At 59.9% G+C, this 47,681-nt stretch carries 52 protein-coding genes and 2 tRNA genes (1 of these 54 running past the window's edge); 31 read left to right on the top strand and 23 right to left on the bottom strand.

All coding sequences use genetic code 11. The features are described 5' to 3' along the window. Nucleotides 1-112: 112 nt before the first annotated feature. The 4 genes from HBN63_RS10530 to HBN63_RS10515 all read right to left on the bottom strand — a co-directional run bounded on the left by HBN63_RS10530 (nucleotide 113) and on the right by HBN63_RS10515 (nucleotide 2,104). Complete coding sequence (locus tag HBN63_RS10530) at nucleotides 113-646, bottom strand: metallophosphoesterase family protein (RefSeq protein ID WP_170049375.1); 534 nt, start codon at nucleotides 644-646, stop codon at nucleotides 113-115. Nucleotides 647-667: 21 nt separating this feature from the next. After that, a complete protein-coding gene (locus HBN63_RS10525) occupies nucleotides 668-1,048 on the bottom strand; it encodes a hypothetical protein (protein ID WP_170049374.1) in 381 nt (126 codons plus the stop codon). Between the two features lie 153 nt (nucleotides 1,049-1,201). Continuing rightward, the gene (locus HBN63_RS10520) at nucleotides 1,202-1,594 is read right to left on the bottom strand and encodes a hypothetical protein (protein WP_170049373.1); all 393 of its coding nucleotides are present in this window, start codon (nucleotides 1,592-1,594) and stop codon (nucleotides 1,202-1,204) included. A gap of 57 nt (nucleotides 1,595-1,651) precedes the next feature. Further along, nucleotides 1,652-2,104, bottom strand: a complete 453-nt coding sequence (locus tag HBN63_RS10515; RefSeq protein ID WP_170049372.1) for a hypothetical protein — start codon at nucleotides 2,102-2,104, stop codon at nucleotides 1,652-1,654. A 76-nt stretch (nucleotides 2,105-2,180) separates the two neighbouring features. Between HBN63_RS10515 and HBN63_RS10510 the strand changes: the two genes are divergently transcribed. Beyond that, a complete protein-coding gene (locus HBN63_RS10510) occupies nucleotides 2,181-2,441 on the top strand; it encodes a helix-turn-helix transcriptional regulator (protein WP_003281024.1) in 261 nt (86 codons plus the stop codon). 26 nt (nucleotides 2,442-2,467) lie between these two features. Here the strand turns inward: HBN63_RS10510 and HBN63_RS10505 are convergent, their stop codons facing one another. The 11 genes from HBN63_RS10505 to HBN63_RS10455 form a co-directional block, all read right to left on the bottom strand. Further along, the gene (locus HBN63_RS10505; RefSeq protein ID WP_003281025.1) at nucleotides 2,468-2,755 is read right to left on the bottom strand and encodes a hypothetical protein; all 288 of its coding nucleotides are present in this window, start codon (nucleotides 2,753-2,755) and stop codon (nucleotides 2,468-2,470) included. 487 nt (nucleotides 2,756-3,242) lie between these two features. Then, nucleotides 3,243-3,318 (bottom strand) — tRNA-Thr (locus HBN63_RS10500). Between the two features lie 248 nt (nucleotides 3,319-3,566). Next, nucleotides 3,567-4,841 carry a methyltransferase gene (locus tag HBN63_RS10495; RefSeq protein ID WP_170049371.1) on the bottom strand — a complete coding sequence of 425 codons (1,275 nt, stop codon included), beginning with the start codon at nucleotides 4,839-4,841 and terminating at the stop codon, nucleotides 3,567-3,569. 35 nt (nucleotides 4,842-4,876) lie between these two features. Continuing rightward, nucleotides 4,877-5,647 carry an ABC transporter permease gene (locus tag HBN63_RS10490; RefSeq protein WP_170049370.1) on the bottom strand — a complete coding sequence of 257 codons (771 nt, stop codon included), beginning with the start codon at nucleotides 5,645-5,647 and terminating at the stop codon, nucleotides 4,877-4,879. Continuing rightward, entirely contained in the window at nucleotides 5,644-6,339 is a 696-nt protein-coding gene (locus HBN63_RS10485; RefSeq protein WP_090254729.1) for an ABC transporter permease, read from the bottom strand. Before HBN63_RS10485 ends, HBN63_RS10490 begins: the two co-directional genes overlap by 4 nt. 50 nt (nucleotides 6,340-6,389) lie before the next feature. Next, on the bottom strand, nucleotides 6,390-7,142 hold the full coding sequence (locus HBN63_RS10480) for an ABC transporter substrate-binding protein (RefSeq protein WP_090254731.1): 753 nt from the start codon (nucleotides 7,140-7,142) through the stop codon (nucleotides 6,390-6,392). A gap of 19 nt (nucleotides 7,143-7,161) precedes the next feature. Further along, nucleotides 7,162-7,935, bottom strand: coding sequence for an ABC transporter ATP-binding protein (locus tag HBN63_RS10475; protein WP_090254733.1), 774 nt, complete (start codon nucleotides 7,933-7,935; stop codon nucleotides 7,162-7,164). A 256-nt stretch (nucleotides 7,936-8,191) separates the two neighbouring features. Continuing rightward, a tRNA-Phe gene (locus tag HBN63_RS10470) sits at nucleotides 8,192-8,267 on the bottom strand. A 153-nt stretch (nucleotides 8,268-8,420) separates the two neighbouring features. Continuing rightward, complete coding sequence (locus HBN63_RS10465) at nucleotides 8,421-8,693, bottom strand: oxidative damage protection protein (protein WP_170049369.1); 273 nt, start codon at nucleotides 8,691-8,693, stop codon at nucleotides 8,421-8,423. Then, entirely contained in the window at nucleotides 8,690-9,763 is a 1,074-nt protein-coding gene (gene mutY, locus HBN63_RS10460; RefSeq protein ID WP_170049368.1) for an A/G-specific adenine glycosylase, read from the bottom strand. The genes HBN63_RS10465 and mutY overlap by 4 nt, the downstream gene beginning before the upstream one ends. Then, nucleotides 9,760-11,994 (bottom strand): AsmA family protein, encoded by a 2,235-nt coding sequence (locus tag HBN63_RS10455; protein WP_170049367.1) that lies wholly within the window; start codon nucleotides 11,992-11,994, stop codon nucleotides 9,760-9,762. Before HBN63_RS10455 ends, mutY begins: the two co-directional genes overlap by 4 nt. 376 nt (nucleotides 11,995-12,370) lie before the next feature. Here HBN63_RS10455 and hisB point away from each other — a divergent pair, with 376 nt between their 5' ends. The 9 genes from hisB to HBN63_RS10410 all read left to right on the top strand — a co-directional run bounded on the left by hisB (nucleotide 12,371) and on the right by HBN63_RS10410 (nucleotide 19,462). Next, complete coding sequence (gene hisB, locus HBN63_RS10450) at nucleotides 12,371-12,964, top strand: imidazoleglycerol-phosphate dehydratase HisB (protein ID WP_160089776.1); 594 nt, start codon at nucleotides 12,371-12,373, stop codon at nucleotides 12,962-12,964. Then, nucleotides 12,965-13,603, top strand: coding sequence for an imidazole glycerol phosphate synthase subunit HisH (gene hisH, locus HBN63_RS10445; protein WP_090254742.1), 639 nt, complete (start codon nucleotides 12,965-12,967; stop codon nucleotides 13,601-13,603). Beyond that, nucleotides 13,604-13,864 carry a DUF2164 domain-containing protein gene (locus HBN63_RS10440; RefSeq protein WP_170049366.1) on the top strand — a complete coding sequence of 87 codons (261 nt, stop codon included), beginning with the start codon at nucleotides 13,604-13,606 and terminating at the stop codon, nucleotides 13,862-13,864. 36 nt (nucleotides 13,865-13,900) lie between these two features. Continuing rightward, complete coding sequence (hisA, locus tag HBN63_RS10435) at nucleotides 13,901-14,638, top strand: 1-(5-phosphoribosyl)-5-[(5-phosphoribosylamino)methylideneamino]imidazole-4-carboxamide isomerase (RefSeq protein ID WP_090254746.1); 738 nt, start codon at nucleotides 13,901-13,903, stop codon at nucleotides 14,636-14,638. A 63-nt stretch (nucleotides 14,639-14,701) separates the two neighbouring features. Continuing rightward, nucleotides 14,702-15,472 carry an imidazole glycerol phosphate synthase subunit HisF gene (hisF, locus tag HBN63_RS10430; protein WP_090254748.1) on the top strand — a complete coding sequence of 257 codons (771 nt, stop codon included), beginning with the start codon at nucleotides 14,702-14,704 and terminating at the stop codon, nucleotides 15,470-15,472. Between the two features lie 212 nt (nucleotides 15,473-15,684). Then, the gene (locus HBN63_RS10425; RefSeq protein WP_170049379.1) at nucleotides 15,685-16,641 is read left to right on the top strand and encodes a stealth family protein; all 957 of its coding nucleotides are present in this window, start codon (nucleotides 15,685-15,687) and stop codon (nucleotides 16,639-16,641) included. A 337-nt stretch (nucleotides 16,642-16,978) separates the two neighbouring features. Continuing rightward, on the top strand, nucleotides 16,979-17,716 hold the full coding sequence (locus HBN63_RS10420; protein WP_170049365.1) for a transporter substrate-binding domain-containing protein: 738 nt from the start codon (nucleotides 16,979-16,981) through the stop codon (nucleotides 17,714-17,716). A gap of 97 nt (nucleotides 17,717-17,813) precedes the next feature. After that, nucleotides 17,814-18,569 (top strand): ABC transporter substrate-binding protein, encoded by a 756-nt coding sequence (locus tag HBN63_RS10415; protein WP_090254752.1) that lies wholly within the window; start codon nucleotides 17,814-17,816, stop codon nucleotides 18,567-18,569. A gap of 137 nt (nucleotides 18,570-18,706) precedes the next feature. Continuing rightward, entirely contained in the window at nucleotides 18,707-19,462 is a 756-nt protein-coding gene (locus HBN63_RS10410) for an ABC transporter substrate-binding protein (protein WP_160089766.1), read from the top strand. A 78-nt stretch (nucleotides 19,463-19,540) separates the two neighbouring features. Here the strand turns inward: HBN63_RS10410 and HBN63_RS10405 are convergent, their stop codons facing one another. The 3 genes from HBN63_RS10405 to gpmI form a co-directional block, all read right to left on the bottom strand. Beyond that, a complete protein-coding gene (locus tag HBN63_RS10405) occupies nucleotides 19,541-20,842 on the bottom strand; it encodes a S41 family peptidase (RefSeq protein WP_170049364.1) in 1,302 nt (433 codons plus the stop codon). A 39-nt stretch (nucleotides 20,843-20,881) separates the two neighbouring features. After that, entirely contained in the window at nucleotides 20,882-22,123 is a 1,242-nt protein-coding gene (locus tag HBN63_RS10400; RefSeq protein ID WP_170049363.1) for a murein hydrolase activator EnvC, read from the bottom strand. A 123-nt stretch (nucleotides 22,124-22,246) separates the two neighbouring features. Next, nucleotides 22,247-23,782: a 2,3-bisphosphoglycerate-independent phosphoglycerate mutase gene (gene gpmI / locus HBN63_RS10395; protein WP_170049362.1), complete on the bottom strand. Its 1,536-nt coding sequence runs from the start codon at nucleotides 23,780-23,782 to the stop codon at nucleotides 22,247-22,249. A 146-nt stretch (nucleotides 23,783-23,928) separates the two neighbouring features. On the opposite strand from gpmI, the gene HBN63_RS10390 reads away from it, so the two are divergent. From HBN63_RS10390 to secB, 3 genes are read left to right on the top strand one after another with little or no spacing between them, the layout of a single operon-like run. Further along, complete coding sequence (locus tag HBN63_RS10390) at nucleotides 23,929-24,342, top strand: rhodanese-like domain-containing protein (protein ID WP_090254763.1); 414 nt, start codon at nucleotides 23,929-23,931, stop codon at nucleotides 24,340-24,342. A gap of 1 nt (nucleotide 24,343) precedes the next feature. Further along, nucleotides 24,344-24,598: a glutaredoxin 3 gene (grxC, locus tag HBN63_RS10385; RefSeq protein ID WP_090254765.1), complete on the top strand. Its 255-nt coding sequence runs from the start codon at nucleotides 24,344-24,346 to the stop codon at nucleotides 24,596-24,598. A 40-nt stretch (nucleotides 24,599-24,638) separates the two neighbouring features. Continuing rightward, nucleotides 24,639-25,124 carry a protein-export chaperone SecB gene (gene secB / locus HBN63_RS10380; RefSeq protein ID WP_090254767.1) on the top strand — a complete coding sequence of 162 codons (486 nt, stop codon included), beginning with the start codon at nucleotides 24,639-24,641 and terminating at the stop codon, nucleotides 25,122-25,124. Between the two features lie 125 nt (nucleotides 25,125-25,249). Here secB and trmL read toward each other — a convergent pair whose 3' ends face one another. Next, complete coding sequence (gene trmL / locus HBN63_RS10375; RefSeq protein WP_170049361.1) at nucleotides 25,250-25,714, bottom strand: tRNA (uridine(34)/cytosine(34)/5-carboxymethylaminomethyluridine(34)-2'-O)-methyltransferase TrmL; 465 nt, start codon at nucleotides 25,712-25,714, stop codon at nucleotides 25,250-25,252. Between trmL and HBN63_RS10370 the strand changes: the two genes are divergently transcribed. The 18 genes from HBN63_RS10370 (at nucleotide 25,713) to HBN63_RS10285 (ending at nucleotide 43,582) form a co-directional block, all read left to right on the top strand. Continuing rightward, nucleotides 25,713-26,144: a hypothetical protein gene (locus HBN63_RS10370; RefSeq protein ID WP_167146497.1), complete on the top strand. Its 432-nt coding sequence runs from the start codon at nucleotides 25,713-25,715 to the stop codon at nucleotides 26,142-26,144. The genes trmL and HBN63_RS10370 overlap by 2 nt on opposite strands. A 533-nt stretch (nucleotides 26,145-26,677) precedes the next feature. Next, complete coding sequence (locus HBN63_RS10365; protein WP_170049360.1) at nucleotides 26,678-27,598, top strand: MSHA biogenesis protein MshI; 921 nt, start codon at nucleotides 26,678-26,680, stop codon at nucleotides 27,596-27,598. Beyond that, nucleotides 27,598-28,206 (top strand): PilN domain-containing protein, encoded by a 609-nt coding sequence (locus tag HBN63_RS10360; RefSeq protein ID WP_170049359.1) that lies wholly within the window; start codon nucleotides 27,598-27,600, stop codon nucleotides 28,204-28,206. Before HBN63_RS10365 ends, HBN63_RS10360 begins: the two co-directional genes overlap by 1 nt. Next, entirely contained in the window at nucleotides 28,199-28,879 is a 681-nt protein-coding gene (locus HBN63_RS10355; protein ID WP_170049358.1) for a type II secretion system protein GspM, read from the top strand. Before HBN63_RS10360 ends, HBN63_RS10355 begins: the two co-directional genes overlap by 8 nt. Further along, the gene (locus HBN63_RS10350; protein ID WP_244152899.1) at nucleotides 28,872-29,189 is read left to right on the top strand and encodes a Type II secretory pathway component; all 318 of its coding nucleotides are present in this window, start codon (nucleotides 28,872-28,874) and stop codon (nucleotides 29,187-29,189) included. The genes HBN63_RS10355 and HBN63_RS10350 overlap by 8 nt, the downstream gene beginning before the upstream one ends. Nucleotides 29,190-29,224: 35 nt before the next feature. Further along, nucleotides 29,225-30,796 (top strand): pilus (MSHA type) biogenesis protein MshL, encoded by a 1,572-nt coding sequence (locus HBN63_RS10345; RefSeq protein ID WP_262498931.1) that lies wholly within the window; start codon nucleotides 29,225-29,227, stop codon nucleotides 30,794-30,796. Nucleotides 30,797-30,800: 4 nt separating this feature from the next. Continuing rightward, complete coding sequence (locus tag HBN63_RS10340; protein WP_170049356.1) at nucleotides 30,801-31,733, top strand: AAA family ATPase; 933 nt, start codon at nucleotides 30,801-30,803, stop codon at nucleotides 31,731-31,733. Further along, complete coding sequence (locus HBN63_RS10335; RefSeq protein WP_170049355.1) at nucleotides 31,730-33,079, top strand: tetratricopeptide repeat protein; 1,350 nt, start codon at nucleotides 31,730-31,732, stop codon at nucleotides 33,077-33,079. Before HBN63_RS10340 ends, HBN63_RS10335 begins: the two co-directional genes overlap by 4 nt. Beyond that, a complete protein-coding gene (locus HBN63_RS10330; protein ID WP_090254789.1) occupies nucleotides 33,079-34,803 on the top strand; it encodes a GspE/PulE family protein in 1,725 nt (574 codons plus the stop codon). Before HBN63_RS10335 ends, HBN63_RS10330 begins: the two co-directional genes overlap by 1 nt. Before the next feature lie 31 nt (nucleotides 34,804-34,834). Continuing rightward, complete coding sequence (locus tag HBN63_RS10325; RefSeq protein WP_170049354.1) at nucleotides 34,835-36,070, top strand: type II secretion system F family protein; 1,236 nt, start codon at nucleotides 34,835-34,837, stop codon at nucleotides 36,068-36,070. Then, nucleotides 36,067-36,591, top strand: coding sequence for a hypothetical protein (locus tag HBN63_RS10320; RefSeq protein ID WP_170049353.1), 525 nt, complete (start codon nucleotides 36,067-36,069; stop codon nucleotides 36,589-36,591). The genes HBN63_RS10325 and HBN63_RS10320 overlap by 4 nt, the downstream gene beginning before the upstream one ends. A 9-nt stretch (nucleotides 36,592-36,600) precedes the next feature. Then, nucleotides 36,601-37,107 carry a prepilin-type N-terminal cleavage/methylation domain-containing protein gene (locus HBN63_RS22090; RefSeq protein ID WP_170049352.1) on the top strand — a complete coding sequence of 169 codons (507 nt, stop codon included), beginning with the start codon at nucleotides 36,601-36,603 and terminating at the stop codon, nucleotides 37,105-37,107. A 29-nt stretch (nucleotides 37,108-37,136) separates the two neighbouring features. After that, nucleotides 37,137-37,613, top strand: coding sequence for a prepilin-type N-terminal cleavage/methylation domain-containing protein (locus HBN63_RS10310; protein ID WP_170049351.1), 477 nt, complete (start codon nucleotides 37,137-37,139; stop codon nucleotides 37,611-37,613). Nucleotides 37,614-37,620: 7 nt separating this feature from the next. Further along, a complete protein-coding gene (locus HBN63_RS10305; protein ID WP_345940477.1) occupies nucleotides 37,621-38,076 on the top strand; it encodes a type II secretion system protein in 456 nt (151 codons plus the stop codon). Beyond that, nucleotides 38,073-38,492, top strand: a complete 420-nt coding sequence (locus HBN63_RS10300; protein ID WP_306108836.1) for a type II secretion system protein — start codon at nucleotides 38,073-38,075, stop codon at nucleotides 38,490-38,492. Before HBN63_RS10305 ends, HBN63_RS10300 begins: the two co-directional genes overlap by 4 nt. After that, nucleotides 38,492-39,361 (top strand): type II secretion system protein, encoded by an 870-nt coding sequence (locus HBN63_RS10295; RefSeq protein ID WP_170049349.1) that lies wholly within the window; start codon nucleotides 38,492-38,494, stop codon nucleotides 39,359-39,361. Before HBN63_RS10300 ends, HBN63_RS10295 begins: the two co-directional genes overlap by 1 nt. Next, a complete protein-coding gene (locus HBN63_RS10290; RefSeq protein WP_262498930.1) occupies nucleotides 39,351-39,746 on the top strand; it encodes a pilus assembly protein MshP in 396 nt (131 codons plus the stop codon). The genes HBN63_RS10295 and HBN63_RS10290 overlap by 11 nt, the downstream gene beginning before the upstream one ends. Further along, nucleotides 39,743-43,582, top strand: coding sequence for a DUF6701 domain-containing protein (locus tag HBN63_RS10285; protein ID WP_170049347.1), 3,840 nt, complete (start codon nucleotides 39,743-39,745; stop codon nucleotides 43,580-43,582). The genes HBN63_RS10290 and HBN63_RS10285 overlap by 4 nt, the downstream gene beginning before the upstream one ends. 425 nt (nucleotides 43,583-44,007) lie before the next feature. Here the strand turns inward: HBN63_RS10285 and ntrC are convergent, their stop codons facing one another. The 4 genes from ntrC to HBN63_RS10265 all read right to left on the bottom strand — a co-directional run. Continuing rightward, nucleotides 44,008-45,441 carry a nitrogen regulation protein NR(I) gene (ntrC, locus tag HBN63_RS10280; RefSeq protein ID WP_090254813.1) on the bottom strand — a complete coding sequence of 478 codons (1,434 nt, stop codon included), beginning with the start codon at nucleotides 45,439-45,441 and terminating at the stop codon, nucleotides 44,008-44,010. Further along, a complete protein-coding gene (glnL, locus tag HBN63_RS10275; protein WP_169852826.1) occupies nucleotides 45,438-46,520 on the bottom strand; it encodes a nitrogen regulation protein NR(II) in 1,083 nt (360 codons plus the stop codon). The genes ntrC and glnL overlap by 4 nt, the downstream gene beginning before the upstream one ends. A 210-nt stretch (nucleotides 46,521-46,730) precedes the next feature. Further along, nucleotides 46,731-47,348 (bottom strand): DUF4124 domain-containing protein, encoded by a 618-nt coding sequence (locus tag HBN63_RS10270; RefSeq protein ID WP_170049346.1) that lies wholly within the window; start codon nucleotides 47,346-47,348, stop codon nucleotides 46,731-46,733. Nucleotides 47,349-47,351: 3 nt separating this feature from the next. Continuing rightward, nucleotides 47,352-47,681: the 3' portion of a DUF4124 domain-containing protein gene (locus HBN63_RS10265; protein WP_170049345.1), read on the bottom strand. Its footprint extends 243 nt past the window's final position; 330 of the gene's 573 nt are visible here — the last part of the coding sequence; its start codon lies off the right edge, out of view — the gene reads right to left on this strand; the stop codon is at nucleotides 47,352-47,354.

Genomic DNA, 47,681 nt, shown 5'->3' with positions numbered 1-47,681 from the left:
AGGAGTGGGGGCAACAGCAGCTGCGCTGGTAGACTTATCCACAGTTGCTGGTAACAAAATCAGCAATCCGCCCTGGGTCAAATTTCAATCGGCAGGGTGGGTCAATTTTCCATCAGCGCCAACACATAAGTGGTGCGTGGTGCGTTATCACTATGGTTTGGCCTGAAAACGGTTCGGCTAGTTTGCTCAGAAACCAATTACGTGTCTTACGTGCTTCGGCGGCAAGGTCGCCAGGCTTGATGCGTCGGTAGTTCTCACCAGTACGAATCAGGCGGTAATCATTCATCGTGCTTTGCGCAGTGATCGAGGCCAGTGCCGTGTTTCCTGTGGAGGAAAAATCAGTCCACGCAGTTGCGCCTAGAAATCTAACGCTACCTATTTCAACGGCATCTCGATCCAGTACCTGAACATGAGATGCCGCACAGGAACCACGCATTTTCGCCAGTGTTCCGAAGAGGTGTCCGCTGTAGTACTCATGATTCCCAGGCACATAAAGAACGGGGCAGGGAAACGCCTGCATGGCCCAGCGCACTCCTCGCGCCTTTACATTGATATCACCAGCTAGGATCACGACATCAGCATCGACAGCTGAAGGTATGAATGGGTCGAACTCGTTGTGCAAATCAGACAGCAGATGAACTCGCATCATATTCAGCCTGCCGCTTAATCAAAAAATACGAGCAACTGTTTCCGCGCTGGCTTGCTTCCGTGTACCTGCACCAAGCAGCAGGTACACGGTGTGGCGCGTTTTAAAATGGAAGCCTTCTTCGAATATGTGGAGTGGTGATGTGCGGACGAAGTCGCCGATATCCCATCTACGTTCGCTGTCGATGACGACGCCGTGAGCGAATAGGATCACCGGGTGGCGCCTTGTTTTGGCCAGTTCGGAGCGTTGCTCGTCAGTGACATCAAGATCGATCCAGATCCAGTCGCGCACGATGCAGTAATTGCCAAACGGAAAGCTGTTCCGTGCATAAGTCATGGCATCTTCATTCGACATGTCGCTTCCGGCCATGTGCTGGCCTGGTCCGTAGAGCAGGTCAGTCATTGCATCTAGTCCATTCACTGCGTTCGCCCTCATGATGAGACTGTCGGATGCAGGCTCGCCGTTGCAATTCAGCAGTCTGCCAAGATCGCTGATGCGCTTCATTTTTTGGTTATCGGATTGCGGATAAGTTGTTGTAGTCGCCGGAGCGGTTTTCTAGTTTGGGGCGCTAGGTGAAAACCTTAGTTCCCGGTCGGTAAAAATCGAAGCGAGCGTGGCCGGCTCATTTAGGTAGTCCGTTTTTCGTCGGAGCTCCTCGATTGCTAGCTCTATCCTGAGATATTCAAAATTGTTGAATAGCTCCTCCATTGGCACCTGAAACTCTGCACTGCCGGCTTTGGCACACAGAATGTGCAGGATCGCAGCTAGTGGCAGAGACAAGCTGTCGTCATCTTCCGGGCGTTTGGTGGCGAAGTTTTCTAAGCACCTGTCTGTGCTCTGCTGAAGCGCTGTCAGCCAATAGTCGCTGAGGTTGCAGGGTAGGGTTGCCTCTGGCCCGCTCATCAGGACTTCTTCTACGAAGCGTTGGTATATTTCTTTATCGCTCATGCTGTTTTAACCATTTTTACGTGCGGCTTAGAGGCACTCTGGTATGTCCGTGTTGAGTTAGCGCAGAGCGACTTTTTGTGTAAAGTCGAGTAAGCCACGAAGGGTCTCCTCATCCCCGGCCCAGCTTGGGCGCAGGGTTGAAGTTAACTCCCTGCTCAGGGCGCGCGGTTGATCGATGAGGCCCGAAAACTTCAGCGCTATTGATAATCCAGCGTGGTGGAGGAGCATGCTCATGTGTTGCCTGTTATGACGGTCATTCCGTTGAGCGGGGCGGATAAGGTCCAAAAGCGTTGGAATGTCATCGAATAGCAAGCATGGATTGCCGCTTACCGAGTCGAGACGGATGTGGATGTCTGATCCGGACAAAAGGCTCAGTACAACTGGTAGTTCGATGTCGAATCGACTTATCAAGCGCTCAAGGGTTAAAAGCAAAACGCGGTTTTTGACATCGAGAAGTGCGGATCGATCTGGATCGAGAGGGATGATTGTGGAGATGTGCACGACGTTCATATCTGTATACCTGTAATTCAGATATCTGTAATTTAGATATACATTCTGGCTTTGTCAACAGCTGGAATGCGTCTCTGTGGAAAAGTCGATTTATCGAGATGAGAACTTAGTGCTGCTTCGTATGATCAAGCAGTGTCGTACTGAGTCAGGCCTGACGCAGGCGCAGTTCGCCGAAGCGCTGGGCCGTCCACAATCCTTTACCAGCGACATTGAGCGTGGCCTTCGCAGGCTCGATCTAGTGCAGCTGCGCGATATTTGCCATGTGCTTGGGCTTAACCTTGTCGAGTTTGTGCAGCGTTACGAATCTGAGCTGTCTTCAAAGAAGGCGGGCGAGTGATCCGTCCCTCCTTCTTCTAATTCAAGTCAGGCCGCTTCTTGCTGCACGCGCTCCCAGGCTGCGGAATACAGCCCGGCTGCATCACCGCACAGTAATCTGACCGCCTGGATGCACCCGCTCAGGGGTTCGTCGGAAAGCTCATTCAAATGGGGTGTGCCGCCGAGTGCGCAGAGTAAGCCGAGAGCTGCATGCTGGCGTTGCATCGCCTCGTCATACAGCTCGGTTGCCCTGGCGTCGCTGCGAAAGCCGAACAGGCAGTTGTGCTCGCTGGAGTGTAGTGGGGTAAAGCCTGGGGATGAGTTGCTCGGCTGCATAGGGTGACCTCTAGAGTTTTAGAGACCGCCTGCATCACTTCCACATGATGGGTGGCGGCTGTATGCGGGTGTGGAAGACCGAGACTCTAGGAACTCGGCGCGCCGAAGCGCCCCGCATACAGCCACCATAACAAGTTGCTTCATGGTGCTAGTGATCCTTGAGTCAGGTCTGATGGCCCGCCCAGTCACACTATTCAGCTCTCAGGGGCTGTGCAAGTCCCCACTTTACGTCATCTGGGTGAAAAAGGCCGCCGTCATGAATGGCTTTCAAGATGACGAAAATCGCTTGTGGCAATTTTTGGAGGGAAAGAAAGCTCGCCGATATTTGGGCGGGCCTGTGTCTGTTTTCCGACGAGCGGTATGTGGCTGCCCCGGTATTTTTCTAACGAAGAGTTCATGAGGTGGCAAATCCCTACCCCAATCCTACCCCAGGCCGAATTTCAGGCACAAAAAAGGGCTACGTTTTCACGTAACCCTTTGTTTTGTATGGTGCCGGCACCAGGAGTCGAACCCGGGACCTACTGATTACAAGTCAGTTGCTCTACCAGCTGAGCTATACCGGCCTTTGAGGGTCGCCATTATATCCATTCATTTGGCTGAGTAAAGCCGTCTGAGCGTAGTTCTGTGCAGGCATTGTTATCAGTAGCTAAATCGTTATGCACATAAGCAGGGCATTTGGCACGGACGTGCGCAGACTTTGTGCGCTGGTTCGCGGTATTGGCTAAGTCTATGTTTTTACAAGCTATATTTTCAGATTAAAAAATGCGCAGCTTGGCAATATTCAGCTGGGGCGGGCTTTTGCGCGGTTTGCTCAGATTCTGTCAACAGAGTTATCCACAGATGCTGTGGGCAAGTTTTGCTGGCGTTCTGCCAGCAGTAGCAGGTTTCTCGGGCTCTGTTGGCGGCTGCAAAAGGTGCCAAGGCGCACGGTGTAGCCGTGTTCCTGCAAGTAAAGGGCGCGGTCGAGCAGTAGCCAGAGCTCCAATGGGCGGCGGAATAATCCGCGCAGCAGTTCCAGGTTGCGCACCTCGGCCAGGCGTTGCCAGCCTTGTTGTTCGAGCTGTTGCCAGTTTTGTTTCGCGGGGGTGGGTAGCTGTTTAAGTGCGGCGAGGTCTTGGCAGTAATTGACAAACGATTTGTCGAGCCAGGCTGGTGGCAGGGATGGCGTTGGCAAGTACTCGTCGATACCACGAAGTTGGCGCTGCAACAGATCGAAGGCCAGGCGCCAGGCCATGGACTGATCGCGCTGCCGACGAACGCGGGCGCCTGCAGTGACGGTTTCGCTCAGGGGGAGGCCGAGATCGTCGATAGACAGTTGCAGTGATGAGGCCTGGGCGCTTGCCGAAAGTGGCTGATAGCTCTCAGTGCTGATGCGGTTGTAGCAGCAGGGCGCCACAGCCACGTGCTGGCAGCCGGCTTGGCTGGCCAGTTGCAGCAGGCGCGTATGCAGTTCGCCGCAGGCATGCAGCGCCACGGGGGTGTGCTGCGCCTGCAGCTGCTTCGCGGCGTCGGCAGCCAGCACATCCTGCTCGATATGCTGCGCGGCGATGCCGAGTTTATGGCTGAGCTGTTGGCCACTGCTGACCAGCTGTGGGTTGTATTCCAGGCAGGTCAGGCTGCCGCCCGTGTGTGCCAGCATGCGGCCAAGGTGGCCTTTGCCGGCGCACCAGTCCAGCCAGTGTTGCGGTGTATGGGTAAAACTCAGGCTGCGGGCGAAGGCATCGATCTGCTGCCACTTGCGCCCCGGCACATCGCTGCTAAAGCGCGCAGGCAATACCGTCGCGGGTGACTGTGGTAATTCACCGATCTGGCTTAGATCATGAGCTTGGGCGGCTAGTTGCAGAAAGGGCACAGGTGCTTTCAGCAGGTGGGGCTGGTTATGTGCGGCTTCGGCATGCTCCAGGCTTTGTGCCCTAAGCCAGGAGGCCAGTTGTGGGTGCTCGGCTTCCCAGGGGATGGCGGGGTAATGCACAAATGGCCGCGGCCGCCATAGTGTTTGGTGTTCGATAAGAAAGCTATCTACTGCCTGAAAGCGCTGCAACAGGGCAACGTCTTGCAGGATCTGGGCGGGAGTTGTGGTTGGCATTATGGCGGTGCCTGAGGGTGCGAGCCCTCAGGCAATCAGCGGCCCTGGCAGGCGTCGACGCGCAGCCAGCGTTCCAGTAGCTTGAAGCCGCGCACCAGCAGGAAGGCGATCAGCAGGTAGAACATCCCTGCCGCGAAGAAGATCTCCACCGGCAGATAGGTGCGAGCGATGATGGTTCGGGCCATGCCGGTGAGTTCCAGCAGGGTCACGGTGCTGGCCAGGGCGCTGGCCTTGAGCATCAGGATTACTTCGTTGCTGTAGGCCGGCAGGCCGATACGCGCGGCGCGTGGCAGGACGATATAGAACATCGTCTTGGCGCGCGACATGCCCAGCGCACGAGCGGCTTCGATCTCGCCCGGCGGCACGGCTTGAATCGCCCCGCGCAAAATCTCGGCGATATAGGCGGCGGTGTGCAGGGTCATGGTCAGCACCGCGCACCAGTACGGGGAGCGCAGATAGGGCCAGAGCGGGCCTTCGCGCACTGCATCGAACTGCGCCAGGCCGTAGTAGACCAGGAACAATTGCACTAACAGTGGTGTGCCACGGAAGAAGAAGATGTAGCCATAGGGCAGGGCGCGCACATACCAGTGCCGCGACGCGCGGGCGATGCCCATCGGCAGGGCGAGAATCAACCCGGCGAGAACCGCGATGGCCACCAGCTCCAGGGTCAGCAGGGCGCCTTCAGACAGCCGCGGCAGCCACTTGATGATCACGTCCCAGTTAAGGGCAGTTAGGCCGCTCCACAGCGCATAGACAATAAGCGCAACGGCAACCGACCAGGCCGCGATTTCAGAGATCTTTCTCATGACGCGCTCCTGACAAAGCCACGGCTGGAGCGTTTTTCAAGGAAGTGCATGCCGATCATCGCGAGCACGGTCAGGCCGAGGTAGATAAAGGCCGCCACCATATAAAAGGTGAAGGGCTCCTTGCTGGCGGTCACGGCGATTTGCGAGCGGCGCATGATTTCTTCAAGGCCGATCACCGATACCAGTGCGGTGTCCTTCATTAGAATCATAAACAGGTTGCCCAGGCCGGGTAGGGCGATGCGCCACATCTGCGGCAGGATCAGCCGCCAGAAGATCCGTGGTTTGGACATGCCTAAGGCTTGGCCGGCTTCGCGGTGGCCTTTAGGGATGGCCAGGATCGCGCCGCGAAACACTTCGGTGGCGTACGCGCCGAAGCAGATGCCGAGGGCAATGGTGCCGGCGGCGAAGGCGTTCAGCTCAAGGCTTTCGATGCCGAGCAGGTCCGCCAGATTGCGCATCAGTTGCACGGTGCCGAAATAGATCAGCAGCACCCAGAGCAGCTCAGGAATCCCGCGCACGATGGTCGAGTAAGTACCGCCAAGCCATTGCAGCGGCTTGTACGGGGAAGTCTTGGCGAGGGCGCCGAGCAAGCCGAGCACCAGACCCAGGCACAGCGCGCTGAGCGCCAGCTTGATGGTCATCAGGGTGCCAGCAGCCAGGGCCGGACCGAATCCGTAGAGGTCGAAATTCATAGGGGCTCAGAAGCCTGCGCCGCCCGGGCGGGCGACGCAGTGCCGGCAGCTTAGTAGATGCTGAACGGGAAGTACTTGTCGTTGATCTTCTTGTAGGTGCCGTCAGCCACGATCTCGGCCAGTGCGGCGTTCAGCTTGTCGCGCAGCGCGTCACCCTTGCGAACGGCAATGCCGATCTTGTCGTTGTCGAATACCGGGTCGCCTTTGAACTCGAAGCTCTTGCCAGCGTCGCTCTTTAGCCATTCCCAGTTAACGAAGGTGTCAGCCAGCACGCCATCGAGACGGCCCGAGGACAGGTCGAGGTAGGCGTTTTCCTGGGTGTCGTACAGCTTGATGTCGACCACGCCGTTGAGGTTGTCTTCCAGCCAGGTGCCAGCGATGGTTGCGCGCTGAGCGCCGATCACTTTGCCTTTCAGGCTGGCTTTATCAGTCTTGAAGTCGCCGCCTTTCGGGGCGATGAACTGCAGCTTGTTGGTGTAGTAGGGATCGGTGAAGTCCACCGCCACTTTGCGCTCTTCGGTGATCGACATGGAGGCGATCAGGAAGTCGAATTTCTTCGCGTTCAGAGCCGGGATGATGCCGTCCCAGTCGGAGGTGACCACTTCGCACTCGACCTTCATTTTGGCGCACAGGGCCTGGCCGATTTCCACGTCAAAACCGCCGACCTGGCCACTGGCATCGATCAGGTTGAATGGTGGGTAAGCACCTTCGGTACCGATTTTCAGCTTGTCTGCGGCGACGGCGCTGGTGCCGAAGGCCAGTGTAGCGGCCGCGGCCAGCAGGATCTTCTTATAGTTCTGCATGCGTAGTTGCTCCGTGTTTTCAGTGATTGCTGGACATGAATTGTTTGCAGCGCGCCGAGTTGGGGTTGTCGAACACCTGCGCCGGGGAGCCCTGTTCTTCAACCAGGCCCTGATGCAGAAACACCACTTCGCTGGATACCTGACGGGCAAAGCCCATCTCATGGGTGACCAGTAGCATGGTGCGGCCTTCTTCAGCGAGTGCGCGGATCACATTAAGCACTTCTTGTACCATCTCCGGGTCGAGGGCCGAGGTCGGCTCATCGAACAGGATGACTTTCGGCTGCATGGCCAGGGTGCGGGCAATCGCTGCACGTTGCTGCTGGCCGCCGGAAAGCTGATTCGGGTAAACGTGACGCTTGTCGGCAATGCCGACCTTGGCCAGCAGCGCTTCGGCCATCTCGATGGCTTCGGCCTTGCTCTTGCCGAGCACACGGCGGGGCGCTTCGATGATGTTGTCGAGCACGCTCATGTGTGGCCACAGATTGAAATTCTGGAAGACAAAGCCGATCTCGCTGCGCAGGCGATTGATCTGGCGGTTGTCGGCGGCGATCAAATCACCATTCTTCGCGGCTTTGAGCTTGAGTTCCTCGCCGGCGACGATGATCTGTCCCTTGTGCGGGTTTTCCAGCAAGTTTATGCAGCGCAGGAAGGTCGACTTGCCGGAGCCGGAGGAGCCGAGGATGGAAATCACATCGCCGTCGCGAGCGGTGAGGGAGATGCCCTTGAGCACCTCAAGGTCGCCGTAGCGTTTATGCAGGTCGCGTATTTCCAGCGCGGGCGTGGCCTCGGCCATGGAGTGTCCTCTTATTCTTCGGGTGCGCTCAGGCGTTGCGTGGCCTTCCTGGCGAGGCGTCAAGCTAGCATAGCGTTTCGCTGACCGCCAAGCCGTTTACCGGCCAGGGCGTGCTTGCTCGGTCACGCTGTCGCTTGGCTGCAGTTGGCTGTCGCGCGTACACAATTTCAGTGGGGTAATCAGCGGTTGCCCGGTAAATTTCAGGCAAGAAAAAACCCCAAGGAATTTAACTTCACTTGGGGTTTCTCGGTATTCATGGTGCCCAGGGACGGAATCGAACCGCCGACACGGGGATTTTCAATCCCCTGCTCTACCGACTGAGCTACCTGGGCCAACGGGGCGCTATTAGACGGATTTGAAGGGTGGGTGTCAAGCGTGAGTTTTAAAAATATTTAATTATTACGGGCGGTTAGCTGCGAACGGAGGTTTTGCGGGGGTGTTATGGCCAGCAGGAGCGTTGGTTCCTGCTGGCCAATGTGCAGCTGTTACACGCTGGGCGGTACATAGCCGTCGGCTTGGGCGTATTCCTCGCCGGAGAGGAATTTGTCCATCTCGACCTGGAGGAATTTGCGGTCTTCGGCGTTCATCATGTTCAGACGACGTTCGTTGATCAGCAGGGTCTGGTGCTTCTGCCATTCGTCCCAGGCTTGCTTGGAAACGTTGTTGAAGATGTCCTCACCTTTGGCACCTGGGTAGGGTGGGCGGTCCAGGCCGGGGAGTTCCTGCTTGTGTTTGCGGCACTGTACGGTGCGGGTCATGGCGTTTCTCCAGTATTTGCTGCGAGTGCATCGGCCGCGCGTTTCAGCAGTTTCTTCACTGGGGCGGCGAGGCCCAGGCGCGGCGGGGTGGCGAGGTTATACCAGAGCCAGTCAGCCTCGGCCACGGCAGCAGGCGCGGCGTCGACCTGCACCAACCAGGGCTCGATAGCCAGTTGGAAGTGGCTAAAGGTGTGGGTCAGGCCACTCAGTTCGCGTTGTGCGCCGAGCTGCAAGCCATGTTGGCTGGCCAAGCTGTTGATAGCATTCGCGTGCTCCAACTCTGGCAGGCTCCACAAGCCGCCCCAGAGGCCGCTGGACGGGCGCCGGTAAAGCAGCACCTCGCCGTTGCGGTTGGCGAAGATCGGCATCAGCGTGCGTTTCTGCGGCAGCGCCTTGCGCGGTTTCGGGATTGGGTAGCGGATTTCCAGGCCGAGCAGGTGCGCCTGGCAGCCACTTTTCAGCGGGCATAACAGGCAGCTGGGTTTGCTACGGGTGCACAGAGTGGCGCCCAGATCCATCATCGCCTGGGTGTAGTGGTTGACTCTGGCATGCGGGGTATAGCGCTCGGCTACATCCCAAAGCTGTTTCGCCACCTTTGGTTCGCCGGGATAGCCTTCCTGCGCCACGTAGCGCGCCAGGACGCGTTTGACGTTACCGTCGAGGATCGGTGCACGCAGGCCCATGCTCAGGCTGGCGATGGCGCCGGCGGTAGAGCGGCCGATGCCGGGAAGTTCGGTGAGCTGGTCGACATCGCGGGGAAATTCGCCCGCATGTTCGCGCATCACGATTTGCGCGGTCTTTTGCAGGTTGCGCGCGCGGGTGTAGTAACCGAGGCCTGTCCACAGGTGCAGCACTTCGTCTTCCGGCGCTGCGGCCAGGTCATTTACCGTCGGCAATGCAGCCATAAAGCGGTCGAAATAACCGAGCACGGTACTGACCTGGGTTTGCTGCAGCATGATCTCCGAGACCCAGACACGGTAAGGCGTTATGCCCTGTTGCCAGGGCAGATCCTTGCGCCCGTGGCTGTCGTACCAATTCAGTACTGCGTCAGAAAATTGCTCGGGGCTCATCGGTTGAACAGGCCTTTGAGTGCATCTTTCAGCTCGGGGCTGACTTTATCGCCAAGTTTTTCTTCAATCTTCTCATTGAGCTTGTTGCCGGCGAGTTTGGCGGCGACTTTACCCAGGCCGTCCTGATCCAGGCGGCAGGCCTTGCCGCCCATCTCTAGCGGGCCGCGGCAGCGCACCGGCCATTCGATGCCGACATAACGCTCGTTGACCTGGCAGGCCGGGTCAGGCATTTCGCGTTGATCGCCAGTGATGGTGATGCCGGCGCGGTAGTCGAGGCCGAGGATGCGCAGGTCCAGGTCGCCCTTGCCGCTGACTGCCAGGCCCGGAATGACGGCCTTGAGGTCGGGGTTGTGCGCCACACCGTTGCGCAGGATCAGGCTGCCTTGCAGGGTCTCGAAGGGCGTGTCCTTGCCGCGCGGGTCGCTGCTCAGGGATTTGCGGTTGAGCGTGGCGATGCCACGGCACAGCTGCTGTTCCAGATTGGCGTCGACCAGTACGCCGTCATTCAGCATGAAGCTGGCGTCGCCCGTCAGGCCATCAACCCAGGCGCGCTGGCTGTTGCCGCTGGTAGTCAGGTTGGCGTTGAAGTCCAGCAGGCCTTTGACGGGTGATGGTTGGTCGGGCTTTTTCAGGAATGGCTCAACCGGGATGCTGCTGAGATTCTTCTGCACGCTGAGCAACGGCACGGCTGGGCGTACATCGATGCTGGCCTTGGCATTGAAGCTGCCGTTGCCGATAGTGCCGCGCAGATCCTGCAGGGTCAGCAGGCCGCCTTTGCTTTGCGCCTTGGCGCTGAAGTCGCTGATCACCTGCTGTTGGGCAGTGAGCTGATCGAGGCCGAGGTCGAGTTGCATGTCGAGCTTGCGCAGCAGTTCGATCGGCAGCACTTCGCTGCTGCTCCAGGCGTGCTGGGTCGGTGCGTCGGGCAGCGGTGTGCTACCGCTTTGTCCGGCACTGGCGACGCTGGCCTTGACCTCGGCCTTGCGAGCGGCGCCGGCATCCTGGGTGTCCTTGGACGGTGCCGGCAGGTAGCGGTCGAGGTTCAGCTGGTCGCCCTTGAGCTGCACGCGCAGGGCCTGTTTGGCGAAGTCGGCTACCGCCAGTTGCCCGCTGAAGTGGCTGTCATCCAGGGTCAGCTTGAGGTCTTCAAGAGTCAGGCCGTTGTCGGTGCCGCTGAGGCGGGTGACCAATTCGAACTGGCTGAGGGTCTTGTCATCGTTCATCGGTGGCAGTTTCTGGCCGATGGTGGCGAGGAACTCGCGCAGGTTGAGTGGCGCGATGGACAGGCCACCGCTGAGTTTTGGCTGCTTGTCGAGGTCGCGGATTTTCAGCTCGCCCAAGGCGCGCAGCTGGTTGCCGGAGAGTTTCAGGCTGTTCCATTCGGCAACCTGGGCGGCCAGGTCGACCAGCAGCTGGCCCTGCGCCGAGTAGGTCAGGGTCTGGCCATCGAAGGGCTCGCCGGACACTTCGCCGGAAAATTTGGCGTCTTCCAGCTGATAGCGCTTGAGGGCGCGGTCGAAGCGCAGTTCGCCTTGCAGCTCGCTACGGGCGCGCAGCACCGGTTTGTTGAGGCCGAAGAAGGCGCTGAGTTTGACCGGGATGCCAGCACCTTCACGGATCGCCCCGGTGGTCAGCTGGATGCTTTCTGCGCTGAATTGCTGGCCTTTCTGTGCGTCGTGGTAGTCGATGCGCGCGCTGTTGACGATCAGGCTGTCGATATCCAGTTTCAACGGCTGGCTGCTTTCGCCTGGCTCGGTGGCTGGTCTGTCGGTCTGTGCGCTATCGGTGCTCGGTGCTTGGGCGTCGGCTGTTGGAGTCGTGGCGCTGGCCGGTTTGCCGACGTCTTCCCAGTTGCTGCGGCCTTTCTCGTCGCGCTGCAGGTTGAGGTTGAGGCCATCAATGCGGATGTCGCTCATCTGCACTTCTTTGTGCAGCAGTGGCAGCACGCGTACCGACAGGCCGAGCAGGCGCAGGTCGGCGAACGGTTTGTCTGGAGTGCTGACGCTCGCGAGGGTGGCGTCGGTCAGCTCCAGGCCGAGCCAAGGGAACAGGCTCCAGCCGATATCGCCCTTGAGGGTCAGCTCCAGGTTGGCCTTGTCGCGTGCAAGTTGGCGAATTTCATCTTTGTAATCGTTGGGATCGAACAGGTGGGTAAGGGCAAAGCCCAGCGCCACGATGATCAGCAAGAGCCCGAGAAAAAACAGGCCGAGAATTTTGCCGAGCGCTTTCATGTGCGAATCCTTGTTTCGAAACGAGATGGTGAAGAGCTGCAATTCCAGCCGGCGAGTATAGCGCCAGCGTTTTTACCTTGACCGCCGACAGTCCCGTTTACGCGGTGATTTTGCAAGCGGCTTTTGCAGGTGCGCAGCGTGGCTGGCTCTGGTCGGGCCCGTCGCGCCTGGGCTTTCTAATCGTCTGCTCTGGCAGTTGGATAGGCAAGTTGGGGGCCGGTTCCCTGCTCGGGGTGAGTTTCCCCACGCGCTCGCGCAGGCTGCGAGGCTTCGGTTGGGCTAATAGTCTGTGCCTCTGATCGCCGCCGGTAGCCGCCCAGGCGGATGCCCGCCTATAATGCCAGCCTTTTTCCGTGGGCAATTTCTGGAGCTGGTGATGGCCGAACGTACGGCATCCGTCGAGCGCAATACCCTGGAGACCCAGATCAAGGTCTCGATCAACCTGGATGGGACTGGTAAGGCCAAGTTCGATATTGGCGTGCCGTTCCTTGAGCACATGCTCGATCAGATCGCCCGTCACGGCCTGATCGATCTGGATATCCAGTGCAAGGGCGACCTGCATATCGATGACCACCACACCGTGGAAGACGTCGGCATCACTCTTGGGCAGGCTTTTACCCAGGCCATCGGTGACAAGAAGGGCATGACTCGTTACGGCCATTCCTACGTGCCGCTGGATGAAGCGCTGTCGCGCGTGGTGATCGACTTCTCCGGCCGTCCAGGCCTGCAGATGCACGTGCCATATACCCGCGCCGTGGTCGGCGGCTTTGATGTCGACCTGTTCCAGGAGTTCTTCCAGGGCTTCGTCAACCATGCTCTGGTCAGCCTGCACATCGACAACCTGCGTGGCACCAACACCCACCACCAGATCGAGACGGTGTTCAAGGCATTCGGCCGCGCCCTGCGCATGGCCGTGACGCTGGATGAGCGCATGGCCGGGCAAATGCCGTCGACCAAGGGCTGCCTGTAAATGCAGACAGTTGCAGTAATCGACTACGGCATGGGCAACCTGCACTCGGTGGCCAAAGCCTTGGAGCACGTCGGTGCCGGCAAGGTGCTGGTGACCAGTGATGCCCAGGTGATTCGCGAAGCCGATCGCGTGGTATTCCCCGGTGTGGGTGCGATCCGCGATTGCATGGCCGAGATCAAGCGCTTGGGCTTCGACAGCCTGGTGCGTGAAGTCAGCGCGGATCGGCCGTTTCTCGGCATCTGCGTGGGCATGCAGGCGCTGCTGGAGCACAGCGAAGAGAACGATGGCGTTGATTGCATTGGTCTGTTCCCCGGCAAAGTGCGCTTCTTCGGCAAGGACATGGTCGAAGACGGCGAGCCGCTGAAGGTGCCCCACATGGGCTGGAACGAGGTGGCGCAGTCGGTCAAGCACCCGCTGTGGCACAACATTCCGGACCTGGCGCGTTTCTACTTCGTGCACAGCTATTACATCGAGGCTGGTAACCCCAAGCAGGTGGTCGGCCGTGGCCATTACGGCAAGGACTTCGCCGCGGCGCTGGCTGAAGGCTCGCGCTTTGCCGTGCAGTTCCACCCGGAAAAAAGCCACACCCACGGCCTGCAGCTGCTGCAGAACTTCGCCGCTTGGGATGGCCGCTGGTAAATGAGCCGGCCCAAGCAAAAGCCGCCGCTGATGACCTTGAGTGCCGAGCAGGAGCGTGAAGCCTGCCTGGTGCTCAAGCGGTTCATGGCCGAGCGCTTTGAGCTGGAGCTGGGCAGTTTCGAGGCCGCTGAGGTGCTCGAACTGTTTGCCCGCGAGATTGCACCGCACTACTACAACCGGGCGATTTTTGATGTGCAGGCTCACCTGAAAGAACGGTTCGAGAGCATCGAAAGCGACCTCTGGGCACTCGAAAAGAGCTGACCCACCGAATTCACACGACTTGAGCAGGTTCAACCGATGCTGATTATCCCCGCTATCGATCTGAAGGACGGCGCCTGCGTGCGTCTGCGCCAAGGCCGCATGGAAGACTCCACGGTGTTTTCCGATGACCCGGTGAGCATGGCTGCCAAATGGGTCGAGGGCGGCTGCCGTCGTCTGCACCTGGTTGACCTCAATGGTGCCTTCGAAGGCCAGCCGGTCAACGGCGAAGTGGTCACCGCCATCGCCAAGCGCTACCCGACCCTGCCGATCCAGATTGGCGGTGGCATCCGCACTCTGGAAACCATCGAGCATTACGTGCGCGCTGGTGTCAGCTACGTGATCATCGGCACCAAAGCGGTGAAAGACCCGCAGTTCGTCACCGACGCCTGCAAAGCCTTCCCCGGCAAGGTGATTGTCGGCCTGGACGCCAAAGATGGCTTCGTCGCCACCGACGGTTGGGCGGAAGTGTCGACTGTGCAAGCGACTGACCTGGCCAAACGTTTCGAGGCTGATGGCGTCTCGGCCATCGTTTATACCGACATCGCTAAAGACGGCATGATGCAGGGCTGCAACATCGAAGCCACGGCGGCCCTGGCGGCGGCCAGCCGTATCCCGGTGATCGCCTCCGGCGGCATTCATAACCTGGGCGATATCGAGAAGCTGCTGCTGGCGCGTTCGCCCGGCATCATCGGCGCCATCACCGGCCGTGCCATCTATGAAGGCACCTTGGATGTGGCTGAAGCGCAGACCTTCTGCGACAACTTCAAGGGCTGATTCGTCTGCTCTGGCGGTGCACGCTGCCTGGGCGGCCCCGCGATACCCTACGGAAATACCGATATGGCACTGGCTAAACGCATCATCCCCTGCCTCGACGTGGACAACGGCCGCGTGGTCAAGGGCGTTCAGTTCGAGAATATCCGCGACGCCGGTGACCCGGTGGAAATCGCCCGGCGTTACGACGAACAGGGTGCTGACGAGATTACCTTTCTCGACATCACCGCCAGCGTCGACGGCCGCGACACCACGCTGCACACCGTCGAGCGCATGGCCAGCCAGGTGTTTATCCCGCTAACTGTCGGTGGCGGCGTGCGCACCGTGCAGGACATCCGCAACCTGCTGAATGCCGGCGCGGACAAGGTGTCGATCAACACCGCTGCAGTGTTTACGCCGGAGTTTGTCGGCGAAGCCGCTTCGCGCTTCGGCTCGCAGTGCATCGTCGTGGCCATCGACGCGAAGAAAGTTTCCAAGCCGGGCGAAGCGCCGCGCTGGGAAATCTTCACTCATGGCGGGCGCAAGCCCACCGGCCTTGATGCGGTGCTCTGGGCCAAGAAGATGGAAGACCTCGGCGCCGGTGAAATCCTCCTGACCAGCATGGATCAGGACGGCGTGAAGAGCGGTTACGACCTCGGCGTGACCCGCGCCATCAGTGAAATGGTCGGCATCCCGGTGATTGCCTCCGGTGGCGTCGGCAACCTGCAGCACCTGGCAGACGGCATCATCGAAGGCAAAGCAGCGGCCGTACTAGCGGCGAGCATCTTCCACTTCGGTGAATACACCGTCCCGGAAGCCAAGGCCTACATGGCCGCTCGCGGGATTGTCGTGCGTTAAACCTCGCTGGCCGGCAGCCCTGTCAGCGAGTTGGCAGGTCAGTGAGCGTTGCTGCCTTGTGCGAAGGGGCAACGAGTTGTGCGCCAGCGTCACCCCGTAAGCCGTTTCCCGTAAGGGCTGTTCAAACCGCTGCGCATCGCACTCAATGCCGTACGTTTGCCGTGCGCGTATGACGATTGTTGTGACTGCCCTGAATCAGAGCTGGATTAGACATGCAAGTTGATGCTGTTATTACTTGGGTTGATGGAGGCGACGCCAATTGGCGGGCCAAGCGTGAATATCACTCAGGTGAACCGCACCAAGACTTTCTGCCCTTTGCCAACGGCGAGGGCCGCTATCGAGATAACGACGATTTGTTGTTTTTGCTTCGCTCGATGGAGCAGTTCTGGGGCATAGACGGCAACATCTTTATTGTCACCGATCAGCAAGTACCGGACTTTATCGCGGAGCACCCTCGGCTGCGCATCGTTGACCATTCGCAGATTCTGGATGCGCGCTATCTTCCGACATTCTCATCCCGGGCGATCGAATCGGCGCTGCACCATATCCCCGACCTAGCGGAACACTTCGTTTCATTCAACGATGATCAAATGCTAACTCGGTATGTTCAGCCCAAAGACTTTTTCAGCGCGGTTGGCGCTATGGTGTTCTTAACCCGAGAGGCTATTCCAACCAGTGATGCCGATCTACAGCTGTCGGGTCATAACGATGCCAGTAACGCACGGCACTGGATGCAAAAAAACTATGGCGCATCGAGCATCGCGTTCATCCCTGAGCACGCCCCCAAAGGCATTCGTAAGAGCTGGATGATGGAGCTTGAAGCGGCGCACCCTGATATTTTCGACGAGGTCCGTCAGGAAAAATTCAGGCGCAGGACAGGTCAAAGCATCCTGGCTAATTTATACCTTGATTGGTGTGCGACCCATGGACGAGCAGATATTGACTGGGAGCAGTGCCGCTACCTGTTCACCGATGATGTGGAGAATGACCGGGTGGCGTCGCTGCTTGACTCGCTCGGGCGTCATCTATGCATCTGCATCAACGACACGACTGACGACCGCTCAGACATCGCAAAAATGCGCGATAAGCTGGATCGAATACGCACAGAGCTGTTCCCGCGTCCGAGTTACTTTGAATCATCACGCGGCTCCGCATCTGTTAGCTCATAAGCTCGCGCACCCTCAGATGTAATCGCGCCTTGTGGTCCCTAGTTGCGTAGACACCCCAAACCTCACCATGTGCCGCCGCTAGGCGGAGCTACAAATACGCCCGCGTGGCCCCACTCATTTAAAAATGAAGCAATTAACGGCTAGCTCGGCGATGTCTACATGTGGCCGCTGGTTTGGGCCTATCAACAGGCAGCCCTGCCGGCCACTGCTGCGGGCGAGTCGACAGCAAAATGTCGACTCGCCCGCTAAAATCAGATTGTCTGCGTTCGGGTTGATACTTTCAGCATCCCGCAGCGCCCCTCTTTCTATAAATGGCATTTCCAAACACGGAGTTCTTATGTCCGCTATCCGGCTATTCACCGCAGTGTGGCTGTTGTGTGCTGTCAGTCTGGCTCGTGCGGAGCCTCTGGTTCTGCTTACTGAAAACCTGCCGCCGTTCAGCATGGCGGCTAACGCCGGCAACTTCGCCAAGGATGCTGATGTTCAGGGCATCAGCAGCGACACGGTGCGGGCGCTGTGCAGCAAGGCGCAGCTTGAGTGCCAGATGATCCTGCGCTTCCCGTGGGATCGTCAGTACAAGCAGGCATTAGAGAACAAAGGGTATGGGGTGTTTTCCACGATTCGTACGCCGGATCGTGAGTCGTTGTTCAAGTGGGTTGGGCCGATTGCCGTGAGCGACTGGGTGTTGCTGGCCAAGGCCGATAGCAGCATCACGTTGAACAGCCTGGATCAGGCCGGTGCCTACAAGATCGGCGGTTATCGCAATGATGCGATTTCACAGTTTCTGATCGACCGTGGCGTGACGGTACAAACCAGCCTGCAGGACAAGGAAAACCTCAACAAGCTGGAGAAGGGCGTGATCGACCTGTGGGCCACCGATGAAGTCGGCGGGCGCTACATGGCTAAGCAGTCGCCACTGGGTGCGCTCAAGGTGGTACATCGCTTTAACAGTGCTGACCTCTACTTGGCGCTGAATAAAGAGACACCCGATGATGTGGTGCAGAAGTTGCAAAAAGCCTTGGACGATATGCGCGCTCAAGGTGGATTGACCGCTATCAAAGACGGTTATCTTTAACCCGCTGCTGTCGATCTCCTCGGCAAACCTGGGCTGGGCTTAGCCGGACGTGCTGGGTATGCTTGCATGCTCAGCCCAACTATCGATGTGAGACATCATGTTTAAACACTTACTAGCCGCCCTTGCCGGCACAGTTATGGTGCTTGCGGGCAGTGCTCGGGCCGAAATTGACCCGAACTACCGCATGGTTCTACTGACCGAGAATTTCCCGCCTTACAACATGGCGATCAACGGCAAGAACTTCGCTCAGGAAGACAATATTGACGGCATTGCCGTGGACATCATCCGTGAGATGTTCAAGCGTGCCGGCATTCAATACAACATGACCCTGCGCTTCCCTTGGGACCGCATCTATAAGCTGGCGCTGGAAAAGCCTGGCTATGGCGTGTTTGTTGCGGCGCGCTTGCCGGAGCGTGAGGCGCTGTTCAAGTGGGTCGGTCCGATTGGCCCGGATGACTGGGTGTTGCTCGGCAAGGCCGATAGCAGCATTACCCTGAACAGTCTGGATGACGCTAAACAGTACAAGGTTGGCGCCTACAAGGGCGACGCGATTGCCGAGCACTTGGTGGAAAAAGGTCTGGAGCCGATTACCGCTCTGCGCGACACGGAAAACGCCAAGAAGCTGATGGCCGGTCAGATTGATCTGTGGGCCACCGGCGACCCCGCCGGCCGCTACCTGGCCAAGCAGGAAGGCATCTCCGGGCTGAAAACCATTCTGCGTTTCGATAGTGCAGAGTTGTATCTAGCGCTGAATAAAGAAGTGCCGGATGAAGTTGTACAGAAGCTGCAAGCCGAGCTGGACAAGATGCGCAGCGAAGGTTTTGTCGACGATATTCTGAACAACTACCTGTAATACGCAAAACCAGTGGGCCGGTCACAAACCGGCCCGCGGCCATGGATGGTTGACGCCACGTACCATACGTCGCCGGGCACCCGCCCGAGCAAGGATGCCGCTAGCCATAATCACAATTCATGCGAGCGGAATGACCTATGTTGAAAACCCTGAAAGCCAGCCTGTTGTTCGGGCTTGTTCTGAGTGCCTGTGCTGCCCGTGCAGAGCTTCCAGCCGATTACAAAGTGGTGTTGCTGACCGAGAACTTCCCGCCGTTCAACATGGCTGTGGATGACAAGAACTTTGCCCGTGATGACGGTATCGACGGCATCAGTGCCGAGATTGTCCGTGCGATGTTCAAGCGTGCCGGCATCAACTACACGCTGACCCTGCGCTTCCCTTGGGACCGCTTGTACCGCCTGACCCTGGACAAACCCAACTACGGCTTGTTCTCCACCACGTTCACCGCCGAACGTCAGCCTCTGTTCAAGTGGGTGGGGCCATTGGCTAAAACAGGTTGGGTGCTGCTGGCGGCGCCGGGTAATAACGTCAGTGTCGCTAGCCTCAAAGATGCAGCGCAGTATCAAATTGGCGCCTACAAAAATGACGCGGTTAGCCAGCATCTGGAAAGCCAGGGGCTGAGTCCGGTCAATGCGTTGCGTGATCAGGAGAACATCAAGAAGCTGCTCAGCGGCAAGATCGACCTGTGGGCTACCACTGATCCCGTGGGGCGCTATCTGGCCAAGCAGGAGGGCGTCAGTGGTCTGAATACCGCGCTGCGCTTTAACGAGGCTGAGCTGTACCTGGCGCTTAACAAGGACACCCCGGATGAGGTGGTGCAGCGTCTGCAGAAAGCATTGGATGAACTGCGCGCCGAAGGCTTTATTGATGAGATGACCAATAACTACCTGTAGTCTCAGGCGTTATAAAAAAGCCCGACCTTGATTACTCAAGGTCGGGCTTTTTTAGTGCTGTGCCTCTAAAGGTGAAGGCTAGTCGCCGCGGGTGACGCTCAGGCCCTTGAGCAGGTTGAGGGCTTGGCTGAGCTGGTAGTCGTCATCCTGTGGGCGTGCCGGTGCGCTGGTCTTGCCTTTGCTCGGCTTATCGGCACCGCCGTTGCCATTGCCCAGGTGACCTTGCAGGTCGGCTTCCTTGATGGTTTCGTCGCCCTGTTCGCGAGTCAGCTTGGCGCGCGCCACTTCGATGTCCGGCACGATGCCTTGAGCCTGAATCGAGCGGCCGTTAGGCGTGAAGTACAACGCCGTGGTGAGCTTCAGGGCTCGATCATTGTTCAGTGGCAGCACGGTCTGTACCGAGCCCTTGCCGAAGCTATCAGTGCCCATCAGCACGCCACGTTTGTGATCTTGCAGGGCACCGGCGACGATTTCGGAGGCCGAGGCGCTGCCGCCGTTGATCAGCACGACCAGGGGCACGCCTTCGCTGGCGTCGGCCGGGTCGGCATTGAAGCGCAGTTCGGAGTTGGCGATGCGTCCTTCGGTGTAGACGATCAGGCCTTTCTTGAGGAAGTGATCGGTGACTTCCACGGCTGCCTGCAGCACGCCGCCAGGGTTGTTACGCAGGTCGAGCACTAGGCCGCGCAGCTTCTTGCCGTTTTCCTTGCGCAGTTTGGCCAGGGCTTTGCCGACTTCTTCGCCGCTGTTGACCTGGAACTGGGTGATGCGTATGTAGCCGTAGCCATCGTCAAGCAGCTGGCTCTTCACGCTCCTGACCTTGATCACGGCGCGTGTCAGTTCAACATCGAAGGGCTTGCCGCCTTCACGCACTAAGGTCAGTTCGATGTCACTGCCAGCTTTGCCGCGCATCTTCTCCACGGCTTCCATCAGCGATAGGCCCTTGGTGGGCTGGCCGTCGATCTTCACGATAAGGTCGCCTGGCTGGATGCCGGCCGCAGAGGCTGGGGTGTCATCAATCGGCGAGACCACCTTGAGGAAGCCATCCTCGGTGCCGAGCTCAATGCCCAGGCCGCCGAATTCGCCGCTGGTGCTCTCCTGCAAGTCGCGGAAGGCTTCCGGCTCCAGGTAGGCCGAGTGCGGGTCAAGGTTGCTGAGCATGCCCTTGATCGCGTTTTCCAGCAGGGTTTTGTCCGTGACCGGCTCAACATAGGCGGACTTGATGCGATCCATCACCTCGGCAAAGGTGCGCAGGTCGTCCAGCGGCAGTGGCGCGCTGTCGTTGGCGGTGGCCGGTGCTTCGGCTGGCGCGGCAAAGGCGGCAGTGCTACCTAGCAGGGTAACGGCCAGCGCGAGGGCGGTGAGGCGGAACAGATGCGGCATGTCGAACTTACTCCTGTCCTGAATCGGTAATCGCAGCACTTATCCTTGTGCGCGGCACCATTGAGCGGGGTCGATCGGGCGGCCCTGCTGGCGAATTGCGAAATACAGTGCTGAGGTTTCCTGGCCACCGCTGTTGCCAACGGTGGCGATGGCTTCGCCGGCCTTGACCACATCCCCGGCGTCTTTGAGCAGGCTCTGGTTATGCCCGTAGAGGCTCAGGTAACCGTTGCCATGGTCGAGAATGACCAGAAGCCCGGCGCCACGCAACCAGTCGGCAAACACCACGCGCCCGCCATGCACGGCATGCACCTGGCTGCCAGCGGAAGCGCCGATCAGCACGCCGTCCCATTTGGTACGGGCATCGCCGCCACGCGGTGTGCCGTAACGGGCCACCAGGCGACCATTAACCGGCCAGGGCAGTTTGCCGCGCGCTTTGGCAAATGGGCCGCCGAAGCTGGCGCCAGAACTTACCAGTGGACCTGTCGGCGCGGAATTAGTGCTGTTGCGCGATTGTTCACGTTCGGCGAGCAGGGCTTGTTGACGCGCGGCTTCAGCTTCACGGGCCTGGCGGGCAAGGGTTTCTTCAATGGTTTTCAGCACGCGGGCAAGGTTGGCTTGTTCCTGCTGGCGGGCCTTGAGCTTCTGGTCGCGGGCGGAAAACTCCTTGTTTAGCTTGGCTAGGGCCAGCTGACGCTCCTTTCGTACGCTGGCGAGCTGTTCGCGGCGGCCATCCAGAGCACTTTTCTGCTCCAGTAACTGGTTCTGCTGGTTGGCGATATCCTGCTCGACGTTAGCCAGCTGGCGCAGGGTTTCATTGAAGGTCGCAAGTTGTTCCATGCGCGCTTCGCTGAGGTAGTCGTAGTAGGTCAGGGTGCGTGAGAACTTTTCTGGGTTCTGCTGGTTGAGGAGCAGCTTGACGTACTCCTGGCGCCCGCTCTGGTAAGCGGCGCGCGCCTGGATGCCGATCAGGCGTTGCTGTTCAAGGCGCGCGCCCTCAAGTTTTTTTTTCTCGGTACCGAGGCGCTGGATTTCCTCTTCGCTTTTTTTCAGGTCCTGCTGCAGGCCTTTGACCTGCTTCTCCAGTTGGCCCATCTCGCTTTCGGTTTTCTTCAGGTCTTTCTGCACGCCGGATTTTTCCTGCTGCAGCTTTTCCAGCAGTTGCTTTAGCTCGGCGACATCGGCGCGCGCGGCATCCAGTTGCTTCTGCGCATCGCTCTTCTCGTCGGCGATCGCAGGCGTCAGCAGGAGGGTCAGGAAAATAACGGCGAGGGCACGAAACATGGGGCGGGCGACACCTGAATTAAGAACGCACCTAGTATGCCTAAAAAATGGCCGGGAGCCATGGTTAACGTCACGTTGCGACGGCCCGCAGGCCAGGCATTGCACCTGGCTGCGGGCAGTTGCTTAGTTCAGCTCGACGATGCTGGTGCCGGTCATTTCCGCCGGTACCGGCAAACCCATCAGAGTCAGCAGGGTCGGGGCTACGTCGGCCAGTACACCGCCTGAACGGATTGTCGCCGGGCGTTTGCCAACGTAGATGAAGGGCACGGGCTCGCAGGTGTGTGCGGTGTGCGCCTGGCCGGTGCTTTCATCCGCCATCTGCTCGACGTTGCCGTGGTCGGCGGTGATCAGCGCTTCACCGCCGACTTTATCCAGTGCGGCAACGATACGGCCGACGCAGCTGTCCAGGCATTCCACCGCCGCCACAGCCGCCGCGAACACCCCGGTATGGCCAACCATGTCGCCGTTGGCGTAGTTGACGATGATCACGTCATAACGCTGGTTTTCGATGGCATCGACGATCTTGTCGGTGACTTCTGGTGCGCTCATCTGCGGCTGCAGGTCATAGGTGGCGACGTTTGGGGACGGGATCAGAATGCGCTCTTCACCGGCGAAGGGTTCTTCACGGCCGCCGGAGAAGAAGAAGGTGACGTGGGCATATTTTTCGGTTTCGGCGATGCGCAGTTGGGTCTTGCCGTTATTCGCCAGGTATTCGCCGAGTACGTTGGTCAGGGCTTCCGGCTTGTAGGCGCTGGGCGTCGGGATGCTCGCGGCGTACTGGGTGAGCATGACGAAGCCGGCCAGTTGCGGCACGCGCGTGCGCTCGAATTCCTTGAAGCCCGGCTCGACAAAGGCGCGGGTCAGCTCGCGTGCGCGGTCGGCGCGGAAGTTCATAAAGACTACGGCGTCGCCGTCTTCCATCCGCACGGGCTCGCCAATGGTGGTGGCTTTGACGAATTCATCGCTTTCGCCACGCTCGTAGGCAGCATTCAGGCCTGCCACGGCAGTGGCCGCGTTGAACTGGCCGTTACCGTCGACCAGCAACCCGTAGGCCTGCTCGACGCGGTCCCAGCGGTTGTCGCGGTCCATGGCGAAGTAACGGCCGCTGAGGCTGGCGATGCGGCCCTTGCCGAGTTTGGCGAAGGTGGCGTCAAGCAGTTCAATGGACGGCTGTGCGCTTTTCGGTGGGGTGTCACGGCCGTCGAGGAAGGCGTGCAGGTAGATTTTTTCTGCACCGCGCTGAGCGGCGAGTTCGGCCATGGCCACCAGATGGTCCTGGTGGCTGTGCACGCCACCATCGGAGAGCAGCCCGAGGATATGCACGGCTTTGCCAGCGCTGACAGCTTTATCGACTGCAGCGGTGATGGTTGGGTTGGTGAAGAACTCGCCATCACGAATGGCTTTGGTCACTCGGGTGAAGTCTTGATACACCACGCGGCCGGCACCGAGGTTCATGTGGCCGACCTCGGAATTGCCCATTTGCCCGTCTGGCAGGCCGACGTCCATGCCTGAACCTGAGATCAGGCCGTGGGGCTGGGTGGCGCGCAGGTGGTCATAGACCGGCGTGTTGGCGGCCATGATGGCGTTGGATTCGGGGCTGTCACTGTGGCCGAAGCCATCGAGGATGATCAGTACCAGGGGTTTGGGCGTGGCGCTCATAAAGCTGGTTCGCTCTGGGTCGATGGGCGGGAAACAAGGCTGGGCATTTTACGGCCAAGTGTGGAAAACGTCACCGCCGGGCGGGGTTTGGCCGACCTGTGCGGCTGTGTATACTGGCCGACATTTTACCGCCCCGGAACCGCACAATGCTTGCCAACTTGATTGAATTTGCCACTACCCACTATGTCCTGAGCGGTTTGTTCGCAACTCTGCTCGCGCTGCTGATCTTTACCGAAGCGCGCAAGGGCGGACAGAGCCTGAGCAGCCGCGAGCTGACTGCCCTGGTTAACAGCGAGCAGGGCGTGGTGTTGGATATCCGCGGGCAGAAGGACTTTTCCGCTGGGCATATCGTCGGTGCACTGAATATTCCGTTCGAGAAATTCGCCGCTCGTATGGTTGAGCTGGACAAACACAAGGCCAAAACCATCATCGTGGTTGATGCCATGGGCCAGCACAGCGGCGGTGTTTGCCGTGACCTGAAAAAGGCCGGCTTCACCGCGGCCAAGCTGTCCGGTGGGATTGCCAGCTGGCGTGGCGACAACCTGCCATTGGTGAAGTGAGATGCAGCCTGTCGTCATCTATTCCAGCGATTGGTGCCCGTACTGCATCCGCGCCAAACAACTGCTGACGCACAAAGGCGTGGCCTTTAACGAGATCAAGGTTGATGGCAAGCCAGATGTGCGTGCTGAAATGACCCGCAAGGCGCGCCAGACCTCTGTGCCGCAGATCTGGATCGGCGACACCCATGTGGGTGGTTGCGATGATCTTTACGCCTTGGAGCGCGCGGGCAAGCTCGACGCGCTGCTCAAGGCTTAATTCCCTGTTTACCCGTACCTAACGACAAGAAGGCTTTGCCATGACAGAACAAGCTAGCAACGGCGCCGCTCAGGGCGAACAAAACCCACAGTTCTCCCTGCAGCGTATCTATGTACGTGACCTGTCCTTCGAAGCGCCGAAGAGCCCGGAAATCTTCCGTCAGGAGTGGGCGCCTAGCGTTGCCATGGACCTCAACACCCGTCAGAAGGCGCTGGATGGCGACTTCCATGAAGTGGTGCTGACCCTCTCGGTAACCGTGAAAACTGGCGAAGAAACCGCCTTTATCGCTGAAGTTCAGCAGGCCGGCATCTTCCTGATCAAGGGGCTGGATGCGGCGTCCATGAGCCATACCCTGGGTGCGTTCTGCCCGAACATCCTCTTCCCCTATGCTCGCGAAACTCTGGACAGCCTGGTTGTGCGTGGCTCGTTCCCGGCGCTGATGCTGGCGCCGGTGAATTTCGACGCCCTCTACGCTCAGGAACTGCAGCGTATGCAGCAGGCTGGCGAAGCGGCCACCGCACACTAAGGTTTGCGGCTGAAACAGAAAAACGCCCTACGGGGCGTTTTTTTATGGCCTGCCATCCCTGGCGGCCACCCTGCGGGCCGTCGCTTCGCGACGTTAAAAATTGCTCCTGGCAATTTTTATGCGCGCTACTGGGCGTTGGCAAACCCCTGTTGGCGCCAGGCTTCATAGACGGCCACAGCGACGGTATTGGACAGGTTCAGGCTGCGGCAGCCTTCGCGCATCGGCAGGCGCAGGCGCTGCTCGGGCGGCAGGCTGTCGCGAATCTCCTGAGGCAGGCCGCGGCTTTCCGGGCCAAACAGGAAGGCATCGCCAGGCTGATAGCTAACGTCGTGGAATGCCTGCGAGCCCTTGGTGGTAAAGGCGAACACGCGCGGTTGGCCGATGCTCGCCAGGCAGCTGGCTAGGTCGGCGTGGCGCTGCAGGGTGGCGTATTCGTGATAATCCAGCCCGGCGCGGCGCAGGCGTTTGTCATCCAATTCGAAGCCCAGCGGCTCGATCAGGTGCAGGTGGCAGCCGCTGTTGGCGCAGAGCCTGATAATGTTGCCGGTATTGGGCGGTATTTCCGGTTGAAAAAGGATGACGTGAAACATGCGCGGCTCCGAGCTTGAAGACGAGCAGCATTCTACAGACCCGCGCCCCCGTCCGTGGGTACGGGTAATTGCTTCATTGGGTGTGTTTGGATTTTTGATTGGTTTGATGATTGGCCGGATGTTCCAGCCTGACCCATTGTGGCTTGAGCGTGTTGACGTGCTGGAGCAGCGGCTGGAGTTCTGGTTCAACGTTGAGCCGGTGCCGCATGAAGAGCATGTGGGCGGTGTGGTGATCCTGCGCTTGCAGAGTTTTGGGCGCGAGCAGCAAGGCCAGTTAGAAGTACAGGGGCGCTTGGCCAACTGGCGTTTGCAGCGTGAGCGAAGGGATTTGGTCTTGAAGGTGGTGGCGGCCCGTCCTTTGCGCAGTGAATGGCGCGCTGAAGAGGTGGACGGGCGCTGGCGGCTGGTGGTCAGCCTGATGGAGCAATAAAAGAGGGGAATCCCCGGCCTGCCTGTACCAAGGTCCCCAAAACTGGGATTGCTTGAGTCTATGCAGGCTGTGTGCCAGTTTTATTACGTTGGCTGCAGGGCTAGTAAATAGGGGCTTAGAGCCTGGCGGCCGTTGTCGCCGATGACAGCTAGGGCTGGTGGGGATGAATCATAGCTGTGCATCGGGGTGGTGGATGTGCATTGCTTTGGCGCATTTCCCGCCTCGTTCATAGCGAAGGCCTTGGCGGTGATGGGCACAGCACGGGGCCGAGGCCTATGCTTTGTGTTATACAGTCTTCAACCAATGTATGGCCTTTTGATGTCGCGTGGCTATGCAGTGCTTTCTAGCAACTGGCGTTGCTATATGGCTGGCGAAGGTGTTGAGGTCAGGCGGTTGGGTGAGGGGCAGTCGAGGCACGGTTCCAGGCGTTGCAGCAGGGGGCATTGATCAGCATCAGGGGCGCGCCTGACAGCTATTCTAAACTGTGCGGCCGGCAGGATTGCCTGGGTCGCTATGGGTGGTGGGGTTTACAGTTGGCGTGGTTTGCTAAAAGAAAGATAAAAGTCGCCAATGGTTTGCTGGGCATCGAAACCAGTCCTGAAGGTATTGCGCTGGCACGCGTGCTACGTGAGACCGGCCAGCCGCCGCGCCTGCTGGAATGCCAATTCCATGAGGCCACAAGTGTTGAACAGCCTGCCTTGCTCAAGCGCCTGGTCAATGAGCTGGGCTTTGCCGGCATGCCGGTCAACCTGCTGTTGCACCCTGCGACTTACCAGATGTTGCTGCTCGACAGCCCTGATGTACCGGCCACTGAATTGCGTGATGCGATGCGCTGGCGAGTCAAGGAGCTGATCAGCGAGCCGCTCGAGAACGTCGTCGTCGATGCTTTCAATCTGCCAGAAGATGCCTACCGTGGGCGCTCACGTATGGCCTATTGCGCTGTCCTGAATAGGGCGCGGATGCACGCCTTGGGGGCCATGTGCAACGAGGCGGATTTGCGCCTGGGCAGCATTGATGTCACCGAAATGGCGTTCCGTAATCTGGGCGTGCTGGCTGGCAGCGAGGGCATGAGCCTGGCGCTGCTGCGTTTGCGTTCCAGTGAAGGGCTGATCGCTGTTCAGCATGGTGCCGATTTGTATATGGCGCGGCGCATCGAGCAGGGTCTCGACCAGGCGGACCCGGAGTTCTCGGCGATGACCCTGGAGATTCAGCGTTCGCTCGATTACTACGAAAGTCAGCTCGGTAAGGGGTACATCAACCGGCTGCTGCTGTTGCCCATGAAGCGCAATGGCGCCGCGGCCCTGCAAGCCTTGTCCAACGGCTTGGCGGTTAAGCTGCAGGCACTGGACTTGCGTGAGCTGTTTCCGGGCCAAGCCAGCGCCGAATTATCCGAGCAGGAGCAAGCCTATTGCATGGGCGCCGTAGGTGCGGCGCTGCGGCAGGAGGCTGGCTGATGCAAAACCTCAACCTGTATCAGCTTGAACGTACACAACAGAGTGGACCGCGTCCTGCGCAGATGTTGTTGGGATTAGGCGTCGTGTTGTTGCTGTGCCTGGGCCATGCCAGTTGGCAGGCCTGGCAGCTGCATCACGGCGCACAGCGTCTGGCCGAGAAGCAGCTGCAAGCACAGCAGGAAGAGGCCCAATTGGCATCGGCCCTTGGCAGTTTTATCGAGCCCACGCTGGATGAGCGATTACCCGAGGAGCTGGCTGCGCGCGAGCAGGGCAACCGTGAGTTGCAGCGAATGGTCGCTTACTTGCAGCTGCTAGGCAGCCAACGCAGTGCCGGATTTGTTGCACCGTTGGCGGCGCTGACTGAGCAACATCCCCCAAGTGGTTTGTGGCTGAACGGCATCAGCCTGCGCGAGGGGGGGCGGCATATTCGTCTGCAGGGGCGCAGCCAGGACCAGGAGTTGCTGCCGGCGTACTTGCAGCGCCTGGGGCAGAGTGCCGTATTCAGCGGGCGTGAGTTCGCGCGTTTCGATGTGCAGCGTGGTGACGATCAACTGCTGCATTTTGACCTCTCGTCCCAGCTGAAGGATAAGGAGGCCGGCGATGAATAAGTGGCTACAGCGCTGGCAGGGTATGGCCACGCGTGAGCGCTGGCTGACGTATGGCGTGGCGCTGGGCCTGCTCGGGGTGCTCTATGTTCTGCTGGTTGGCGACCCCTTGAGCATGCGCCTGGCCAAGCAGCAGAGTGACTGGCAAGTGGCCGAAGGTCGTCGTGCTGAAGCCGAGAGTGCTCGGTTGGAATTGCAGCGTCGCACAGAGGCTGATCCCAATCAGCAATACCTCAGCGCCCTGAGCGCTGCAGCGGCGAATCGTGATGGGCTCATCCAGCAAATTGATCAGCACACCGCAGAGCTGATCACCCCGCAGAAAATGCAAACGGTGCTGCAAGAGCTGCTGCGCAAACAACCGCAGCTGCGTGTGCTGGGCATGAGTAGTTTCAGTGAGCCGGTACAGTTGGCTCCTGCCGAGCCGGCTGCGGCGCCAGTGAGCGCTGATAAAGCGCCGCCGACCCCAGCGGTGACACTCTATAAACATGGCTTGGAGCTGCAGCTGGAAGGTGGTTATTTCGACCTGTTGAACTACCTGCAAGCAGTGCACGCCAGCGGTTGGCAACTCAATTGGGACAGCCTGGATTATCAGGTTGGCGAGGCGGGCCCGAGCAAGGCCAGCATCCGTCTGAAACTCTACACATTGAGTCGGCATGCGGGGTGGGTCGGTGTCTAAAGTCCTGTTACTGAGTCTGCTATTGAGCAGTGCGGCGTTGGCCGACAATGTGGGTATCGACCCGACCCAGCCACCGCGCGAGCTGTTGCCTGCCGCTGCGGCCAGTGGCGACAGCCCGCTGATATTGCAAGCCATCGTGCGTGGTGCCCAGGGCAGTCGCGCAGTGATTGGTGGACAGAACCTGCGAGTCGGCGAGCGCTATGCCGATGCCCGGGTGCTGGCCATCCATGCGCAGTCCGTATTGATTGAGCGCCAGGGCCAGCAACAGCTGCTGCGCCTGGCTGAACCCGTTATGCAACCGAGCCGATGATGCCCATGATCAGATTTTTGCCCAGTGTCTGTCTTTTGAGCCTGAGCTGTCTGCTTGTGGCCTGCCAGACCTTCAAGGATGGTGACGCGCAACTCTATGAGCAGAGCGGCAAGTTGCTGGATGACAGCCTCAAGCAGGCTCAGGCCGCCCCCAAGGTGATGCCGCCGCTGGCCGTGCAGGCCGCGTTGATCCCGGCGCTGGGCAGCGGCTTCAGCAGTGGCCCGCGCTTTGATGTGGCGGCCAAGGACATGCCGGCGCGTGAGTTCTTTCTCAGCCTGATGGAGGGCGCTGGGCAGAACCTGGTGGTGCATCCAGACGTGAGCGGCACCATTACCTTCAGCCTGCGTCGTGTCACCCTCGATGAAGTGCTCGCAGCGGTACGCGACAGTTATGGTTATGACTTCCGCCGTACCAGCTATGGCTACCAGATCCTGCCCAATCAGGTGATTACCCGCAGTTACGACATCAACTACCTCAACCTGCAGCGTATCGGCCAGACCGATACACGGGTCAGCTCCGGGCAGGTGGAAAGCACCAGTAACAACAACGCGGGTAGCGGCGTCAGCAACAGCACCAACACCAGCGGCAACAGCAATACTGTGACCACCCTCAACGCCAGCCAGGTCAGCACTTCCAGCAATGTCGACTTCTGGAATGAAGTGCGCCAGGTGGTGGAAATGATCGTGGCGGGTGACAGCAACAGCAGCGTGATGGTCAATCCGCAGGCCAGTCTGCTGGTGGTGCGGGCGCACAGCGCTGCTCAGGAAAACGTCGCGCGCTTTCTTGAGCAGGCGCAGATCAACCTTCAGCGTCAGGTGATTCTGGAGACCAAAATCCTCGAGGTGCAGCTCTCCGACGGCTTCCAGGCCGGCATCAGCTGGGACCAGATTGGTGGCGATGTCAGCAGTAACCTGGGGGCTGCGGCGCTGAGTGGCCCAACTGGGGTCAATGGTGTATTCGGCATTGCCCTGACCCTGGGGGATTTCACCGGGCTGATCGAGTTGCTGGAGACGCAAGGTGAGGTACGTGTGCTCTCTAGCCCGCGTATCTCCACGTTGAATAACCAGAAAGCGGTGATCAAGGTGGGGACTGACGAATTCTTTGTCACCAATGTCTCCTCCACCGGCTCCACGGCCACGGTGGGCGGCGTTACTGAGCCGACCCAGGACATCACCCTGACGCCATTCTTCTCCGGCATCTCCCTCGACGTCACGCCGCAGATCGATCAGAACGACACCGTGACCCTGCATGTGCGGCCGACCGTCAGCCGTGTGCGTGATCAGAACAAGACCATCACCCTGGGCGAAGACAATGTATTCAACCTGCCGCTGGCGTTGTCCACCACGCGTCAGTCGGACTCCATCGTGCGTGCCCGCAGTGGCCAGGTGGTGGTGATTGGCGGCCTGCTGCAGAACAACAACGAAAACACCGACGCCAGCATTCCCTGGGCCAGCACCCTGCCGATCGTCGGCAACCTGTTCAAGCAGCAGCGCAAAGCACTGCAGCAGAGCGAGCTGGTGATTCTCATGCGGCCGCAGGTGGTCAGTGATGAGGTCTGGCTGAATGAGCTGCGCAAGAGTGCGCAAACCTTCAAAGAGCTGAGATAGGCCGATGTATGAAGCCTTCTTTGGTCTGCACGAAAAGCCTTTCGCGCTGACCCCGAACACCGGTTTTCTGGTGCAGCTGGCGCCCTATCAGGCGTGCCTCAACCTGCTGCGCGTGGCACTCGGTGAAGGTGAAGGGTTTATCAAAGTCACAGGGGAAGTGGGCACCGGCAAGACGTTACTCTGCCGCACGTTGCTCAATGAGCTCGACGCTGAGCGCTTTCAGCTGGCCTATTTGCCCAATCCGGGCATGAGCCCGACGGGCTTGCGCCAGGCCTTGGCGCGTGAGCTGGGTATTGAAGGTATTGAAGAGCTGGATACCCAGGCGGTGCTTGAGGCCTTGCACCGACGGCTGATTGAGCTGGCCGCCGCAGGCAAAAGCACGGTGCTACTGATTGACGAGGCCCAGGCACTGCCTACCGCGACTCTTGAAGCACTGCGTCTGCTGACCAACCTAGAAACCGAGCGGGCCAAACTGCTGCAGGTGGTGCTGTTCGGCCAGCCCGAGCTGGATGCGACCCTGGCGCGTCCGGAGTTTCGTCAGCTGCGCCAGCGCATCACCTTCTCCTATCAACTGCGTGCGTTGGATGTCAAAGACACCAGCCGTTACTTGAACGAACGTCTGGCGGTGGCCGGCTATCGTGGCGAGTCGCTGTTTGAAATGCCCGCAGTGCGGTGCTTGGTACAGGGCAGCGGCGGTATTCCACGATTGCTCAATATCCTGGCGCATAAAGCCTTGATGGTGGCCTTCGGTGAGGGGGTGCGGCAGGTGCGTGTCAGCCATGTCAAACGCGCCCAGCGCGATACTGAAGGTGCGCAACCTTTCCTGCATCGGCGCTCCCCCTGGTTGGGGTGGGGCATGTTGGCCGGTGTGTTGTCGATTATGTTGGTTGTGGGCGCGTGGCCCTGGCTGGCGCACTGGCGGGAGTGGCTGCCATGAGCCTGGTGAACGACATGCTGCGTGACCTGGAAACCCGGCGCGCCGCACCCAGTGAACGGCTGCAGTTGGATGGGCTCTATGCGGTGGATGAAACCGCTGTGACCCGCCGCGACCGATATGAGCGTCTGCGTCGCAGCGTTGTCGTGCTTGCGGTGGTGGCCGTGCTCGCTGTGCTACTTGGCCTGTTGGTTGATCGGCTGCTCAGCGCAGCGCCTGAGGTGGCCGCCGATACGCTGCCTGTTGCGCCCGCTTCAGCGGTACCGTCGCCGGTGCAGATACTCGACGTGCTGCCGCAACACGATGGCCGTGGCTTGGTGCTGCAGCTGCTGCTGGATCGCAGCGTGGCCTATCAGCGTAACGAAGAAAGTGGCGCTGTCAGCCTGCGCCTGAAAGATACCCAGCTGGCCGGTGAACTGCAGCAGGGGCGGTTGCAGCGCGATGGCCGGAGCATTTCCTGGCGGGTGGAGAACTCGGGTACGGATGTGCAAGTCCTGCTGGTCGGCCTGGGCAATAGTTTGGCAGTGTCTGACCGCCTTGAAGCGGCAGGTGACCGCTGGATGCTCTGGATAGACGTGCCGCTGAATGCGCCTGTTGAGGCGATTGATGCCCCTTTGGCACTGGATAACCTGCCCCCGGCCGAAGCCGAAACCGCGCACAGTGAAGCGCCACTGCCGGCGTGGGTCAGTGCGCCATTACCGACGCCTGTTTCCGCCTCGCCACCTCCACCCGCAGTACAACCCATAGCACCCGTTGCTGCGCCGCAGGTGAAGATTGCCGCGTATCAGCCCGACACCCTGACCTTGGCGCGTCAGGCTTTGCAGGGAGGCGACCACGCGCGCGCAATCAGCCTGCTGGAAACCCTGCAAAACTCCCGTGGCCATGACCCACAAGTGCTGCGCTGGTTGGCCCGCGCCTATCTGGCGGCCGACGATCAGCAGCGTCTCCTCGACTGGCTGCCCGCGCAACTGGCGCAACTGCCCGATGACAGTGAGCTACGCCTGATACTGGCACGCGCGCAATTGCAGGCCGGTGATACCCGTCGCGCCGTGGCGACGCTGGAGCAGAACCCGCCGCGCCTCGAACAGGAACCGACTTACTTTGCGTTGCTGGCCGCCAGCTATCAACAGACCGACCAATGGCAAAACAGTGCCGACTTGTACCAGCGTCTGCTCGCCCTGCGGCCCAGCCAATCAACCTGGCAACTCGGGCTGGCGATTGCCCTTGAGCAGCTCGATCAACCGGCCGAAGCTGGCCGCCATTACCGTCTGGCCCTCCTGGGTTCGGACCTGGACGACAGCACTCGACGCTTCGTCAGTGAACGCGCCAAGGCGCTTGGAGGCCTTTGATGAGTCAGGATGATGTTCGCCAGCGCAAGGTGCGCCTCGGTGACCTGCTGATCCAGGCCGGTTTGCTCAGCGATGCGCAGCTGCAACTGGCCCTGCAGGACCAGAAACGCACGGGCTCCAAACTGGGCCGCACAGTGGTTGATATGGGCTTTGTCGATGAGGTGCGCCTGCTCACCGCCTTGTCCGAGCAGATGAAGATCCCGTTTATCGATCTCAAACACTTCAAGTTCGACCAGGAGTTGGTGCAAAAACTGCCGGAGGCCATGGCCCGACGGTTCCGCGCGCTGGTGCTGTCGCGCGAAGGCGATGGCCTGCTGGTGGGCATGTCCGACCCGCTCGACCTGTTTGCCCTGGATGAAATGGACCGCATCCTCAAGGTCCGCGTGCGCCCGGCGGTGGTCCGCGAGGCCGAGCTGCTGGCGACGCTGGATACGGTGTACCGGCGCACCAGTGAAATTGCCTCGATTGCCGGTGAGCTGGAAGGTGAACTCAAGGACAGCGACTTCGACCTGTCCAAACTCGGTGCTGACAGCAACACCGAAGCGCCGGTGGTGCGCCTGCTGCAAACCCTGTTTGAAGACGCCGTGCAGATGAAGGCGTCGGACATCCACATCGAGCCCGACGAAGGCGTTGTGCGTATTCGTCAGCGCATCGACGGCGTGCTCAATGAGCAGGTGATGAAGGAGGCGCGGGTCGCTTCGGCCCTGGTGATGCGCCTGAAGATCATGTCCGGGCTGGATATTTCCGAAAAGCGCCTGCCCCAAGACGGCCGTTTCAATATCCGCGTTAAAGGCCACAACATCGATGTGCGGGTCTCGACCATGCCCGTGCAGTACGGCGAGTCAGTGGTCATGCGTTTGCTCGATCAAACCGGCGGGGTGTCCACCCTGGAAGCCAGCGGCATGCCGCCCGACATGCTGGTGCGCTTCCGTCGCCTGCTGCAACGCCCGTTTGGCCTGGTGCTGGTGACCGGGCCGACGGGTTCGGGTAAGACCACCACGCTGTATGCCGGGCTCTCGGAGCTGAACAGTCCGGAGAAAAAGATCATCACCGTGGAAGACCCGGTGGAATACCGCCTGCCACGCATCAACCAGGTGCAGGTCAACGCCAAGATCGACCTGAGCTTTGCCCGCGTGCTGCGCGCCGCACTGCGTCAGGACCCGGACATTGTGCTGATCGGTGAGATGCGTGACCAGGAAACTGCCGAAATCGGTCTGCGAGCGGCACTCACCGGTCACTTGGTGCTCTCGACCCTGCACACCAACGACGCCCTGACCTCGGCCATGCGCCTGATCGACATGGGTGCTGAACCCTTTCTCGTCGCCACCTCGCTGAATGCCGTATTGGCCCAGCGCCTGGTACGCCGGGTGTGCGAGAACTGCATGCAGGATCACACCCCGGATGCCCGTCAGCTGGTCTGGCTGGAAAACCTCTACAAAGCGCCGCTGCTCGGGCGCAGCTTCAAGCGTGGCGCAGGGTGTCACCAGTGCCACAACACCGGTTATGCCGGTCGCGTGGGGGTGTATGAATTGTTGGAAATGGATGACGGCATGATCGCCGCCCTGCGCCGCAATGACCCGCAAGGCTTTGCCGAAGCGGCCCAGACCAGTGCCCACTACCGGCCGCTCGCCGCCTGTGCGCTGGACTACGCCCTGGCCGGGGTCACCAGCGTGGACGAAGTACTGAAAGTCTGTGCCACCTTGACCGATGAAGGGGTGGCCTGATGGCGAGCGCATGGCGCCAGGAGGCCGGGCGGTGAGCCTCTATTGCTTTACCGGCCGTGATGCCCAAGGCGGCAAGATCATCGGCAGCCGTGAGGCCGGTTCGGCGGACAGCCTGGCCAGTGAACTGCTGGCCGAACGCATCACCCCGCTGACCATCGAGGAGCAGGCTCAGGCGAGTGACAGCGACGTGTTCGCCCAGCTCAAGGAAAGCCTGCGGCGCAAACATGTCGACCTGGAAGAGCTGATTATCTTCTGCCGGCAGATGTACAGCCTGAGCAAGGCTGGCGTGCCGATCATCCGTGCGATTGGTGGTCTGGCCGAATCCAGTCGCAACCTCTACCTGCGTGAAGTGCTTCAGGCGGTGCGCAGCGATCTGGAAGGCGGGCAGGGCATGGCCGTGGCGCTCAACGCTCATCCCAAGGTGTTTAACACCCTGTTTGTCAGCATGATCAGCGTCGGGGAAAACACCGGTCAGCTCGATCAGGCATTCCGCCAGCTGTCGGTCTATCTGGAACTGGAGCGCGAAACCCGCAAACGCATCAAACAGGCCACCCGTTACCCGCTGTTCGTGCTGTCGGCCATGGCGGTGGCGCTGGTAGTGATCAACCTGTTCGTGATTCCGGCCTTCTCCAAGGTGTTTGCCCAGTTCAAGGCGGACCTGCCCTGGGCTACGCAGATCCTTATCGGCACCTCGCAGTTCTTCCAGGATTTCTGGTGGCTGCTGGCGCTGCTGTTCGGTGGCAGCCTGTTTGGCTTTTTCAAATGGATCGAGACCGATGCCGGTGCCCTGAAGTGGGACCAGATCAAACTCCGCCTGCCGATTGTTGGCGGCATCTTCGAGCGGATCGCCCTGGCCCGCTTCACTCGCACCTTCGCGATGATGTACCGCGCCGGCGTGCCCTTGCTGCAGACCCTGTCGATCAACAGCGCCAGCGTGGGTAACCGCTACATCGGCCAGGCGATTCTGGCCATGCGTGAAGGCATTGAACGCGGTGAAGCCCTGACCCGCACCGCGTCTGCCAGCGGCCTGTTCACCCCCCTGGTGCTGCAGATGATGGCCGTGGGCGAAGAAACCGGCGCGCTGGACGACCTGTTTGTTGAGGTGGCGGATTTCTACGAGCAGGAAGTGGACTACGACCTTAAACAACTGGCCGATGCCATCGAGCCTATTCTGATTGTGGCCATGGGCATCATGGTGCTGGTGTTGGCGTTGGGCGTATTTTTGCCGATGTGGGAACTGGCTTCGGCGGCCAAGGGTGGCCGTTGAAGGGCGAGTACCAATTGGAAGAGCAGGTGCGCCTGGCGCGGCGGCTCGTTTGGACCATTGGCGGTGTACTGCTGGTGGCCGTGCTGCTGGCGCTGGCCTGGAAGATTGCCCAGGTCAGCGAGCGGCGTGCTCAGCAGGCCACCCGTGAGTACCTGGCTAGCAGTTTGATCAGCCTCACGGCTGAGCAGCTGGCACAGGATCGACTGCTGACACGCGGCATGCTGACGGCTAATCCGTTCCAGTTGCTGCGCTGGCAACAGGACAACTACTGCGGCGAGCTGGCGCGTGGTGACACGCCCGCCAGCGGCTGCTGGTACTGGATGGCTGATCCGGGCTGGGTGCTGTACCGCTGGCGTTTCAGTGACGGATGGGCAGAAGACTCGACTGAGTTGCAGGCCTACCGGGTCCAGGCGGTTCCTCAGGCTACAGCGACAGGTGCACACTGGCAGGGCAGAGGTCTGGCCCTTGAACTTCAGGCAGTACCCAAGGCGCAATTGGCTGCGCAGGGCTTGATTGAGTAGGAGAGCGGCATGAAGCACAACCGGGGGTTCACCCTGATCGAGCTGGTGGTGGTCATTGTCATCCTCGGCGTTCTTGCCGCCGTGGCGTTGCCACGCTTTATCAATGTCACCAAGGATGCCCACGAAGCCGCCGTGCGCGGTGCCGGCGGGGCGCTGGCCTCGGCCGTGCTGCTGGTGCGCGCGCAGTGGGAAGTCAACCGCGGCAATGGCAATGACACCACGCCCAATACCGATGTAGTCGGCTTTGGCGATGGCACGGTGGATGTAAATGCCCAGGGTTGGCCGGTCGGCACCGCCGATGTCCTCAACTGCGTACAGGTATGGAATGCCATCCTGCAGGGCTCGGCGCCACGCGTCGGCACCGCCTCGACCCCGGCCAACCCGGTGGACTACATCGCCTCAGCCGCCGGCGCGGCCTGCACCTACACCTACCAGCTGGATGACCTCAACGACAGCATCGTCTATGACTCCAGCAACGGCACCGTGACCACCAACTTTGATCGCACCACCCCTTAATTCCCCTTTACTGCAATGAGGAAGTACCGATGAAGAAGCAACAAAGCGGTTTTACCCTGATCGAGCTGATTATGGTGATTGTGATTCTGGGCATTCTGGCGGCGTTTGCATTGCCGCGGTTTGCGGATTTCAGTGGGCAGGCGCGTGAGTCGACTGTTGACGGCATCGCGGGTGGGCTGCGTTCAGCTATGGCGATTACGCACGCTTCCCAGATTGCAGCTGGTGATGGGGGTGCTGTCTCTGTCACTCTTGAAGGTGTTGAAATCACTATGATTGGCGGCTACCCAACGGCGAATGATGCTGGGATTGTTGCTGCTGCTCAGGTTGATGGTATTCAAAAGACTGCTGGGGGCGCTGGTGCTGGTGCGACTATTACTTTTACCCCTAATGGTGGTAATGCAGTGAATTGCCGTGTGATCTATACCGCTGCCACTCCTGCAGTTGCTGGGCCACCTGCTGTCGCTGCTATACCCGCATCGGTCGATGCCAACAACGACGGCTGTTAATTGCTTCGTGTTTAGCTGCCGTCGCGGCTTTACCCTGGTCGAGTTGCTGATGGTCATTGTGCTGATCGGCATTCTCGCCGCCGTGGTCGGGCCGCGTTTCTTTGATCGGCAGGTGTTCGATGAGCGCCTTTTTTTTGAAGAAAGCCTGGCTGCTGTGCGTTACGGGCAGAAACTGGCAGTGGCCAGTGGCTGCCCGATTCGCACCCAGATCAATAACGCGGGCTATACGCTGACCTATGCGCAAGCCTGTGGTCCGTTGGCCGCCGGTAGTGCAGTGGCCAACCCGTCGGGTGGTAACTATGCCGCCAGCAAGCCAGAGAACGTGAGCATGACGACTGCTCTGGATATCACCTTCAATTCCTTGGGTGGCGCTGCCGGCGCGGCGAATAGCGCCAATCTGGGCAACGGTGCCTTTGTTCTGAACGTCAACCCGGTTACCGGCTTTATCGGGACCACACCGTGAGTGGGCGAGAGTCTGTGCGGGTTGGCCGCTGGTCTCGGCAGCGTGGGATGACGCTGGTCGAGCTGGTGATCACCATTGTGGTGATCGGTATTGCTGCCGCGGCGATGTTTTCAGCCATGGCCAGTATTACCGGGCGCTCGGCCGATCCGATGCTACGTCAGCAGAGTCTTGCCCTGGCCGATGCCTATCTGGAAGCCATCAGTGCTCGTGCTTATGCCGACTTACCGGCTGCTGCGCAGGCCGCGCAAGCGGCACAGGACATCAATGGCAATGCGATTTTGCCGGGTTATCAGGTGGCTGTCGGCGTCGATACCACGGTTACGTTGGATGGAACACCGGCAACCCGCATACGTGTCACGGTCAGTGATCCGAGTGGGCAAACCCTAAGCCTCGACGGCTTCAGGACCAACTACTGATGCGCCTGCTCGCCTGCACTCTTTCAGCGTCCCGTACGCCCGTGCGGGTGGCTTATACCGGCCATGGCTTTACCCTGGTCGAGTTGGTGATGGTGATCGCCCTCTCGGGGTTGGTGGCGCTGATGATTGGTACGGTGATGTCGCGGCCGATGCAGGGCTTTGTCGACCAGAGCCGCCGCGCCGAACTGGTCGATCTGGCCGCCACGGCGGTCAATCGCATGGCCCGCGACGTGCGCCTGGCAGTGCCCAACTCGGTGCGTATCAATGGCGGGGCGCTGGAGTTGTTGCGGGCACCGTCGGGTGGGCGTTATCGCGCCAATATGGCGGGCGGTGTGCTTCAGGATCCGCCGGTGTGCGTTGCTTCGCCTTGTGCCATTCCCTTTGCCGGGCCGCTGCAACTCAATGAACTGGCCTTGCCGGCCAATCTGTGGATGGTGATCTACAACGTCGGCAGCTCAGGTGCGGGTAACAATGTATGGACGCCGGCGGCGGGTGCGCCGTCGGTGATCAGCCCACGTGTCAGCATCAGTGTGCAGGGCACTGAGCTGTACCTGACGGATGCGGCCATCAGCGGCTTTCGCTTCCGTTATGCCTCACCGCAGCACCGTTTCTTCCTTGCCGATCAGGTGGTGGGCTATCGCTGCGCCAATGGCCGGTTATGGCGTGGCGAATTCGACTCGCTGGCAGCCAACTATGACTACAGCGCTGCGGCGACCGTGGTCGATCAGGTGGATTGCGCCAACAGCAGTTTTACCTACACGCCGGGCACCAATATCCGCAGCGGTCTGGTGACGATTCGGCTTACGCTGAGTGCCAACGGCGAAACCATCAGCCTTTTGCAGCAGGTTCATGTCGACAATGCGCCCTGAACGAAATGAGGCCGGCTTTGGCCTGGTAGCGGCAATGTTTCTGATCATCATCGTGGCGTTGGTGATCGCCGCGATGGCGCGCCTGGCGGTGACCCAGAATGCCACCACCAGCCTGGCCATCCAGCAGGCGCGCGCCTATCAGGCCGCGCGCGCAGGGATTGAGTACGGCATTGTCCGGGTGCTGGCTGGCCAGGGCTGTACGAATTTCGCACTCGGTGGTTTTCAGGTTGCGGTGACCTGCACCCCATCGGCAGCGGTGGATATTCCCGAAGAAAACCGCATGGCTGTGCAGTTCTTCAGCATTACGGCACGGGCTGAAAATGGCCAGCCGGGTAACCCGGACTATGCCTATCGGGAGATAACCTCGGTGGTGGAGCGACCATGAACATGTACCTGCGTTGCCTGGTTGTCGGGCTGCTGCTGTTGAGTGGCAATGCGCTGGCAGTCAGTTACACCCTGCCGAGCGCGACATTTGCGCCTTGTCAGGGGACCTGGACGGCTGGCAGTAACACCTGTAGTGGCCAGATCAGCTTTGCCAGCGGCGATACGCTGACCAGCAGCAGTGCGCTGACCCTGAGCGCCGATGGTGGTTTCGCCCTGCGTAGCAACACCATCGGTACAGCCAGCAACCCGATTACTCTGCAGGCTTCCTACAACCAGATATCCACTATCGCGCCGCATAGCGCGACCACCATCAACGGCAATGTCCGAAACGGCAGCGCGGCCATCACCCTGACCAATGTCACCATCAACGGCTTTATTGAAACGGCCAGTGGCAGCGTCACGCTGACAAACTCCAGCGTCTCGGGCAACGTCACGGGCACCGGTAATGGCAGCCTGAGCAATACCAATGTCGGCGGCAATGTGAGCTTTACCAACGGATTGAGCGTCACGGGTGGCACTCTGTCCGGCTCGGCGAGTAGCAATGGCAATGGATCCTTTACCAACACCACTGTGATCGGCGCCGCCACCGCGACCAACGGCATTACTGCCAGCAACAGCAATTTCAGTGGCACCATCACGGCCACCAACGGTGTCTCGTCCTTCTCGGGCGGCACCATCAATGCAAATATCAACGGCAACTGCTGCAAGATCACCATCAGCGGTGCCTATGTCACCGGCAATATCAGCTCCAGCAATGAGCTGGAGATCAACAACAGCACGATCACGGGCACTGTCACCAGTAGCCATAGAGTCAACTTCAGCAACAGTACCGTTTACGGAAATGTCACAGCGGCGAGTTGGCACACCATTACCGGTACGGGCAACAGCAAGGTCTATGGCACCTGTTCGCCCAGCGTGACCACCCCGAGCAACTTGTGCGATGGCAGCCCGATCTCCAGCTGTTTTACTGACAGCTTCGACCGCGCCAGCTTGGGCGCCGACAACTGGGCGGTGACCAGCCGTAATGGCAGTTTTGGTGTGCCCAGAACAGTGGGTAACCGCATGCGCCTGACGGATAACACCGGCAATGTGGCCACAGGGGCCACCCTGCAGCGTCTATTGCCGGCCACTGGCAACTTTGTTCAGGTGCAGTTCAAGTACTACGCCTATAACGGCAACGGTGCTGATGGCGTGGCGGTGATTTTTTCCAATGCCTCGATCACGCCGCAGCCGGGCGGTTATGGTGGTTCACTCGGCTATGCGCAGTTGAATGGCACCAGCGGTTTTGCCGGTGGCTGGCTGGGGATTGCTCTGGATGAATACGGCAACTTCTCCAATCCGACGGAAACACGCATTGGCGGCCCCGGTTTACGTCAGGACTCGGTGTCCATTCGAGGCTCCGGCAGCGGCACTTCAAACTACCGTTATCTGGCGGGCACGGCAGCCAATCTTAATCCGGGTGTTGATGTGTCTGGTGCCACACCCGGGCCAGGGCATATCTACCGGATCACGCTGGACAGCCGCACGACGGGCAGCACCCTGGTGTCGGTCGAGCGCAACACCGGCTCCGGTTTCAGCACCCTGATCGCACCCTTCAATGCCATGGCGAACGCTAATCAGGCGACTTTGCCCAGCGACTTCTTCGTGTCATTGACCGGTTCCACCGGCGGTTCGAACAATATCCACGAGCTGGATGACTTTCAGGTCTGCGCAACGCGGATCAACCCGATTGGCCAGCAGATTGACCACTTCGAATTTAGCTATGCCGGCCAGGCACTGACCTGTAATCCCCAGCCCGTGACTGTAAGGGCTTGCCTGAATGCCAGTTGCAGCAGCCTGTATACCGACCCGGTGAGCGTAACCTTGTCACCTGCCACGGGTTGGAGCGCGGTGGCTCCTGCCACCTTGAGCAGCGGCAATGTGCTCAATTTCAGTGGTGGCACTGCGGCTGCTCGGTTGCAGCGAACGACAGTGGGTAACCTCAGTATTGGAGTTAGTAATTCATCACCGGCCACCAAGCCATTGAGTGTGCCGGTGTGCTCGACGGCCAATTGCACAATCAGTTATGCCGAGAGTGGTTTCTTGCTGGATGTGCCCAATATGCTGGCGGCTAAACTCACTGATGGGGCCAGTATTACGGCGGTACGCAAGGCTGATAATGCCGCATTGTGTGTGCCGGCTTTTGCCAATGTCACGCGCACCATTGGCTTTACTGCGGCCTATGTTGACCCCAACAGCGGTACCCAGCCGGTGGTGGTCAATGGCAGCAACATCTCGGCGGCAGTAAGCAACCTGTCGCTGAGTTTCGACGGCAATGGTCGGGCGCCGCTGACCGTACGCTACAACGACGCGGGGCAAATAAGTCTGAGTGCCAGCTATTCCGGTAGCGCAGGCACAGGTGATAGTGGCCTGCTGATGAATGGAACGGATCTGTTTGTCAGTAAGCCCTATGGCTTGTGCCTGCAGAGGCCCGTCGCCATTACTGGGGATCTCAGCAACTGCAATGCTGCTAAATGCGACGTGTTTCCCGGCGGTATTCGTGCGGGTGACAACTTCCCGCTGACAATTCGCGCGGTGGGCTGGGAGGCCGACGGCGAGGCGCTGACGGCAGCGCAGCTGTGCAGTGGGAATATCACTACACCCAACTTCCGCCTCAATGGCATTGGTCTGGAGAGTGCGGTGGTGGCTCCGACTGGGGGCGAAAATGGTGTGGTAGCACCAGCCACGTACAACCATGTGTTGGGTAATTCGACCATTGCAGACCGCTCGGTTTCCGAAGTCGGTGTCTTTACCATCACGGCTACCCCTTCGGCAGGCGGCTATCTGGATGGGGAAACAGTCAGCGGCGGTACCAGCGCGTTGGTCGGGCGTTTTATTCCCGCCTTCCTGAGTGCTGAGGGCAATGCCAGCCTGACCTCTAGCTGCGGCAGCGCTTTCAGTTACCAAGGCCAGCCTATGGATTTTGCTAACAATCGGCAGCCGACATTGACCATCACGGCCAAAAACCGCACGGATGGGATAACCACCAACTACGACCGGGGTGCCTTCTGGAAACTCGCCGACCCGGAGGTGGGCACCTACAGTTCGATTACCGCCAGTGCCGCCCGCGATGCGCGCCTGGTCATGCAACTGAAACAGACGGGGGTGCCAGCGGTTCGGCAAGTCGTCGGGGCGGGTGATGGTGACGGCTCTCGTTCCTACCGCTGGACAGGCGAGCAGTTGCTCTATCGGCCCGCAAATGCGCCCAGCAGCGACGACTACCCGTTTGCGGCGCAAATACGCCAGACCTTTACCGCCGCCAGCCTGCGTGAAGTGGATCAGCTTCAGGAGGTCTGCTACGGAACGGGGGCTGGTTGCCAGAGTTTCAGCTACGACTTTACGGTGGATGCAGCCAATAACCTTGGCAGCCAAATACGTCTCGGGCGTCTGCGTATAGGCAATGCCCATGGTCCTGAGCTGCAAGGTCTGGGGCTGCCTCTGGTGCTGGAGAGTTGGCAGGATGTTGCCGGCGGCAGCTTCCAACCCGAAGGCCTGGATAATTGCACCACTGCCGTTAGCCTGGGAGCGGCGCAATTGGATCAATTCAGCGGCAATCTTGCGGCGGGTGAGACCACGGCCAGCCTGAGTTGGCCACTCGACCCAGATGAGCGGCAGGTGCTCCTGAGTGCCCCAGGAGCCGGTAATGATGGTTCGGCGCAAGTCAGCTTTCCTGCTGCACCCAGCTGGCTGCACTACCCCTGGGATGGCGCCAACCGTGCGGCTGCTCGTGGCCTCGCCACCTTCGGTATCTATAAAGGCGCGGCACCGCTGATTTTCCGGCGCGAGGTCTATCGCTAGCCGGGGCGGAAAGCAAAAAGGCCACCTGCTTAGGTGGCCTTTTTGTCTGCGGTGTAAAAGAGGGGAATCCCCGGCCTGCCTGTACCAAGCTCCCAGGAGCGTGGATTACTTAAGTCTTTGCAGGCTGCAGCCGGCTTTATTACGTTGGTTGCAGGCAGCGGAAGTAATGGGTTTTAGGGTGTTTTAATGGGGCGATGGGTGCTTCGCCAATCCGGTGGATGAACTGCTGCTGTGCATTGGAGCGATAGCCGCGTATTGCCCTGGGTTATTTTTTGCGGGTTTAAATGGGTAAAAGACCCCTAACGAACTAATGCCATTCAGTTACGCGATTTGCTATCCATTACATGCTGAAATTTGTAGGCGCGGGCCATGCCCGCGAAACCGCTAGTGCGGCAACGCGGTTCGCAATGAAGCGTCAACAGGCCCTAGTCATCGCTGTCCTCGTCATCCGCGCTTTCGACGTTCATGCCCAGTTCCTTGATCTTGCGCGTCAGGGTGTTGCGGCCCCAGCCCAGCAGCACGGCGGCGTCGCGGCGGCGGCCGGCGGTGTGCTTGAGCGCGGTCTCGATCATGATCCGCTCGAACGCTGGTACGGCGGTATCCAGCAGGCTGGACTGACCACGGCCCAGGGCCTGATCGGCCCACTGGCGCAGCGCCTGTTCCCAGTTGCTGACCGGCGCGCTTTCCTGCGGCTGGCTAAGCAATTCGGGCGGCAGGTCGTCGACATGCACCTCACGGCCCGAGGCCATGACGGTGATCCAGCGGCAGGTGTTCTCCAGCTGGCGCACGTTGCCCGGCCACGGCAGCTGCTGCAGGTAGTCTTCGGTTTCGCTTTTCAGCAGCTTGGGTTCGACTGCCAGCTCCAGCGCTGCGCGGCTCAGGAAGTGCCGGGCCAACGTCGGGATGTCTTCGCGGCGATCCGACAGCCGTGGAATATGGATGCGGATAACGTTGAGGCGGTGGAACAGGTCTTCGCGGAACTTGCCGGCCTGCACCAGGCTTTCCAGATTCTGGTGGGTGGCGGCGATGATGCGCACGTCCACTTTTACCGGGGTGTGGCCACCAACTCGGTAAAACTCACCGTCGGCCAGCACGCGCAGCAGACGGGTCTGGGTGTCGGCTGGCATATCGCCAATTTCATCGAGAAACAGTGTGCCACCGTCAGCCTGCTCGAAACGGCCACGGCGCTGGTTGGCCGCGCCGGTAAAGGCGCCTTTTTCATGGCCGAACAGCTCGGACTCCATCAGGTCTTTCGGAATCGCGGCCATGTTCAACGCGATAAACGGCGAGGCAGCCCGTGGGCTGTGGCGATGCAGGGCGTGGGCGACCAGCTCCTTGCCGGTGCCGGACTCACCGTTGATCAGTACGGTGATATTGGAGTGCGAAAGACGGCCGATGGCGCGGAACACCTCCTGCATGGCCGGTGCTTCGCCAATGATCTCCGGCGTACGTGGCTGCTCGACCGGCACAGCCAGGCTCTGCTGCTCCTGCGCATGCATATTGGCGCGCTTGACCAGCGACACGGCCTCATCGACGTCAAACGGCTTGGGCAGGTATTCGAACGCGCCGCCCTGGTAGGACGCCACCGCACTGTCCAGGTCGGAATGGGCGGTCATGATGATCACCGGCAGGCGCGGGTAAAGCTCGCGGATGCGCGCCAGCAGATCAAGGCCGCTGGCCCCCGGCATGCGGATATCGGAAATGATCACATCGGGTTGCTGACGGCTCAGGCGGCTGAGCACGCCATCGGCGCTGTCGAAGCTCTGGGTGGTCATGCCTTCCTGTTGCAGGGCCTTTTCCAGGACCCAGCGGATGGAGCGGTCGTCATCGACAATCCAGACGGTTTCACTGCGACTCATGACGGTGATACTCCTTGTTCCAGCGGCAGGAAGATCGAGAACACGGTATGACCCGGATGGCTCTCGCACTCGATCAGGCCTTGGTGCTGACTGATTATGTTCTGGGTAATGGCCAGGCCTAGGCCGGTGCCGTCGGCCCGACCACTGACCATGGGGTAGAAGATGGTTTCTTGCAGCTCTGGCGGAATGCCGGGGCCGTTGTCGATGATTTCGATCTTGGTCACCAGGCGATGGCGACAATGACCGATGGTGAACTGGCGCAGCGCACGGGTGCGCAGGGTGATGCGGCCCAGGCGTAGATCGCTTTGCCCGGACAGCGCCTGCATGGCGTTGCGCACGATATTCAGCACCGCCTGGATCATCTGCTCGCGGTCGATCAGCACATCAGGAATGCTCGGGTCGTAATCGCGCACCAAAATGATGCTGCCTTGGCTTTCCGCTTCCACCAAGCTGCCGACGCGCTCCAGCACTTCGTGCACGTTGGTCATCGCCAGAGACGGCAGCTTGTTCGAACCGAGCATGCGGTCGACCAGGTTACGCAGGCGGTCGGCCTCCTCGATGATCACATTGGTGTAATCCTTGAGGCTTTCTTCGGGCAGTTCGCGCGCCAGTAATTGCGCCGCGCCGCGAATGCCACCCAACGGGTTTTTGATCTCATGGGCCAGGCCGCGCACCAGCAGTTTGGTGGTTTCCTGCTTGGACAGCTGCGCTTCTTCTTTGGTGATGCGCAGCAGGCGGTCGCGCGGGTGCACTTCCAGCAGCAGCAGGGTTTCGCCTTTGCTGAGCACCGGCGTCACCGCGTAGTCGACGGTCAGGGTTTGGCCGCTGACTGACGTAACCACTGCTTCGCGCTTGTTGAAGGGGTGTGCGTGCTGAACGGCCTGGCGTAGGGCGCTCAGCGCTTCACTGGATTCGGTAAACAGCTCGCTGATGAACTGCCCGTGACTGCGCTGGCCGCTAACGGCCAGGAGCATCTCCGCTGCCGGGTTCATGTACTCAAGGCGCAGGTCGTCGTTGAGCAACAGCGTGGCAGTGGTCAGGTTGTCCAGCAGCAGGCGGTGCAGTGCGTCGTTGATGATCATATGGGATGTCAGCAGACCCTTGGGTTCCAGCAATGCAGCTGGAAAATGCAAGAAGCAAACCAAAGCCCCGAAAAGAAGCGTGTTTGGCCGTGGGATGCCGGGAATTAGCTGCTTTTCAGCGCAGCCGGGTCGCGCGCGGCGACCCAAAACAGGGAGAGTATAGAAACGCTGGGCAATATGCGCACTGCTTTGGTGCGCATCGCAAGGTTAGATAAACGGGACGAGGGGAATGTCTTTCTTTTCCGGCGGTTTGTCCTTGAGCGGGCACTCCGGGCGAACGCCGTAATCGGCTTTCTTGCAGGGTGTCACCATGCGTTTCTGCGCCAGGGAGATGCGCAGCATGTGGAACGGCTGAGTGGGGGTGCGTTCGATGATACGACCCTGCTGGTCGATTATTTCCACCGCCAACTGGTGCGTGCCGCGGTCGATGTTCTCCAGTGGGAAGACTGGGCTGCTGCCTGCTTCGCCGATCTGAGTGCCATTCAGCAGCAGGCGATAGCTGTGCTGGGGGAAGAGTTTTGGTTCGCTGTTGACGCTGACAATCAGGTTGCCGGCGCTGTCGCGGATGGTTGCGTCAGGCTGGGGTACCAGAATACGCAGCAGGCTGTAGCGCTGGCTGGGTTCTGGTGGCGCTTCAATAACTGGCGCGGTTTGCGTCTGGATGGTCGGCATCGAGTTGCTGGGCGCCAGTTCGACACGCTCGGCATCGCCGGACCGCGGTTTGTCGGTGAAGACGCGATTCCCTTCGCTATCTATATAGGTGTAGACCTGCGCGAAGGCAGGTAGAGCAAGCAGCATCAGGCTGCAAAACAGCAGATTGCGCATGGATCAAGGGGCCGGTTTGGGTGTGGGCTTGGGCGTAGGTTTGGGGGGCGGCGGACGCAGCGCTGGGCTGCTGGTGTTGACACGCTGCACGGTAAAGGTGGCGGTTGCGCTCTGCTGGATCGATTGCCCGCCACTGAGCACTTCCACAGCCAGGCTATGCTCGCCACGGTCGGCATTGCTGATTTGCAGACGCGGTACGTTACTCGGTTGACCGTGTGGCTTGCCGTCGAGCAGCAGGCGCAGGCGATGGTTACTGGCCAGGCGTGGCTGGATGTCTACGCCCACGCTGAAGGTGCCATTGTTCGCACGCATGGCCTCGTCATCCGGGATGTC

This window comes from Pseudomonas sp. WS 5011 (genome assembly GCF_012985775.1).
Taxonomy (GTDB): domain Bacteria; phylum Pseudomonadota; class Gammaproteobacteria; order Pseudomonadales; family Pseudomonadaceae; genus Aquipseudomonas; species Aquipseudomonas peli.
This window is presented reverse-complemented; position numbering and strand designations above follow the sequence as displayed.

What these genes read in the sequence shown, in the direction of transcription:
- HBN63_RS10530 (WP_170049375.1), bottom strand. Translation starts at nt 646, where the DNA reads ATGCGAGTTCATCTGCTGTCTGATTTGCACAACGAGTTCGACCCATTC.
- HBN63_RS10525 (WP_170049374.1), bottom strand. Translation starts at nt 1,048, where the DNA reads ATGACTGACCTGCTCTACGGACCAGGCCAGCACATGGCCGGAAGCGAC.
- HBN63_RS10520 (WP_170049373.1), bottom strand. Translation starts at nt 1,594, where the DNA reads ATGAGCGATAAAGAAATATACCAACGCTTCGTAGAAGAAGTCCTGATG.
- HBN63_RS10515 (WP_170049372.1), bottom strand. Translation starts at nt 2,104, where the DNA reads ATGAACGTCGTGCACATCTCCACAATCATCCCTCTCGATCCAGATCGA.
- HBN63_RS10505 (WP_003281025.1), bottom strand. Translation starts at nt 2,755, where the DNA reads ATGCAGCCGAGCAACTCATCCCCAGGCTTTACCCCACTACACTCCAGC.
- HBN63_RS10495 (WP_170049371.1), bottom strand. Translation starts at nt 4,841, where the DNA reads ATGCCAACCACAACTCCCGCCCAGATCCTGCAAGACGTTGCCCTGTTG.
- HBN63_RS10490 (WP_170049370.1), bottom strand. Translation starts at nt 5,647, where the DNA reads ATGAGAAAGATCTCTGAAATCGCGGCCTGGTCGGTTGCCGTTGCGCTT.
- HBN63_RS10485 (WP_090254729.1), bottom strand. Translation starts at nt 6,339, where the DNA reads ATGAATTTCGACCTCTACGGATTCGGTCCGGCCCTGGCTGCTGGCACC.
- HBN63_RS10480 (WP_090254731.1), bottom strand. Translation starts at nt 7,142, where the DNA reads ATGCAGAACTATAAGAAGATCCTGCTGGCCGCGGCCGCTACACTGGCC.
- HBN63_RS10475 (WP_090254733.1), bottom strand. Translation starts at nt 7,935, where the DNA reads ATGGCCGAGGCCACGCCCGCGCTGGAAATACGCGACCTGCATAAACGC.
- HBN63_RS10465 (WP_170049369.1), bottom strand. Translation starts at nt 8,693, where the DNA reads ATGACCCGCACCGTACAGTGCCGCAAACACAAGCAGGAACTCCCCGGC.
- mutY (WP_170049368.1), bottom strand. Translation starts at nt 9,763, where the DNA reads ATGAGCCCCGAGCAATTTTCTGACGCAGTACTGAATTGGTACGACAGC.
- HBN63_RS10455 (WP_170049367.1), bottom strand. Translation starts at nt 11,994, where the DNA reads ATGAAAGCGCTCGGCAAAATTCTCGGCCTGTTTTTTCTCGGGCTCTTG.
- hisB (WP_160089776.1), top strand. Translation starts at nt 12,371, where the DNA reads ATGGCCGAACGTACGGCATCCGTCGAGCGCAATACCCTGGAGACCCAG.
- hisH (WP_090254742.1), top strand. Translation starts at nt 12,965, where the DNA reads ATGCAGACAGTTGCAGTAATCGACTACGGCATGGGCAACCTGCACTCG.
- HBN63_RS10440 (WP_170049366.1), top strand. Translation starts at nt 13,604, where the DNA reads ATGAGCCGGCCCAAGCAAAAGCCGCCGCTGATGACCTTGAGTGCCGAG.
- hisA (WP_090254746.1), top strand. Translation starts at nt 13,901, where the DNA reads ATGCTGATTATCCCCGCTATCGATCTGAAGGACGGCGCCTGCGTGCGT.
- hisF (WP_090254748.1), top strand. Translation starts at nt 14,702, where the DNA reads ATGGCACTGGCTAAACGCATCATCCCCTGCCTCGACGTGGACAACGGC.
- HBN63_RS10425 (WP_170049379.1), top strand. Translation starts at nt 15,685, where the DNA reads ATGCAAGTTGATGCTGTTATTACTTGGGTTGATGGAGGCGACGCCAAT.
- HBN63_RS10420 (WP_170049365.1), top strand. Translation starts at nt 16,979, where the DNA reads ATGTCCGCTATCCGGCTATTCACCGCAGTGTGGCTGTTGTGTGCTGTC.
- HBN63_RS10415 (WP_090254752.1), top strand. Translation starts at nt 17,814, where the DNA reads ATGTTTAAACACTTACTAGCCGCCCTTGCCGGCACAGTTATGGTGCTT.
- HBN63_RS10410 (WP_160089766.1), top strand. Translation starts at nt 18,707, where the DNA reads ATGTTGAAAACCCTGAAAGCCAGCCTGTTGTTCGGGCTTGTTCTGAGT.
- HBN63_RS10405 (WP_170049364.1), bottom strand. Translation starts at nt 20,842, where the DNA reads ATGCCGCATCTGTTCCGCCTCACCGCCCTCGCGCTGGCCGTTACCCTG.
- HBN63_RS10400 (WP_170049363.1), bottom strand. Translation starts at nt 22,123, where the DNA reads ATGTTTCGTGCCCTCGCCGTTATTTTCCTGACCCTCCTGCTGACGCCT.
- gpmI (WP_170049362.1), bottom strand. Translation starts at nt 23,782, where the DNA reads ATGAGCGCCACGCCCAAACCCCTGGTACTGATCATCCTCGATGGCTTC.
- HBN63_RS10390 (WP_090254763.1), top strand. Translation starts at nt 23,929, where the DNA reads ATGCTTGCCAACTTGATTGAATTTGCCACTACCCACTATGTCCTGAGC.
- grxC (WP_090254765.1), top strand. Translation starts at nt 24,344, where the DNA reads ATGCAGCCTGTCGTCATCTATTCCAGCGATTGGTGCCCGTACTGCATC.
- secB (WP_090254767.1), top strand. Translation starts at nt 24,639, where the DNA reads ATGACAGAACAAGCTAGCAACGGCGCCGCTCAGGGCGAACAAAACCCA.
- HBN63_RS10370 (WP_167146497.1), top strand. Translation starts at nt 25,713, where the DNA reads ATGCGCGGCTCCGAGCTTGAAGACGAGCAGCATTCTACAGACCCGCGC.
- trmL (WP_170049361.1), bottom strand. Translation starts at nt 25,714, where the DNA reads ATGTTTCACGTCATCCTTTTTCAACCGGAAATACCGCCCAATACCGGC.
- HBN63_RS10360 (WP_170049359.1), top strand. Translation starts at nt 27,598, where the DNA reads ATGCAAAACCTCAACCTGTATCAGCTTGAACGTACACAACAGAGTGGA.
- HBN63_RS10355 (WP_170049358.1), top strand. Translation starts at nt 28,199, where the DNA reads ATGAATAAGTGGCTACAGCGCTGGCAGGGTATGGCCACGCGTGAGCGC.
- HBN63_RS10340 (WP_170049356.1), top strand. Translation starts at nt 30,801, where the DNA reads ATGTATGAAGCCTTCTTTGGTCTGCACGAAAAGCCTTTCGCGCTGACC.
- HBN63_RS10335 (WP_170049355.1), top strand. Translation starts at nt 31,730, where the DNA reads ATGAGCCTGGTGAACGACATGCTGCGTGACCTGGAAACCCGGCGCGCC.
- HBN63_RS10330 (WP_090254789.1), top strand. Translation starts at nt 33,079, where the DNA reads ATGAGTCAGGATGATGTTCGCCAGCGCAAGGTGCGCCTCGGTGACCTG.
- HBN63_RS22090 (WP_170049352.1), top strand. Translation starts at nt 36,601, where the DNA reads ATGAAGCACAACCGGGGGTTCACCCTGATCGAGCTGGTGGTGGTCATT.
- HBN63_RS10310 (WP_170049351.1), top strand. Translation starts at nt 37,137, where the DNA reads ATGAAGAAGCAACAAAGCGGTTTTACCCTGATCGAGCTGATTATGGTG.
- HBN63_RS10295 (WP_170049349.1), top strand. Translation starts at nt 38,492, where the DNA reads ATGCGCCTGCTCGCCTGCACTCTTTCAGCGTCCCGTACGCCCGTGCGG.
- HBN63_RS10290 (WP_262498930.1), top strand. Translation starts at nt 39,351, where the DNA reads ATGCGCCCTGAACGAAATGAGGCCGGCTTTGGCCTGGTAGCGGCAATG.
- HBN63_RS10285 (WP_170049347.1), top strand. Translation starts at nt 39,743, where the DNA reads ATGAACATGTACCTGCGTTGCCTGGTTGTCGGGCTGCTGCTGTTGAGT.
- ntrC (WP_090254813.1), bottom strand. Translation starts at nt 45,441, where the DNA reads ATGAGTCGCAGTGAAACCGTCTGGATTGTCGATGACGACCGCTCCATC.
- HBN63_RS10270 (WP_170049346.1), bottom strand. Translation starts at nt 47,348, where the DNA reads ATGCGCAATCTGCTGTTTTGCAGCCTGATGCTGCTTGCTCTACCTGCC.